Raw genomic sequence first — 55,623 nt, 5'->3', positions numbered from 1 at the left:
CCGACGACGGCTTCACCCTCGAGCGCTCCGACGAGCACGACGCGCTCGTCGCGGCCGCCGTGGCCGACGTCGTCGTGCGGCAGCGCGACGCCGGCATCCGCATCGTGAACGACGGCGAGTACGGCAAGGCCATGTCGACGGCCGTCGACTACGGCGCGTGGTGGTCGTACGCGTTCCAGCGCGTCGCCGGCCTCTCGCTCACCGACGACGACGTGTACCGCTCCGGCCACACGCCGTCGGCGCCGGGCGACGTGCGCCTGACGTCGTTCCCCCACCGCCGCGACCGCGTGCTGTTCCCCGGCGCGTACGCCGACCCCGACGGCGTGCTCGCCGGCCGCCGCGCCGTGCAGTTCCCCGCGACGACCGGGCCGCTGTCGTACGTCGGGCAGCACGCGGTCGCCTCGGATGCGCGCGCGCTGAAGACGGCGATCGACGCTGCAGGCATCGAGGAGGGCTTCCTCACCGCGCTCTCCCCGGGGTCGGGCGCGCGCGTCGCGAACGCGCACTACGGCTCCGACGAGGAGCACGTGTGGGCGTGGGCGGACGTGCTGCGCGAGGAGTACCTCGCGATCGTCGACGCGGGCCTCACGGTGCAGGTCGACGACCCGTCGCTCGCCGAGAGCTGGGATCAGATCTCGCCGGAGCCGACGGTCGCCGACTACCGAGCGTGGCTGCAGGTGCGCGTGGATGCGCTGCGGCACGCGCTGCGCGGCATCCCACCCGAGCGCGTGCGGCTGCACGTGTGCTGGGGCTCGTGGCACGGTCCGCACGTCACCGACCTCGGGCTCGAGCACATCGTCGACCAGGTGCTCGAGATCGGCGCGGGTGCGATCTCGTTCGAGGCCGCAAACGTGCGGCACGAGCACGAGTGGCGCGTGTGGGAGCGCATCGCGCTGCCCGAGCACGTGCGGCTGCTGCCCGGCGTCGTGAGCCATGCCACGAACGTGGTCGAGCATCCGCGGCTCGTGGCCGACCGCATCGAGCGGCTCGCGAGCATCGTCGGCGCCGACCGCGTCGTCGCGTCGACCGACTGCGGCCTCGGCGGCCGCGTGCATCCCGAGATCGCGTGGGCGAAGCTCGCGGCGATCGGCGAGGGTGCGGCGCTCGCGCGCCCCTGACCCCGCCGACCCGACTCCACATCTGAGGTTCTCGGCCGCTTCTCACCTCACAAGCGGCCGAAAACCTGCATTCTTCTGCTGGGTGGGGCGGCCTGTCGGATGCCGCGGCGTGCGAGCGTGGAGGTGGACAGGGAGGTCGCCATGGTCACGTCCATCGCCATCACGGGAGCAGCAGGCAGCATCGGCTACGCGCTCGCGTTCCGCATCGCGAGCGGAGCGCTGCTGGGTCCCGACGAGCCCGTGCGGCTGCGGCTGCTCGAGCTGCCGCAGGCCATGACCGCCCTCGAGGGCGTCGTCATGGAGCTCGAGGACTGCGCGTTCGGCACCCTCGCGGGCGTCGACGTCGCCGACGATCCCCGCGTCGCGTTCGACGGCGTCTCGCACGCGCTGCTCGTCGGCGCCAGGCCCCGCGGGCCCGGCATGGAGCGCGGCGACCTGCTCGCCGCGAACGGCGCGATCTTCCGCGAGCAGGGCGCAGCACTCGAGGCCGTCGCCGCCGACGACGTGCGCGTGACCGTCACCGGCAACCCGGCGAACACGAACGCGCTCGTCGCCGCCCACCACGCGCCGTCGATCCCCGCGACCCGCTTCAGCGCGCTCACGCGGCTCGACCACAACCGCGCCGTCGCTCGGCTCGCAGCCCACGTCGGCGTCGGCCCGGCGTCCGTGCGCCGCATGACGATCTGGGGCAACCACTCCGCGACGCAGGTGCCCGACCTCTCCGGCGCGCTCGTCGACGGACGCCCGGCGCCCGAGCTCGTCGAGGCCGCGTGGGTGACCGACGACTTCATCCCCACCGTGGCGCAGCGCGGCGCCGCCATCATCGCCGCGCGCGGCGCGTCGTCGGCGGCGAGCGCCGCATCGGCCACCATCGACCACGCCAGGACGTGGACGACGGGCACGGCCGATGGCGACTGGACGTCGATGGCCGTCGTCTCCGACGGCTCCTACGGCGTGCCCGCCGGTCTCGTGTCGTCGTTCCCCGTGACCGTCGCAGACGGCGAGTGGACGATCGTCGACGAGCTGTCGATCCCCGACGACGTGCGCGCACGCATCGACGCCTCGATCGCCGAGCTCGCCGACGAGCGCGAGCAGGTGCGCGCGCTCGGCCTGCTCTGACCCCGCCGAGCGCGCGTCAGCGGAGGATGTCGCCGAGCCAGCTGCGTCGGCCCTGCTGCTGGCCGTTGCCCTGCTGGTATCCCTGCTGGCCGTAGCCCTGCTGCTGGCCGCCCGAGCGCTTCTGCACCTGCTTGAGCACCTGGTCGGCGATCTTGCCGACCGTCGCGGCCGTGCCGCTCTGGCCGCCCCGGCCCTGCTGACCGTGGCCCTGCTGGCCGTAGCCGTGCTGGCCCTGCCCCTGCTGGCCCTGCGCATCCCACTGCTGCTGCCCCTGGCGCTGCTGCCACGACTCGGCCGACGCCTGCGGCATGGGCTCGCCGTACGACCGCTCGACGAGCTTGTCGAGCTCGCCACGGTCGAGCCAGATGCCCCGGCAGTCGGGGCAGTAGTCGATCTCGATGCCGCTGCGCTCGCTCATCACGAGCGTGGCTCCGTCGGTGGGGCACTGCATGAGGGTCTCCTCTCGAGGGCCCGCGCGGGCCATCGGCCATCGTGACGCGGCTTCCTCTGCTCCTGCTATGCCCGTCGGGGCACGTGCAGCGAGCGGGAACGACGAAGGCCCGGGCGTGGAAGCCCGGGCCTTCGTGGTGTTGGTGACCCCAGCGGGATTCGAACCCGCGTTACCGCCGTGAGAGGGCAGCGTACTAGGCCGCTATACGATGGGGCCGTCTGCGACTGGACAAGGATGCCACACGCGGGGGCCTCGATGCAAAACGAGGCATGCTCGCCGCATCCGGCGGCGTGTCGAGGCCGCGACTCGCTCGTCAGCGAGGGGTGCCGTAGACGCGCAGCGCCCCCACCGCGACGCTGCACTCGATGGGCAGCCTGCCGACGATCTCGCCATCGGCGCACGCGAGCACCGTCGCGTCGTCGCACGCGATCGTGACGGTGCCGATGTCCTCGACGTGCACGCGAGGATCCTCCAGATGCCTGCCCCGCAGCGCCTTCGCGAGCAGCCCGAGGAACTGCGGCCGCGACAGCTCGTCGGCGAGGATGCCCATGAGCCTGCCGTCGGTCGTCGACGCCGTCGGAGCGATGGGGATGCCGCCGCCGAACACGCGATGGTTCGCGATCGCCGCGATCACCGTGCGCCACGAGCGCTCCTCGCCGCCGTCGATGCGGATGCGGAACGTACGGTGCCTCAGGCGCGCGAGCGTCGCGACGATCGCCGCCTGGTACCGCAGCCGCGCCGGCACCCGCGTCATGCGGAACGAGCGCACGTTGACGTCGGCGTCGAACCCGACCGACACGATCCCGGCCGCGAACGTCTCGCCATCCGGATGCCGGATGCGGATGAGGTCGCAGCGGGCGGGCTCGGTCTCGAGCAGCGCAGGCAGGCCCTCGATGGCCTCCTCGACGCCCGGCATGCCGATCTCGGTCGCGAAGTCGTTGCCGCTGCCCGCAGGCACGATCGCGAGCGGCGTCGACGAGCCGCCGACGACGTTCACGCCCAGGTGCACCATGCCGTCGCCGCCGACGACGACGAGCGCATCCGCCCTCGCTGCCGACGCTCGAGCGGCGCGCTGCAGGGCGTCGAAGTCCGGCGCGGTGCGGTGCACGACCTCGTGGCCCGCGTCGCGCAGCACCTGCACGACGCGCGCGCCGACCGGTCCGGATCTGCCGAACCTCGCCTGCGGGTTCGATGCGACGACGACGAGCACGGGGCGAGCCTATGCGCGCGAGCGAGTCGCGCGGCTCATGCGCGGAACCACAGCACGTGACGGCACGCGGTGCACGAGGCCATGTCGAGCTCGAGCGTCTCCGAGAAGACGCCCCAGAACGTGCTCGAGACGCCATCGCGGAACGGGGTGATGCGCTCCCACTGGAAGTGGGGGCTGCCGCACAGCGGGCATCGCAGCTGCTCGCGGTCGAACGCGGGCACGTCGTCGGGCCGGGAGGCGTCGGTCATGTCGTCAGCATCGCGGCATCGCCTGGACGCGGACCCGACGTCGCTCGCACGCAGGGCGCGCCACCCCTGGCCGCGCGCGCCGTGCGGGCGTAGCGTCGTCCGGCATGGAGATCACGAAGCACGTGCACGCATGCCTCACGATCCGCAAGGGCGACGAGACGCTCGTGATCGATCCCGGGTCGCTGACGCCGCCGTTCGACGCGCCTGGGCTCGTCGGCATCGTGCTGACGCACGAGCACGCCGACCATTGGACGCCAGAGCACCTGCGGCGGCTGCAGGGCGCGTCGGGCGGCGTGCCGATCGTGGCGCCCGCCGGCGTCGCCGCCGCTGCGGCGGACTTCGACGTCGACGTCGTGGCCGCGGGCGACTCGCGCGCGCTCGGATCGTTCGCGCTGCGCTTCTTCGGCGGCACCCATGCCGAGATCCACCGATCGATCCCGCTCGTCGACAACGTCGGCGTCATGGTCGACGACGCCTTCTACTACCCGGGCGACTCGTACGCCGTGCCGGATCGGCCGGTCGAGCTGCTCGCGACGCCGTGCGGTGCGCCGTGGCTGAAGATCGGCGAGGCGATGGACTTCGTGCTCGAGGTGGCGCCCAGGCGCACGTTCGCGACGCACGAGCAGCCCATCTCGTCGTTCGGGCTGCAGATGGCGAACGGCCGCATCCGCTGGGCGGTCGAGCAGGGCGGCGGCATCCACCACGAGGTGGAGGCGGGCTCGCGCCTCACGATCTGACCTCCGCGAGTGGTCGCCGGATGCGGTGATTCCCGCTCGCTGACCGCATCGAGTGACCACTCGCCGACGGGGCTGGCGGCTCCGGGTTCGGTCAGCGCCGACGCTCGAGCTCGAGGATCGTCACACCAGACGCGAAGGGCCGCACGGCCACGCGCTCGAACGTCCGCGGCGCAGACGCCGCGTCGCCGAAGAGCCGAATGCCCGAGCCGAGCACGATCGGATTCACCTTGAGCACGATGCGGTCGATCTCGTCGACGAGCGACGCGGCGAGCTCGCCGCCGCCCGCGAGGTAGATGCCGCTCCCCCGCTCCCGCTTGAGGGCGCGCACCGTCGCGACGGGATCGCTCGTGAGCTCGATCGCATCGTCGACGTCGCGCACGCCGCGAGTCGCGACGATCTGCCGCAGATGCGCGTAGGGGCTCGCGATGCCCTCGTCGAGCGCCGGCAAGTACGTGCGCCACCCCATGACGACCGTGTCGAAGCGCGAGCGGTCGGCGGCGACGCCCACGGCGTGCTGCACGTGCGTGGGGATCGCGTCGGTGAACTCGTGCAGGAGCACGTGCATGTGGTCGCCGTCGAGCGGGAACGCGTCGGCGCTGCCGTCGGGCGCGGCGATGCAGCCGTCGAGGCTCGTGGCGACGTAGTAGGTGAGCTCTCGCATGCGCGTCCTGTTCACTACGGATGTCGTGGTCAAGCACGAGACTACGACAGATGTCGTGGATGCGCTAGCCTCGCCGGATGGCACGCAACCACGAGCGACGCCGGGCGCTGGGCGATGCCGGACTCGCGATCCTCGCGCGCGAGGGCGCCCGCGGCCTCACGCATCGCGCCGTCGACGTCGAGGCAGGGGTGCCGGCGGGCACCACGTCGAACTACTGCCGCTCGCGCGCCGACCTCTTCGCGCTGCTCGTGCAGCGCATCGGCGAACGCCTCGCGCCCGACGCCGACGTGCAGGCCGAGCTCGCAGCTCGCACGCCCGACCGCGCGCGCTTCGCCGCCCACATCCGTGAGATCGCGAACCGGCTCACGGCATCCCGCGACATCACACTCGCGCTCCTGGAGCTGCGGCTCGAGGCGGCCCGTCGCCCCGAGGTCGCCGAGACGCTCGGCGCATGGATGCGCGAGGGGTTCGCGGGCGACGTGGCCTTCAATCAGGCGGCCGGCCTCCCCGGCGGCGCCTTCGAGATCGCGTTGCTGCACTACGCGATCGACGGCCTCATGCTCGATCGACTCACGACGTCGATCGACCCGGGCATCCCCCTCGACGATGCGATCGACGCGCTCGTCGAGCGGCTGCTGCCGGCGGGATGACGCCGAGTGGGCATCGGATGCGGCGACCCGGCCCGCATCACCGCATCGAATGACCACTCGCGCACGTTCGGTATGTGAACGGGATGACCTATGCTTGCGTCGATCGACGAGCACCACGGAGACGACCCCATGCCCCAGCAGCCAGCAGCAGGCCAGCTCGCCGGCGCGCAGACGCTCTCGCGCGGCATCCGGGCGCTCGAGCTGCTCGCCGAGCACAGCCCGCTCAGCATCCAGGAGCTCGCCGACCACCTCGGCGTGCACCGATCCATCGCGTACCGCATCGTGCGCACCCTCGAGGCGCACCGGCTCGTCGTGCGCGACGCGGGCGGACGGCTCGAGCTCGGCGCGCAGCTCGCGGTGCTCGCGCAGGCGGTCGACCGCGACCTGCGCGGCGCGGCCCTCCCCCACCTCACGGCGCTCGCGCAGGCGACGGGATGCACGGCGTTCGTCGCGGTGCAGGACGGCGACGACGTCGTGACGCTCGTGAGCGTCGAGTCGCGCAGCGCCCGCGCGTCGGTCGCGCAGCGGCCTGGCAGCAGGCACCCGCTCGCGCTCGGCGCACCCGGCATCGCCATCCAGACGCTGCTCACCGCCCGCGAGTGGGCGGCGCTCGGTCACGACGACGCCATGCGTGCCGAGGTCGCCCTCGCCGCACGGCGCGGCTACGCGACGAGCTCCGACGAGGTCGTGCCCGGCCTGTCGGGCGTCGCCGCGCCCATCCGCCACCCGCTGCCGCCGCGCGCAGCCGTCGGCGTCGTCACGGTCGGCGCCGCCGACCTCGATGCGCTCGGGGTCGCCTCCATCGAGGCCGCCGTCGCCATCGCGGCCGACCTCGTCTGACCGGCGGGCACCATGGACCTCGCCTTCCTCGTCGCCCTCGTCGCGCTCGGCGTCGGCGCGCTCGCGCAGCGCACGGTCGGCATGGGCTTCGGCCTCGTCGTGACGCCCACGATGGTGCTCGCCGTCGGCCCCGTCGAGGCGGTGCTCGTCGTCAACGCGTTCGGCATCGTCGCGTGCGCGATGATCATCGGCCGCGTGTGGCGGGACATCGACTGGCGGGGGCTCGCATGGCTCGTGGTGCCTGCGATCGCGCTCACGGTGCCTGGCATCCTGCTCGCGCAGGCGGCCGACGCCGACGTGCTGAAGATCGCGGTCGGCGTGCTCGCGCTCGTCGGCGTGACGGTGTCGGTGGGGTTCACGCGGTCCCAGCGCTCGTTCGACGGTCCCTGGCTGCGGCTGCCTGCCGGTGCGCTCGTGGGGTTGCTGAACTCGAGCGTCGGGCTCGGCGCACCCGTCGTCGGCATGTTCTCGATCCTGTCGAGGTGGGAGCACCGCGTGTTCGCCGCCACCATGCAGCCGTTCTGGATCCTGCTGAGCGCCTCGACCGTCATCGCCAGGCAGACGGTCGCCCCGGGTGGCGCTCCCCCATGGGAGTGGTGGATGTGGCTCGTCGCCGTCGCTCCCGTGCTCGTCGGCGTGCTCGCCGGCGAGCGGGTCGCGGCGCGCATCGACCAGGTCGTCGCCCGCCGCGCCGTCGTCGTGTTCTCGCTGCTGTCCGGCATCGCCGTGCTCGTGACGGGCATCGTGGGCGTCGTCGCCTGACGCCGCGCCCCGCCGGTGCGGCCCGTCGACGCCCAGCCCGTGTGGGGCGAGGCGCTGCTACCGTCGGCGCCGTGGGCGTGAACCTGGCGGTGCTGGTCGTGCGATCGGCGCGCGTCGCCGACCTCGCACCCCTCGGCTACCGTCCGACGGGCGCGCCGATCACGGGCGACGTCGCGGCGTCGTCGCGCGCCGAGCTGTCTGCGCTGCAGCACGGCAGCGACGTCGTGCTGCTCGACGCGGGCTACGCATGGATCGACCTCGGTGAGCGCGTCGTGCGCGGCCTCGCCCGCCCCGTCGCGACGGCGCTGTACGGCAGCGTCAGCGACACGTGGCTGTTCCAGCTCGACGTGCCCGGCAGGGAGACGCGACGCATCGCGTGGAGCCACGGCTCGCTGGCCGACGACACGGGCGCCCGGCTGCCGGAGGAGCAGCCCGGCCCGCTCGACGAGGAGCGCCTCGGCAGGCTGCTCGCACGCGTCACGGGCTTCCCCGGCGACCTCGACTGGCTGACCGCATCGTGGCAGCCGCTCACCTTCCCCGACCCGGCGTGACGGGCGGACCCGACCTGCCGCTCGCCGTGGGCCGAGCCGACGGCCACGACGCCGCGCTCGCCGACACGGACGTGCACTGGCTGTCCGCCTCGACGGCGACGACGGATGCGCTGCAGGCGCTGGGCGCGCATGCGGCTGGCCACGTGTGCCCGCGCTGCGGCAGCGGCGACCACGGCATGCCGTGGGCGCGCGCAGGCGCCGCGCGGCTCGCGGTCTCGGCGTCGCGCAGCGGAGAGCACCTCGTGGTCGTGACCCGGCCCGCATCGCTGGGCACGATCGGCGTCGACGTGGAGGCGCTCCACGTGCGCGTCGACGCCGACGTCGTGCTGCATCCCGACGAGCGGGACGCGTGGGTGGCCGACACGGCCGTCGAGCGCGGTGCCACCGAAGCCTTCCCGGTGCGCATGTGGGTCGCGAAGGAGGCGATCGTCAAGCACCTCGGCACGGGCCTGCGCACCGACCCCGCGACGATCCGCGTCGCCGACTTCGCGGTGCACCCCATCCCCGCGCCGCCGGGGTTCGTGGCGGCCGTCTGCACGGGTCGCGCCGACGGAGCCCTCTGCTCCGGCACGTGATTCGCGTTTCGCAGGCGATCACGGGGGTCCGAGGGAAGATACCCCTCGAGCACCCCGGATCGCCTGCGAAACGCAACCCGTGGGTCAGGCCGGCGGCAGCGGTGGGAGCGGCGCCTCGTCGAGCCAGGATGCGAGGAGCACGGAGACGTCGCGGCCCGCGACGCGGCTCGCGAGCGCGACGAGATCGGCCGTCTCGACGACGCCGCCCGCATGCTCGGCGACCCACGCGTGCAGCAGCGTGCGCATGGCCTCCGCCCCGATGGTGCGGCGCAGCGCGACGAGCGCGAGCGCGCCGCGCTTGTAGACGCGGTCGTCGAACATGTCGTCGGCGCCGGGATCGGTGAGCACGAGATCCTGCGGCAAGGCCGCGAGGCGCGCGTGATGCTCGTCGGCCTGCTCGTCGACGGAGGGCCCTCCGCCCGCCTGCGACCACACCCATTCGCTGTAGCACGCGAAGCCCTCGTGCAGCCAGATGTCGCGCCACGTGCGGGCCGTGACGGCATTGCCGAACCACTGGTGCGACAGCTCGTGCGCGATGAGGCGCACGGCATCCCACTCGGGGCGGCAGTGGTTGCGCCCGAACGTCGACAGGCTCTGCGACTCGAGCGGGATCTCGAGCTCGTCGTCGGTGACGACCGTCGTGTAGTCGTCGAACGGGTACGGGCCGAACTCGGCCTCGAAGCATGCGAGCATCTGCGGCTGCAGGCCGAAGGAGCCCTCGAACGCCGCACCGCGCATGCCCGCGGGGCGCAGCACCCGCATGGGCACGGCAGCCTGCTGCCGCACCTCCTGGTAGCGGCCGATCTGCACGGTCGCGAGGTACGGCGCCATGGGCGCGCGCTGCACGAAGCGCCAGGTGCGCGTCGCGCCGCGACGCTCCACCCCCGTCTGCTCGCCGCTGCACGCGACGACGTACTCGCTGGGCACGCGCACGCTGAGGTCGTACGTCGACTTCGACGATGCGCGGTCGTTGCACGGCATCCACGTGGGCGCGCCGTGCGGCTGCGCGGCGACGATGACGCCGTCGGCCAGCTCCTCCCAGCCCGCCTCGCCGAACGCCCGCATGCGTAGCGGCTTGGGGTTGCCGCGGTAGTCGACCTGCACGAGCAGACGCGTGCCGACGGGCGCGTCGCCGCCGAGGTCGACGGTGAGGCGCGTGCCGCGATGCGCGTGGCGTGCGCGGATGCCGTCGACGAGCACGCGGCTCACCCGCAGGTGCGCGAGGTCGAAGCGCAGCCTGCGCACCGGCTCGGCGGTGACGACCGTCAGCGTCGCCGTGGCCTCGAGGAGGTTCGACGACGGGCGGTAGTCGAGGTCGACGGCGACGTGCTCGACGTCGTACGCCAGATCGCCGTGGCTCGGCATGTAGGGGTCGGGGTGCTCCTGCAGCATCGGTCCCAGTCTCCCCTGTCGCGGCGCCCTCGTGCGCGCGTCAGTCGTCCCAGGGGCCGATGGGGTTGCCGAGCCACCGGGTGCGGCTGGGCACGAGCTCGCCGCGCATGACGAGCGAGGCGGGGCCGACGGTCGCGTGGCGGCCGAGGGTCGCGGCGGGCAGGATGACCGAGTTGGGGCCGAGCGTCGCGCCCGCCTCGAGCGTGACGGTGCCGAGCGACAGCACGCGGTCGTGGAAGAGGTGGGTCTGCACGACGCAGCCCGCGTTGACGGTCGCGCCGTCGCCGAGCACGACGAGGTCGGCCTCCGGCAGCCAGTACGTGTCGCACCACACGCCGCGGCCCACGCGCACGCCCAGCATGCGCAGCCACACGACCATCGCGACCGTGCCGGATGCGGCGCTCGCGAACCAGCGGGCGGCGAGCAGCTCGAGGTACGCGTCTGCGAGCTCGTTGCGCCACACGAACCCGCTCCACAGCGGATGCTCGCCTGCGCGGATGCGGCCCACGAGGATCCACTTCGCGGCGACCGCGACGAGCGCGGCGACGATGCCGACGGCGATGAGCACGAGCGGCGACACGAGCACCGTCGCGACGAAGGCACGCCACGACCACGAGTCGCCGAGCACGGCGACGAGGGCGACGACGCCGGCGAACGGCAGCACGACCGCCAGCAGCATCGGCACGACGCGGCCCGTCTCGACGAGGCCGCGCAGCACCGTGAGCCGCATCGGGGGCGCGTAGGTGCGGCTCGCATCCACCTGATCGGCCGTGCGACGCAGCTGCGTGGGCGGGCTGCCGATCCACGACGATCCGGCCTTGGCCGTGCCTCGCTGCGGCGCGGCGGAGAGCACCGCGACGAGCGACGCCTTGGGGATGCGGCGGCCCGGCGCCGCCATGCCGGAGTTGCCGAGGAACGCGCGCTTGCCGACCTTGACGCGCTCGGCGCGCAGCCAGCCGCCCGTGAGCTCGTAGCCGCCCACGAGCGTGTCGTCGGCGAGGAAGACCTCGTCGCCGATCTCGGTGAGCGACGGGATCATGACGACGGTCGACGCCTCGACGCCGCGCCCGACCTTCGCGCCGAGCGCGCGCAGCCACAGCGGCGTGAGCGCGCCGGCGTACAGCGGGTAGAGCCAGGCGCGAGCGTCGTCGAGCACACGGACGGTGAGCCAGGCGGCGAGGCCTGCGCCGGAGCGCACGGGCACGGGGCCCGTGCGGATGCCGAGCGCGGCGACGCGGACGAGCGCGAGCACGAGCACCATGAGCGCTGCGTACCCGACGAGCGCGGCGACGGGCAGCCACGGCAGTGCCGCCAGCACCGCGTCGCCGAGCGTGCTCGCCTCGAGCAGGGCGGGCACGGCGACGAGCCCGCCGATCGTGCCCGCGATCCACGGCAGGCCTGCGACGAGCACGCCTCCGAGCGCGTAGATGCCCGCCCAGCGACGCCTGCCTGGCGCGTGCCGACCCTCCCACGCGCCGCGCGCATCGCCCACGCGCTGCGCAGGCGATCCCGACACGAACGCGCCGGGCTTCACGCGACCGCCCACGAACGAGCCGGGTGCGACCTCGGCGCCCGCGGCGACGCGCGCACCGGGGCCGAGCGTCGAACGGGCGCCGATGCGAGCGTCGCGGCCGATGCGCACGGCACCGACGTGCACGACGTCGCCGTCGACCCACGTGCCCGACAGGTCGACCTCCGACTCCACCGACGCTCCGCGCGCGAGGCGCAGGAAGCCCGTGACGGGCGGCAGGGCGTGCAGCTGCACGTCGCGGCCGACGCTCGCGCCCAGCAGACGCGCGTACCAGGGCACGAACGCGGCCCCGGCGAGCGACGTCGCGGCGAGGTGCTGCTGCACCTGCTCGGCAAGCCAGATGCGCAGGTGCACCCGGCCGCCACGAGGGTAGGCGCCTGGCCGCACGCCGCGCAGCGTGATCCGGATGAGCGAGGCCGCCAGCAGCATGCGTCCAGGCGGCAGGAGGAAGACGGCGGTCGTCGCCGCGACGAGCGGCCACGGCGGCGCGGGCAGCCATGCGGCGAGCGGATGCAGCAGCGCGGAGACGAGCAGCAGCCACGACACCCATCTGGCGCCCGCCAGCAGGTGCAGCGGGTAGGCGGCGAGCGCCTGCGCCACCTGCGTGCGGCGTCGGATGGGCTCCGCGACGTCGTTCGATCGGGCGACGGAGGCGCCGAGCGCGTCGAGGTGGCCGGCGAGCGCCCCCACCGAGGAGTGCTGGTACAGGTCGGCGACGACGACCTCCGGGTGGCGCTCGCGGATCCTGCCCACGGCCTGCGCCGCCGTGAGCGAGCCGCCGCCGAGGTCGAAGAAGTCGCTCGCGAGCGTCTCGGGGTCGGCGGCGAGCACGTCGCGCCAGATGGCGGCAAGCCACGTCTGCGTCTCGCTCCACCCGTCGTGCGCCGTCGCCGCGGTCGGCAGCGGCCACGGCAGCGCGTCGCGGTCGACCTTGCCGGAGGTGCGGGTGGGGAGGTCGTCGACGATCGCGAGGCGTGGCACGAGCGCGGCAGGCATGCGCTCGCGCAGCAGCGTCATGGCGACGGCGCCGTCGTACGTGTCGTCGACGGTGAGGTAGCCGACGAGCACCTGGCTGCCTGCGGCGGTGCCGCGCACGGCGGCGGCTGCGCCGACGACGCCGGGCACGCGCAGCAGCTGCCCGTCGATCTCGCCGAGCTCGATGCGACGCCCGCCGAGCTTGATCTGGTCGTCGGCGCGGCCGGCGAAGACGAGCCCCGCCGGGTCGTTGCGCACGACGTCGCCCGATCGGTACGCGCGCTGCCAGCCGAGGGCGGGCATGGGCGCGTAGGCCGCCGCGTCCTTGGCGGGGTCGAGGTAGCGGGCGAGGCCGACGCCGCCGATGACGAGCTCGCCCGTCTCCCCCGACTCGACCGGGTGTCCGTCGGCGTCGACGACGGCGAGGTCCCAGCCGTCGAGCGGCAGGCCGATGCGCACGGGGTCGGAGCCGTCGAGCAGCGCCGCGCACGCGACGACCGTCGCCTCCGTGGGGCCGTACGTGTTCCACACCTCGCGGCCCGCGCGCTGCAGCCGCACGCCGAGCTCGGGCGGCACGGCCTCGCCGCCGAGGATCACCATGCGCACGGCGTCGAGGCTCTGGATGGGCCACAGCGACACGAGCGTCGGCACCGTCGAGACGATCGTGATGCCGTTCGCGACGAGCCACGGGGCGACGTCGACGCCGGAGCGCACGAGCGAGCGCGGCGCGGGCACGAGGCAGGCGCCGTGCGCCCACGCGAGCCACATCTCCTCGCACGACGCGTCGAACGCGACCGACAGGCCAGCCATGACGCGGTCGGTGGGGCCGATGGGCTCGTGCTGCAGGAACAGGCGCGACTCGGCGTCGACGAACGCGGCCGCAGAGCGGTGGGTGACGGCGACGCCCTTCGGGGTGCCGGTGGAGCCGGAGGTGAAGATGATCCACGCGTCGTCGTCGGGCGCCGGCGGTGCGACGTCGCGCTGCGCGCGCCCGTGCCCGTGCGCGGTGAGGGCGACCTCGAGCCCCGTGCCCGCGACTGCCTGCACGGCCGCCTCGCCGAAGACGGTCGCGGCGCGCTCGTCGGGGTCGTCGGCGTCGACGGGCACGTACGCGGCGCCGCCGAGCAGCGTGCCGAGGATCGCGACGTACAGGTCGGTCGTGCCCGAGGAGATGCGGATGCCGACGCGGTCGCCGCGGCCGACGCCGAGGTCGGCGAGGCGATCGGCGAACGCCTGCGCGGCATCGACGAGCTCACGGTAGGTGAGCTGCTCGGAGCCGTTGTCGAGCGCGAGGGCGTCGGGGTGTGCCGTCGCGGTCTCGGCGACGACGTCGGCGAGCGTGCGCTCGGGCGCCGCCCGGTGCGATGCCAGGAACGCGTCGGGGATGCTCGGGCTCGTCACGCCCCCATCCTTCCCCACCCATGGACCGAGAACCGCCCGGTCACCGGCCGGTCATCTGCCGTCCACCTTCGACGGCCCCGCCGAACCTGCACGTGAGCGCGGCCTCGCGTGCCCATGGCATCCGAGCGCTCGCTCCCGTGCGGGTTCGGCGCCGCGGACGGCGCGACGCCCGTAGGCTCGGTGACCATGGCGACTGCCTCCCCCGACGGCGCCGACGCCATGACCCGTCGGCACGCGAGCACGCTCGTGCTCGACGTCGCGCTCACGATCGTCGGCGCGCTCGTGCTGCTCACCGCCTGGCATGCCGTGGTGCTCGACGACCGGCTCGCGGGGCTCGTGGAGGGCGCAAGGATCCTCTTCCTCTTCATGGACGTCGGCCTCGGCGTCTGGGCGCTCGCGCTCGTCGCCCTCGGGCTGCGGGCGCGGCGCGGCGGGCGCGCGCCCGGCGCGCGCGCCGTGCTCGTCGCCGCGGCGGCCGGCGTCGTCGTCAACGCGCTCGCCGTGCTCCTCATCGGGCTCGCGCAAGGCGTCGTCCACCTCGATCACGCGGTGCTGGCGGGAGCGGCGACGCTCGTCGCCGCGATCGCGGTCGTCCCGGCCCTCCACCGCGCCCGCGGCGCGCGGTCACGCGCCGCAGGCGAGAGCGCCGCCTCCTCGTAGACTCGGGCACCATGGCGCTGCTCCCCGTGGTCACTGGCAAGCTCGCCCTCGGCGCCCTGCGGCTCATGGGTCGCAGCGGCAACGCGCTGCCCGGCCTCGTCGTCGAGCGCCTGTTCCCGCAGTACCTCGCGAAGGCCCTCGCGGCGCTGCCGCACGGCGTCGTCGTCGTGTCGGGCACGAACGGCAAGACGACGACGACGAAGATGGTCGCCGCGATCCTCTCGCAGCGCTTCCGCGTGCTCACGAACGACACGGGCTCGAACTTCGTGCGCGGCACGATCGGCGCCGCGGTGTCGTCGTCGTCGTGGACGGGACGGCTCGACGCCGACGTCGCCGTCTTCGAGCTCGACGAGGCCCACGCGGTGCGCTTCGTCGAGCGCTACCGGCCCGAGCGGGTGCTGCTGCTCAACGTCATGCGCGACCAGCTCGACCGCTTCGGCGAGATCGACCACACCGCACGGCTGCTGCGCACGGTCGCGCAGGCCGCGACGGTCGCCGTCGGCCTCAACCGCGACGACGCCCGCATCGCCGCGATCGCCGGCGCCATCGACGCCGAGCCCGTCTGGTACCAGGTCGCCGACGACCTGCGGCACCTCTTCCCCACCGACGAGGAGCTCTACGGCGGCGCGTCCCGCGCAGCCCGCGACGTCGACGGCGCCGCCGCCGAGCTCGTCGCCTGGGGCGCAGACGGCACCACCATCCGCGTCGGCGACGCCGAGCAGACCTTCCCGCTGCGCGCCTCCGGCGCCCACAACGCGCAGAACGCGACCGCCGCCGCCGCGATCGCGTCGACGTTCGACCTCGACCCCGACGACATCTTCGCCGGACTGCGCGCCGTCGAGCCCGCATTCGGTCGAGGACAGTCGTTCGTGATCGACGGCCGTGACGTGTCGCTGCACCTCGTGAAGAACCCGGCTGGCTTCCGGCAGTCGCTCGCCGCTGCGCGCGTCGAGGAGCCCTCCCGCATCTGCATCGCCATCAACGACGACGACGCCGACGGCCGCGACGTGTCGTGGCTGTGGGACGTCGACTTCACGGGCCTCGCGGACGGCGTGCCGGTCTCGACCGCCGGCGTGCGCGCGGCCGACATGGCCGTGCGACTGCGCTACGACGGCGTCGAGGCTGCGGCGGTGGATGCGGCGCTCGCGCCGGCCATCGACCGGGCGCTCGCCGCGACCGCGCCAGGCGAACGCCTCCTGATCTTCTCGACCTACACGGCGATGTGGGGCCTCCACCGCCACCTCGTCGCCCGCGCGAAGGAGGTGCGCGCGTGACCCCGCTGCGCATCGTGCACCTGTACCCGCACGAGATGAACATCTACGGCGACACCGGCAACGTCGTCGTGCTGCGCAAGCGCCTCGAGTGGCGCGACCTGCCCGTCGAGATCGTGCCCGTCGGCGTCGGCGACGACCTGCCGAGCGACGTCGACCTCATCCTCGGCGGCGGCGGCCAGGATGCGGCGCAGGGCGAGATCGGCGAGGACTTCCAGCGCCGCGGGCCCGAGCTGCGCGCCGCGGCCTCGGATGGCGTCGTGATCCTCGCGATCTGCGGCGCGTACCAGCTGCTCGGCCACGAGTTCAACACGTCGGCCGGCGCGCGCATCGCGGGCGTCGGCGTGCTCGACGTCGTCACGAACGGCTCCGACACTCGGCTCATCGGCAACCACGCCGTCGACTCCGACTGGGGCCGTCTCGTGGGCTACGAGAACCACTCGGGGCTCACGACCCTCGGCGCCGGGGCGACCCCCCTCGCCCGCACGGTGCCCGGCCGCGGCAACGACGGCAAGGACGCCACGGAGGGATGCGTGCAGGGCAACGTCTTCGGCACCTACCTGCACGGCCCCGTGCTCGCGAAGTCCCCGCGCTTCGCCGACGAGCTGCTGCGCCGCGCGCTCGAGCGCCGCGGCGACTCGGGCGAGCTCGCGCCGCTCGACGACGCGCTCGCGCTGCAGGCCGCGGAGGTCGCGGCGCGCCGGCCCCGCTGAGGCGGGGCCGGCGCGCGATCGCTCTCAGCGCTCGACGACCGCGAAGTCGAGCACGATCGCGCCGCCCGTCGCGTAGCGCGGCACGTCGGCGGCCACCGCCTGACCCTCCGGCGAGGCCATCGCCGCCTGCATCGCCGCGGCATCCGCGAAGTCCGCCTCGAAGATCGCGAAGTATCCCCCCACCTCGTCGTGCACGTCGAGCGAGTACCGGGAGGCGAGCATCCCGGGCAGCCGGTCGGCGAGCGGCAGGTGGTTCGCCACGTAGTGCTCGCGGAACGCGGCGGGATCGACGGGCTTCGGGTACAGCACGAGGAGCCGGTGCATCATGCCCCCGCCCGGGTCGTCCGATGCATGGTCACGATCGTCATGTCGTCCCTCTCGTCGAGCGTCCTCCCGCAGCGGGAGCGCCGGCGGCCGCCGACGAGCAGCATCATGCCGGACCCCCGGTGCGCGCGGCCAGGCACGCGCCGCGGTCTGCGCGGTCGGTCACGTTGCCTGCGCTGCCGACCGCGCGGACTTGTCGCTCTGCGCTGCCGTCTTGACCGCGCGCGCCGGGCTCCCCTCGGCCCATGACGCACGAGGGGTGCGGGCGACTAGGTTGCCGAGCGAGGGCGCCAGAGGGCGCCGCACCCGTTCGATGGAGAGGTGGGCGCGATGACCATGGAGACGACCGCGAGGGATGCGTCGCTCGAGACCTACGAGGGGCTGCTCGCGGCGGTCTCGTCGCCCGAGGGCACGCCCGTGCTCGACCCGGCGACCGGCGAGGTGCTCGCGCACGCGCCCATCTCGACCCCCGCCGACCTCGACGCGGCCGTCGAGGCCGCGCGCGCAGCGCAGCCCGCCTGGGAGGCGCTCGGCCACGAGCGTCGCAGCGCGATCCTCGTCGAGGCGGCGGATGCGGTCGACCGCTCGGCGGCCGCGCTCGCCGAGCTCATCTCCCGCGAGCAGGGGAAGCCGCTCAACGGACCCGGCTCGCGCTTCGAGGCGGGCGGCGTCTCGGCATGGCTGCGCACGGCCGCCGCGACCGAGCTGCCGGACGAGACCCTGCTCGAGGAGCCCCGCGCGACCATCGCGTACCGGGCCGTCGGCCTCGTCGGCGCGATCGGACCGTGGAACTGGCCGGCCCTCATCGCCTCCTGGCAGCTCGCCCCTGCGCTGCGCATGGGCAACGCCGTCGTCATGAAGCCCAGCGAGCACACGCCGCTGTCGGTGCTCGCGCTCGGCGCGATCCTCCAGCAGGTGCTGCCGAAGGGCGTGCTCACGGTGCTCGCGGGCGACCGAGACCTCGGCTCGGCCCTCACGACGCACCCGGCGTTCGGCAAGATCATGTTCACGGGCTCGACGGCGACCGGCAAGGCCATCGTCGCCGCGAGCGCCGACAACCTGCCGCGCCTCACGCTCGAGCTCGGCGGCAACGATCCGGGGATCGTGCTGCCCGACGTCGATCCGGCCGCCATCGCGCAGGACCTGTTCTGGGGTGCGTTCATCAACACGGGCCAGACCTGCGCGGCGCTCAAGCGCCTCTACGTGCACGAGGACGTCTACGACGGCGTCGTCGAGGCTCTGCACGACGTCGCGTCCCAGGTGCCGATGGGCCCAGGGGTCGAGGAGTCGAGCGCCCTCGGCCCCCTCACGACCGAGGACCAGTTCGGGATCGTCGACCGTCTCGTCGAGGACGCGCGCGCCACGGGCGGCCGCATCGTGCTCGGCGGGGACCCCGACCGCGACGCACCGGGCAACTTCTACCCTGCGACCCTCGTGGCCGACATCGACGCCCACGCCGCGCTGGTCGTCGAGGAGCAGTTCGGCCCCGCCCTGCCGATCGTCCGCTACCGCGACCTCGACGAGGCCATCGCGCTCGCCAACGGCCTCGACGTGGGCCTGGGCGCCTCGGTCTGGTCGGCCGATGCCGATGCCGCGCGTGCGGTGGCCTCGCGCGTGCAGGCGGGCACCGTGTGGATCAACTCGCACGGCGGCGTGCACCCCATGATCCCGTTCGGAGGCATCAAGGGCTCCGGGTACGGGCTCGAGTTCGGCGTCGAGGGTCTCAAGGCGGTGGCGGTGCCGCATGTCATCAACGGCTAGATGACGACGCTCGACCTCCTCGCCGCGGCGGGGCGACGCTCGTATGATCGGCACCACAGCATGCCGCAGCCGACGACGTCGCCTCGCCGCGACCACGTGGACATCGCAGAGTGGCGCAGACTCGTGCGACGCTCCTTCGTGCCGCTCGAGATCGAGCCGCTGCACGTCGAGTTCTGCGGCGCGATCTCCTCGCGCGTCGTCGACGAGGTCGCGGTGTTCGACATCGCGGCGACGCCGCACGTCGTGCGCCGCACGCCGGCGCTCATCGCCGCGGGAGACGAGCCCTACTTCAAGCTGAGCCTGCAGCTCGAGGGGCAGGCGCGGTTGCATCAGGACGGCCGCACCGCCGACATCCGCCCTGGCGACCTCGCGATCTACGACACGACCAGGCCGTACGAGCTCGCGTTCGAGAGCGACAACCGAGCCCTCGTCATCATGTTCCCGCAGCACGTCGTCGACCTCCCCGCCGCCTCGATCGCGGAGATCACCGCCGTGGTCTTCAGCCGCGAGTCGGCGCTCGGCCGCGTCATCATCCCCTTCCTCACCGAGCTCGGCACGAGCATCGAGCGGCTGCAGGGTCCCGACGGCATCCGTCTGGTGCACAGCGCCCTCGAGCTGCTGGTCACGCTCCTGTCGAGCAGGCTGCAGGTCGAGACCGACCCGCGTCGCCGGCTGACGCACGACATCCGCGCCTACGTCGATGCCCGCCTCGGCGACCCCAGCCTCACCCCGGCGTCGATCGCGCAGGCGCACTTCATCTCCGTGCGCCACCTGCACGCGACGTTCTCCGCAGATGGCGTGACCCTCGCCGCGTGGATCCGCGAGCGACGCCTGGAGCGCATCCGACGCGACCTCGCCGACCCGGCTCACGCGAGCGAGCCGCTGCAGCGCATCGCTGCACGGTGGGGCCTCGCCGACGCAGCGCACTTCTCGCGGCTCTTCCGCAGCCGCTACGGCGAGAGTCCGCGCGACCATCGGCGTCGCGCACTCTCGGACAAGCAGTCCGCGCCCGCGTCCTAGCCCAGCCACGCGCCCCCTTCCTAGCGTTGCGGCAACGCGACGAAGGGATCGGGCGTCATGCACACCCACGGCAGCCGAGTCAGCAGGCTCACCGACCTGCAGCACCCGCTCGACCCCCTCACCCCCGTCGAGATCGCGGCCGTCCGCGACGCGCTCCTGCGCGGCGGACGCCTCGGACGCACCGTGCGCGTCGCCGGCCAGCTGCTCGTCGAGCCGACGAAGTCGGACCTCGCAGCGTGGAGCGAGGGCGACGCGATCCCGCGACGCGTGCACTCCACGCTCGTCGACGTCGCAGACGGCTCGTCGAGGGACGTCGTCGTGCTGCTGCCCGAGGGGGCGATCGAGCACGACGCCCCGATCGCGAGCGCGACGCCGCCGTACGGGCAGCCGCAGTACCTGTTCGAGGAGTACGAGGTCGTCGACGGCATCGTGAAGGCCGACGAGCGCTGGCGCGCGGCGATGGTGGCGCGCGGCATCGAGCCCGCGCACGTCGAGTCCGCCTTCTGCGCGCCGCTCGCGCCCGGGGCGTTCGACGTGCCAGAGGAGGTGGGGCGTCGAGTCATCCGCTCGCTGACGTTCCTGCAGCCCACGCCGCAGGACTCGCCGTGGGCCCACCCCGTGGAGGGGCTCGTCGTCACGATCGACCTCGGCGATCGCTCCGTCATCTCCGTCGTCGACGAGCGCCAGGTGCCGGTGCCGACCGAGCACGGCCGCTACGACGTCGAGGCGATCGGTCCCGCGCGCACGACGCTGCGCCCCATCGAGATCACGCAGCCCGAGGGCCCGAGCTTCACGGTCGACGGTGCCCGGGTGCGCTGGCAGCAGTGGTCGTTCCGCGTCGGCTTCTCGATGCGCGAGGGCCTGGTGCTGCACGACCTCCGCTGGCACGACGGCGACGAGGAGCGCCGCGTGCTGCACCGCGCGAGCGTGCCGGAGATGGTGGTGCCGTACGGCGACCAGAGCGCGACGCGATCGTGGATCTCGTACTTCGACGCCGGCGAGTACCACCTCGGGAAGAACGCCAACCCGCTCGAGCTCGGCTGCGACTGCCTCGGCGTCATCCACTACTTCGACGCGCACGTCGCGGCCGACTCCGGCGACCCCGTCACGATCCCCCAGGCCATCTGCATGCACGAGGAGGACGACGGGATCCTGTGGAAGCACACGGAGCCCGGCGGCGCACCCGACTCGCGCCGTGGACGACGCCTCGTCATCTCGTCGACGTCGACGATCGGCAACTACGACTACGGCTTCTTCTGGTACCTGCACCTCGACGGCACGATCCAGCTCGAGGCCAAGGCGACCGGCATCGTCTTCTGCGGCGCCGACGAGCCCGGGGCCGTGCACCCCCACATGACCGAGCTCGCCCCAGGGCTCTTCGCACCCGTGCATCAGCACCTCTTCTGCGCCCGCCTCGACGTCGCGATCGACGGCGACGACAACGCCGTCGACGAGGTCGACCTCGTGCGCATCCCGATGGGCGAGGCCAACCCGCGCGGCAACGCGTTCACGTGGCGTTCCACGAGGATCACCGAGGCCGGCGGCCGAGACGCCGACCCTGCCGTCGGACGCACGTGGCACATCGGCTCCGCGTCGCGCAGGAACCGCCTGGGCCATCCCACCCAGTTCCAGCTCATCCCGCAGGGCGGTGCCACGCTGCTCGCCGACGCCGACTCGTCGGTCGCGGCCCGCGCCGCCTTCGCCACGCGGAGCCTCTGGGTGACGGCGGCCGGCAGCGGCGACGACGTCTTCCCCAGCGGCATGTACCCGAACCAGCACGCGGGCGGCGCGGGCATCCCCGCGTCCGTCGCCCGCGGCGGCGACGTCGACGGCGGCGACATCGTCGTGTGGCACACCTTCGGCCCCACCCACATCCCCAGGCCCGAGGACTGGCCGGTCATGCCCGTCGACCGCTCGGGATTCCTGCTCAAGCCGTACGGCTTCCTCGACCGCAACCCCGCGCTCGACCTGCCGAAGGGCTCCACCGGTGGCTCGTGCGGCTGCGGCGACGACTGCCGTTGCGGACACGGCCACGACCACGCCTCAGGAGGCCACGCATGACCAGCTCGTTCATCCCCGTCGGTGCGCTCGGCGACGGGTTCGCGCATGCGTCCCGCAGCCTCGACCCCATCGGCGCGCTCTCCGGGCGCACCTTCGACACCGACCTCGAGGGCATCGGCACGCTCGCCATCGGCGACGGCACCGCCAGCTGGGGCGACCTCGTCGACGTCCCGGTGCGCATCACCTCCATCCGACCGGGCATCGCGCTCGTCGGCGGCATCGCCGCAGCCGTCTCGACGACCTTCGTCATCGACCTCGACGCGGGGCTCCTGACCGTCGTCGAGGGCACCCTGCCCGACGAGGCGACGCGCGCCGAGTCGGCCTTCACGCGCGTGCAGCGCGGCGACGAGGCGACCGGCGTCGCCGCCGCCATCCGGCACGGACGCATCGGCGACTCCTCGGCGTCGCTCCACGGCCCGACGGACGAGCTCGTCGGGCTGCGCAACCGGTACGACTACTCGCCCACCGAGGTCTACGAGCACATCTACCTCACGCCGACGCTCTACGCCTGGCACTGCATCGAGGGCGTCGAGCGAGGGCTCGCCGACGTCGATGCCTGCCACCACGTGCGCATCCGCGACGGCCTGACGCTCTTCGTCTGGCGGGAGAAGATCGTGCCGACGCTCGGCCTCGTCCTCATCGACCTCCACGCGAAGCGCACCGACGGCTCGATCTTCGGCAACGCCGACTTCGACGCCTCGACGCTCGTCACCTTCCCCGTCGGCGCCACCGCCGAGATCCTCAACGTCACCGCGCTCGCGGACTGACGCCGCCCCATCCGCGCAGCACGCGAAGAGAGCCGACCTCGATGTCCTCCACCACCCAGCACACGCAGCTCCAGGGACGCCTCGGCGTGCCCGGGATCGTCTTCCTCGTCCTCGCCGCCGTCGCCCCGCTCACGGGCATCATCGTCGTCGCCGGCATCGGCATCGCCGTCGGCACCGGCGGCGGCACGCCCGTCATGTTCCTGCTCGCGACGATCGTCCTGCTGCTGTTCGCGGTCGGCTACGCGCAGATGGCACGGGAGCTCACGAACGCTGGCGGCTTCTACGCCTTCGTCGTGCGCGGGCTCGGCCGCACGGCAGGGCTGGTCGCCGCGCTCATCGCCGTCGTCGGCTACAACTGCTTCGTCGCGGGCGCCGTGGGCACGAGCGGATTCTTCACCGCCATCGTCCTCGAGGGCGTGCTCGGCATCGCCACGCCGTGGTGGGCGTGGAGCCTCGTGTCGGTCGTACTCGTCTGGGTGCTCACGCGCAGCGGCATCGACCTGTCTGCGAAGATCCTCGGCGTCGCCCTCGTGCTCGAGGTCGCGATCCTCGTCGTGCTCGACGTCGCCATCCTCGTGCGCACGGGCTACTCGTTCGAGGCGTTCCTGCCGGAGGTGTTCCTCACGGGATCGGTGGGCCTCGGACTGCTGTTCGCCGCGAACGCGTTCGTCGGCTTCGAGGCCACTGGCCTGTTCGGCGAGGAGGCTCGCGACCCCAAGCGCACCATCCCCCGCGCGACCTACATCGCCATCGCCTTCATCGGCGTCTTCGCCGCCGTCACCACCTGGGCGATCGTCTCGGCGCTCGGCGTGCGCCAGGCAGGCGAGGAGGGGCTCGCGCATCTCGCGGCGGGCGACCTCATCTTCTCGGTGTCGGAGGAGTACCTCGGCAGCACGCTCACGACCGTGATGCAGCTGCTGCTGATCGTGAGCCTCTTCGCAGCCCTCCTCGCACTGCACAACTCGGCGACCCGGTACCTGTACGCGCTCGGCAGGGTCGGGGTGCTGCCGCGTGCCATGGCTCGCACGCGGGCCAACGGCGCTCCCGTCGTGGCCTCGTCGGTGCAGCTGGTCTTCGCGACGGCGGTCGCGATGGCGTTCGCGATCGCCGGCGCCGACCCGATCACTGCGCTCGTCGCCTCGTTCACCGGCATCGGCACGCTCGGCATCATCCTGCTCCAGGCCATCGCGGCGACGGCGATCGTCGTGCACTTCCGTCGCGTGCGCGATCCGCGCCGACTCAGCACCCTCGTGCTGCCCGGTCTCGGCGGCCTCGGGCTCTGGACCATCACGGCGCTCGCGTTCGCGAACTTCCCCGCGCTCGCCGGCAGCGACAGCCCGGTGGTCGCGCTGCTGCCGTGGCTGCTGCCCGCCGCAGCCGTCGTCGCGTTGATCGTCGCGCAGCGGCTGCGCGCGACCCGCCCGGCGGTGTGGGACGGGCTCGCTCGCGACCTCGACCGCGTCGACCCGCTGCGCCCCACCGACGCGGTGCCGGTCGTGGACGGTCGCGGCGCGTGAGCGTGCACCTCGTCACCGGCGGCGGCACCGGCATCGGGGCCGCCATCGCGACGCGCCTCGCGGGCGACGGCCACGACGTCGTCGTCGCGGGGCGACGCGCGGAGCCGCTCGAGGCCGTGGCGGCGACGTCGTCGCGCATCGCCGCGATGGTCGCCGACGTCTCCGATGGAGCGTCGATGCGTGCGCTCGTCGGTCGGATCGGCGAGCGCCACGGTCGCCTCGACGGCGTCGTGGCGAACGCGGGAGGACACGGGTACGACGCCGTCGGCGACACGAGCGACGAGGCGTGGCGCGCGAGCCTCGATGCGAACCTGACGACGGCGTTCGTCACGGCTCGCGAGACGTTGCCGATGCTCGAGGCCGGCGGCGGCGGCAGCCTCGTCGTGGTGTCGTCGCTCGCAGGCATCCGCGCCGCGCCCGACACCGCCGGCTACACGGTCGGCAAGCACGCCCTCCTCGGCCTCATGCGCTCGATCGCTCGCGACTACGGCGGTCGCGGCGTGCGCGCGAACGCGATCTGCCCCGGCTGGGTGCGCACGCCGATGGCCGACGAGGAGATGCGGGTGCTCGTCGCCGACGGCGGCGCGACCGACGTCGAGGGCGGCTACGCGCGCGTGACGCGCGACGTGCCGCTGCGTCGCGCCGCGGACCCTGCGGAGATCGCGAGCGTCGTCGCGTTCCTGCTGGGTGCGGACGCCTCGTACGTGCACGGTGCGACGCTCGTCGTCGACGGCGGCGCGCACGTCGTCGACGTGCCGACGCTGGCGTTCGGATGACGGCGCCCAGCCTGGGGCTCGAGGGCGCGGTCGTGCTCGTGACCGGTGCCGCGAGCGGCATCGGCGCAGCGGTCGCGGAGGCCGTCGTCGAGCATGGCGCGACGCCCGTGCTCGTCGATCGCGCACGCGAGCAGGTCGAGGCCACGGCCGCGCGCCTCGGTGGTGGCGGCACGGCGATCGCAGCGGACGTGACCGACGAGGCGTCCGTCGCCTCCGCCATGCGCACCGCGGCCGATGCACACGGCGGCATCGACGTGCTCGTCGCATGCGCCGGCATCTCCGGACCGTTCGGCACGCCGCTCGAGCGGACGACGCTCGACGACTGGCGCCGCGTGCTCGACGTCAACGTCACGGGTGCGTTCCTGGCGCTCAAGCACGCGCTGCCGCTGCTGCGTGCATCGTCTCGTGGCGCGGCCGTGCTGCTCGCGAGCGACTCCGCGCACGTCGCAGCGCCCGGGATGGTGCCCTACGGCGTCTCGAAGGCCGCGGTCGTGCAGCTCGCGCGTGCGACGTCGGTCGAGACCGCCGGCGCCGTGCGCGTCACGGCGCTGTGCCCGTCGATCGTCGACACCCCGATGAGCCGCGGCGACCTCGGCCGCGACGGCTTCGAGGGCGCCGGGTTCCCCGTGCATCGAGCCGCCGACGTCGCCTGGCACGTGCTGCTCCTCGCGAGCCCGCGCGCGGTCGGCATCCACGGCACCACCCTCATCGCCGACTTCGGCTTCGGCGCCCGTTCGAGCCTGCCCGCCTGAGGGCGGCCGGGGGAACACGGCGGGCGCGCGTCCTCGAGCCGCCTCAGGCCGCGCGCCGCCACGGCCGGATCGCGACGATCGCGAGCGATCCGACCGCGACGCCCAGCGCCGTCTCGACGAGGCGCGACAGCAGCAGGGCGTCGACCGGCACGGGCGCTGCGAGGTGCACGAGCAGCATCGCGAGCGGGGTGATGGCCACGAGGCCGACGGCGTAGTTCCAGCCGATCACGAGCTCGATGACGAACTGCAGCACGACGACGACCGCGATCGTCGCGATCGGCGGCAGCCCCGCCGACAGCAGCATCCACGCGACGCCGAGGCCCACGACCGTGCCCACGACCCGCTGGAGGCCGCGGGCGAGCTGCCCGTGCACGTGCGGCACCGCGAAGGCGACGGCAGCCGACAGCATCGCCCAGTACGGGTGGTCGCCGCCGGGCAGCCAGCCCGAGAGGGCGGTCGCGAGCGCACCGGCGGTCGCGACGGCCACGACGGCGCGCACGACCTGCCAGCGGATCGCGGGATCGCGCGGCGGATGCGGCGGGGCCGGCTTCCGGGTCGGCAGCAGCACCTGCTCGAGCGCGCCGAGCGCGACGGCGAGCGCCGCGGTCGCCGCCGCGATCAGCGGCACGAGCGGCACGTCGGACGCCGCGAACGGCACCGACGCGCACGCGCCCGCTGCGAAGACGAGGAAGAACGGCCCGGGCGGGCGCCATCCCTGCCGATCCGACGCCCACGTCGCGACGCCAGCGACGACGGCGACGAGCGGGATCGCGAGCCACGCGCGCCACGGCGTCATGCCGACGAGCGCGCCCGTCGCCGCCGTCGCCGTGAGCAGCGCGCCCATCCACGCCTGCGTGCGCCACCGCAGCGCCGTGGGTCGGCGACCGCCGTAGATCGAAGCGAACGCGCCGAACGCCGCCGCGATGCCGAGGTCGAGCCGATCGACGGCCAACAGCGTGCCGAGCGCGACCGCGAGCACGATGGCCCCGCGGATGGCGACGCGATGCGCGCCGGGTGCGGGACCCACGCGCACGCTCTCGCCCAGCACCCCGCGCACGTGGTGCAGCGGCCGCCCGGGCACGCTCACTCCCCTGCGATCGCGATGTGCACGAGCGCGTCGCCCGCGTGCACGATGGGCGCACGCGTGAGCCCGATGACGATGCCGCTGCGATCGGCGCGCACGATGCGGCCGTTGTCGCCGAACGCGTCGGCGATGCGGCCGAGCCGCTGGCCGTCCTCGACCTGCGCGCCGAGGTCGACCTCGAGGTGCAGGATGCCCGAGCCGCGCGCCCGCACCCAGCCGCTCGCGAACGCCGCGACCGGCACGTCGTCGTCGGCCGTCTCGGCGTCGATCATGTCGAGCGCCGCGAGCACGCGCAGCACGCCGGCGACGCCGACGGCGATCGGCTCCTCCTCGAAGCGCATCGCCTCGCCCGCCTCGTACAGCAGCACCGTGCCGCCCGCCTCGCGCGCCGCCTGCCGCAGCGAGCCGTCGCGCAGGCGCGCGTGCAGCATGACCGGCGCACCGAAGGCCTCGGCGAGCCTGCGCGTCTCGGGATCCTCGAGGTCGGCGCGGATCTGCGGCAGGTTGCTGCGCCTGGCGGCGGCGGTGTGCAGGTCGATGCCGACGTCGCACTTGCTGACGACCTCGGTCATGAGCAGGTGCGCGATGCGGCTCGCGAGCGACCCTCGTGCCGAGCCGGGGAACGAGCGGTTGAGGTCGCGGCCGTCCGGCAGGTACCGGTCGCCCGTCATGAAGCCCAGCACGTTCACGACCGGCACGGCCAGCAGCGTGCCGCGCAGCGTGCGCGGCGAGACCGCGGCGAGCACCTGGCGGATGATCTCGACGCCCAGCACCTCGTCGCCATGGATCGCGGCGTCGACCCACACGGTCGGTCCGGCCTCGCGGCCGTGCACGACGCGCACGGGCAGCGTCGCGTCGCCGCCGGTCACGAGCCGCGTGATCGGCAGCTCGACGTCCTGCTGCTGACCGGCTCGCACGCGCACGCTGCCGATCGCGAACGACTCACGCATCGTCGCGCCCCCTGTTGCGCGAGCGCACCTCGCGCGGGGGCCTGCCGCCGAGGTACGAGCGCGCCGAGTCGACGAGGAAGCCCTGCCGCAGCGCCTCCCTGCCCACGAGCATGCGGAAGCCCATCTCGTCACGGCGCGTGAGCGTCATCTCCGTCTCGACCACGCGGCCCAGCAGCGCGACGCCCGCGAGGATCACGATGCGCTCCTGCTCGGTGCCGTTCGACGAGCGGATGATCCTGCGATCGTGCACCGGCACGTCGACGACGACGGCGTCGGCCGTCGAACGCTGCCACGGGTGGATCGCGAAGCGCACGCGCTCGACGCCGTCGACGGAGCGCTCCTCCACGTCGAACGCGTGCAGCGCGCTCGTGCGCGCACCCGTGTCGAGCTTCGCCTTCACGTGCTCGACGCCGAACGTCGGCAGCGCCACCCATTCGCGCCAGCCCGCGACCGCGGGGCTGGCAGGATGGGGCGCGCTCATCCCCCCATCCAACCAGGGAAGCCAGGTGCTCATCCGATGAGGCTCGCGATCCTCTCCCGCGCTCCGCGCTCGTACTCGACGAGGCGGCTGCGGGCAGCCGCCGTCGACCGCGGGCACGACGTGAAGGTGCTGAATACGCTGCGATTCTCGATCGACCTCTCGGGCGACGCACCCGATCTGCAGTTCCGCGGGCGGCAGCTGCGCGACTACGACGCGATCCTGCCGCGCATCGGCAACTCGATCACGTACTTCGGCACCGCGGTCGTGCGGCAGTTCGAGCAGATGGACGTCTACACGCCCAACACGGCGAACGGCATCGCGAACTCGCGCGACAAGCTGCGGGCGACGCAGATCCTCGCCCGGCACGACATCGGCATGCCCGCGACGACGTTCGTGCGCGACCGCAAGGACGTCATCCCCGCGATCGAGCGCGTCGGCGGCGCCCCCGTCGTGCTGAAGCTGCTCGAGGGCACGCAGGGCATCGGCGTCATCCTGGCGCCGACGATCAAGGTCGCCGAGGCGATCATCGAGACGCTGCAGTCGACGCGGCAGCAGGTGCTCATCCAGCGCTTCGTGTCGGAGTCGCGCGGTCGCGACATCCGCGCGCTCGTCGTGGGCGACCGGGTGGTCGCTGCGATGCGGCGCGTCGCGCTGGGCGACGAGTTCCGCTCGAACGTGCACCGCGGCGGCAGCGTCGAGGCGGTGTCGCTCGACCCCGAGTACGAGCGCGTCGCCGTGCGCGCCGCACAGATCATGGGCCTCAAGGTCGCGGGCGTCGACATGCTCGAGGGCGACGACGGCCCGCTCGTGATGGAGGTGAACTCCTCCCCCGGGCTCGAGGGCATCGAGACCGCCACGAACCTCGACGTCGCGGGCGCGATCGTCGACTACATCGGCGACCAGGTCGCGTTCCCGCAGATCGACGTGCGAGAGCGGCTGTCGATCTCGACCGGCTACGGCGTCGCCGAGCTCGTCGTGCACGGCGACGCCGAGCTCGTCGGCACGACGCTCAAGGAGTCGGGCCTGTGGGAGCGCGACATCACGGTGCTCACGGTGCACCGCGGCACGACGGTCATCCCGAACCCGAAGGGCCGCGAGGTGCTCGAGGCGGAGGATCGGCTGCTGTGCTTCGGCAGGCTCGAGGAGATGCGCTCGATGATCCCCGCGCGCCCGAAGCGCCGCAAGCGCGTGAAGGCGCTGCCGAAGGACGCGAACCAGGGCGACTGAGCGGCGCGGGCCGCCGAATCGACACGTGCGCAGACCCTCGTGTGCTCTGTGCACCCGAGGCCACGCTGACGTGCAGGTTCGGCGGCGGTCCGCGACGCTCCACGCATGACGGAGCCCCGCCGACCGACGGTCGACGGGGCTCCGGCTCGTGCGACTACCGCTGCGCGGCGGCGGCTGCCGCTGCGATGGCCTCGCGGTCGACGTCCGACAGCACGGCCTCGTCGACGGCGTCGCCGCGCTTCCAGTCGGCCCAGCGACCCGACCGCTCGAACTCGACCGACAGCGGGATGCCCGTGCGGTCCTTCGTGAGCAGGGTGCCGATGACCGAGACGACGACGGTCACGAGCAGGTAGGCCACGATCGCCCACGTCGTGCCGGTCGACTGCAGCAGCGCCTGCGCGATCGTCGGTGCGAACGCGCCGCCGATGATGGCGCCGATCGCGTAGGCGATCGAGACGCCCGAGAACCGCACCGATGCCGGGAACGACTCGGCGTACCATGCCGCCTGCGCACCGTACGTGAGGCCGAGGCCCACGCCGAGCAGCACCGTCGCGATCGCGACGCCCGCGACACCCGTGTAGACGAGCTGGAACAGCGGGAGGATGCCGAGCGCGAGCACGACCCAGCCGATGAGGTAGACGCGCTTGCGGCCGATCCTGTCGGAGAGGTAGCCGGCGAGGAACGTGAAGATGAGCCACGTGAACGAGCCTGCGAAGGCCGCGAGCTGCACCCCGACGGGGTCGAAGCCGAGCCCGGGAGGCGTGCCGTCGACGGGCCGGGACGCGAGGCCCTGCACGTAGCCGCCGGTCGTCATGTAGCCGGCCGCGTTGTTGGCGCAGAAGATCATCGCAGCGGTGAGCACGACGAGGCCGTACTTCTTGAAGACCTGCACGATCGGCGCCGACTGCTCCTGCGCCGTCTCCTTGATCTCCGCGAAGACCGGGGACTCGTCGACCGATCGGCGCACGATGAAGCCGACGATCACGAGCAGGATCGACACGAAGAACGGGATGCGCCAGCCGACCTCGAGGAACGCGTCGCCGGGGAACAGCGCGCGGACCGCGGCGAGGACGCCCGTCGCGAGCATGAGGCCCAGCGGCACGCCGGCCTGCACGAACGAGCCGTAGACGCCGCGGCGGTTCGCCGGCGCGTGCTCGATCGCCATGAGCACGGCGCCGCCCCACTCGCCACCTGCCGACAGGCCCTGCAGGATGCGCAGCAGCATGAGGAGGACCGGGGCGAGGACGCCCGCCTGCTCGAACGTCGGCAGCGCACCCACGAGCGTCGTGGCGGCGCCCATGAGCAGCAGCGTGATGACGAGCATGGGTCGGCGGCCGATGCGGTCGCCGAAGTGCCCGGCCAGGAACGCGCCGAGGGGGCGGAAGAGGAACGAGATGCCGATCGTGACGAGCGAGAGGATCGGCGCGAGGCTCGGTCCCGCCGGCTCGAAGAACAGCTGCGCGAACACGAGGTTCGCCATGAACGCGTAGATGAAGAAGTCGTACCACTCGATGGTGGTGCCGACCACGACTGCGCCGAGGACCTTGTTGCGCTCACGCGCTGAGGTGCGCGCGTGGGGTGTGCTGGACACGTGGACTCCTTCGTCCGTGAGGGATCTTCATCGACCGTTCGGGAGCATAGCGTGATTCCCGAACGATCGGTCAGGAATTGCTGACTCCGCGTGGCGCAAGTGGCGCTGCCCGACGTTGGGCGAGCATATACGATCCCATGCACGATGCGTCAAGGCCCGGAGGCCGACCGACCCGGTCGTCGTGCCCCGAACGCACGGACGCGGCCGCCCCGACCTCCGGGGCAGCCGCGTCGCGCGTGCACGTGGATGCGATCACCGATCGGCGAACGACTCCACGCATGCCAGCGTCGCGTCGACGTACTCGAGGTCGTCGTGCTCCTCGAGCGAGGCCTCGTACGCGTCGAGCATCGCGCCCGGATCGTCGACGCCGAAGTCGCTCGCGACGCCCGTCCACGTCTCCCGAGCGTCGTCGCCCACCTGCTCGACCCACTCGTCGGTCGCCGACTCGTCGAACGCCGTGAAGGACTCGACCGTCGTGGATGCGAGCATCTCGTCGCACTGCGAGACGGCCTGCTCGTTGAACGCCTCCACGGCCGCACCCTGGTTGAACTCCAGCTCCACGGCTGCGATGGCCTCCTGCTGCCCAGCCGACAGGCCCTCCCACGCGGAGGCCGAGAACCACATGCCGAACGTGGAGTACTGGCCCAGGCCCGGATCGGTCCAGTGCGGCAGCAGCTCCATGATGCGGTAGTTGACCGCGAAGTCGATCGCACCGCCCACGGCGTCGATCACGCCGCGCTCCACGGCCTCGTACGACTCGCTCGCGGTGACCGCGGTGATGCTCATGCCCGCATCGGCCAGCACCTGCTGCACGACCGGCCCCGAGGCTCGCGCCGAGAGCCCGGCGAGGTCGTCGACCGACTCCACCGGCTGGTCGGTGCCCAGCAGCAGACGGCCGACGGGCCAGGCGCTCACGTAGTGCAGCCCGTTCTGCTCCATGATCGCCATCGCCTGCTCGTCCTCGGTGTGCAGGTCGTACAGGCTCGCGGTGATCGCGGCGGAGTTCTGGTTGACGAACGGGATGCCCACCATGCTCACGGTCGGGAAGTACTGGGGCGTGTAGTCGGGGATCGTGACGCCGACGTCGGCGCGGCCGTCGCGCAGGCACTCGACGATCTCGGCCGCGGCGCAGATCGACTCGGGCGCCGTGCGATCGAAGGTCACCGAGCCGTCGGTCGCCTCCTCGACCGCGTCGAGGAACCAGTCCTGCGCTGCGGCGTTCGGGGTGTCGGCAAGCGCCGAGGTGGCGAGCGTGAGCTCGACCGCATCGGCGCCGGCGTCGCCGGCGTCGCCGCCGCCTCCGCCGCTGGAGCACGCGCCGAGCGCGAGCGCGGCGACGAGGGAGGCGGCGAGGATCATGCCGCGTCTGGGGGTGGGGAACGTCATCGTTCGTCCTCTCGGTGGATGGTGCGGTGGGTGCTGCGGGGGTCGTGCGCGGGGCGCGCCTCGCCGGGTGGCGGGTGCGGGGTCGACGTGGTCATCGTTGGACCAGGGATGGCAGCCAGAGCGTGATGGCCGGCAGCAGGAAGAGCACGGTCGTCACCAGCAGGTCCACGGCGAACAGCGGCGCGACGCCGCGGAAGACCACCTCTGGCCGCACGCCGGTCGTGCCTGCCACCACGAAGCAGTTGATGCCCACTGGCGGCGTGACCATGCCGATCTCGATGAGCTTCACGATCATGATCCCGAGCCAGATCGCGTCGAAGCCGAACGCCTCGGCGATCGGCAGCAGGATCGGCACGGTGATGACGAGGATCGACAGCGACTCGAGCACCATGCCGAGCGGGATGAGGCACGCGAGCAGCAGCGCCATCGTCACCATCGGCGGCAGCGCGAGGCCCGTCACGGCGTCGGTGATGGCATCGGGCACGCGAGCGACGATGAAGAACGCCGAGAGCACCCCGGAGCCCACGATGATGAAGAACACCATGCCGGTGGTGGAGGCCGCCTCCGTGAGCGCGGTGCGGATGCCCTCCAGCACGCCCCCCGCGCCCTCGCGGCGGCGCTCGAGCACGAGCATCGCGAGCGCCGCCACAGCGCCGATCGCGGCCGACTCGGTCGACGTGAAGATGCCCGAGTACATGCCGCCGATGACGATCGCGAACAGCAGCGCGATGCGCACGAGGCCGCGCCACGGCACGCGCACCGGCTCGCCGGCCGCCTCGGCGACGGCGTCGTCGAGCGTCGCGGGCGTGCGCACCTGCCTGGAGCCGACGAGCATGATGTAGGCGATGTACGCGGTCGCCGAGAGCAGGCCCGGCACGATGCCGGCGGCGAGCATCTGCGCCACCGACTGGCTGGTGAGGATGGCGTAGAGCACCAGGAAGGTGCTCGGCGGGATCATGACGCCCAGGGTGCCCGCCACCGCGACGAGGGCGGTCGCGAGCGATGCCGGATAGCCGGCCTTGCGCATCTCGCCCACCGACAGCTTCGCCATGGTGGCTGCCGTTCCGATGCTCGAGCCGGACACGGCCGAGAAGCCGGCGCATGCCATGACCGTCGCGACGCCCAGCCCGCCAGGCAGCCTGCGGACGTAGCGATCGGCGATCGCGAAGACGTGCTCGGCGATGCGCGCGCGCACGGCGAACATGCCCATGAGGATGAACATCGGCACGATCGTGAGGCTGAAGCTCGCGGTCGTCGCGAACGGCACCGAGCCGAGCACGCTCGTCGCGTAGTCGGCGTCCTGCAGCAGCACGAGGCCGAGCAGTCCGGATCCGCCGAGCGCGAGCGCCACGGGCACCCGGATGGCGAGGGCGCCGATGAGCACGACGAGCACGACCGCGGTCGCGACGCCAGCCTCAGGCGTCACGGTCGCCCCGCTCCTGGGGCAGTCGGCCGCGGATCGCACCCACGAGCTGCAGCACGGCCACCACGAGGGTGGCGGCGAGCCCGACGACGATGGCCCAGCGCAGCGGCCACACGGGGAAGCGCACGATGCCGAAGCGCTCCTCCCCCGCTGCGGTGGCGTCGATCGCGCGCTCGCCCGTCGCGAGCACGGCCCACGCCAGCACGACGACGACGATCGCGCCGGCGACGATCGCGAGCACGCGACGGGCTCGCAGCCCGAGCCGGTCGGTGAGCAGCGTCACGGCCACGTGCTCGCCGCGCACGAGCCCCCACGCGAGCGAGAGGTACACCGCGAGCACGAGGCTCGACTCCGCGACCTCGACCATGCCGGGCAGGCTCGCCCCGCTGATGGTGCGCACGAGCACGTCGGCGCAGATCGCGAGCATGAGCACGACGATCGCGAGCGCCGCGAGCACGGCGAGCGTGCGGACCACGGCGTGCACGGCACGGTCGGTCGGCGAGTCGTGCGCCGGCGCAGGCGCCGCGCTCGCGCCGGGCACGACGGCGTCGGTCATCGTCGTTCCCAGTGCTCGTAGGCACGGGTGTGGTCGACGGATCCGAGCGCGTCGAGCGCGCTGCCGAGCGCCTCGACGACGGCGTCGCAGACCGGTGCGTCGTGGTCGACGGCGCGCTGCACCTGCTGCGCGATCCGCACGTCCTTCGTCATGAGCGGCAGCGCGAAGCCCGAGGCGTAGGCGCCGTCGAGGATGTGCGGTCCGGTGACGTTGGTCGTCACCCAGCTCATGCCGGTGGAGAGGTTGAGGATGTCGAGCATCACCCGTCGGTCGAGGCCGAAGCGGGCGCCTGCGATGAGCGCCTCCGAGCTCGCGGCGAACGCGGCGGCGGCAACGAAGTTGTTGAGCGCCTTCATGGCGTGCCCCGTGCCGAGGCCTCCGGTGCGGGTGATCGTCGAGCTCATCGCCTCGATCACCGGCACGGCTGCCGCGATGGCGTCCTCGTCGTCGCCACCGAGCATGATCGCGAGGGAGCCGGCCACGGCACGCTCTCTGGCACCCGAGACCGGCGCGTCGACCATGGCGACGCCGGCCTCGCGCAGCAGGCGGCCGGTCTCGACGGTCTCGCTCGGGTCCGACGAGCTCATGTCGACCACGACGGCGCCAGCTCGCAGCGGCACGCGCAACGCGCCGTCGTCGTCCACGAGCACCGCCCGCACGATGCCGCTCGTCGGCAGCATGCACACCACGACGTCGCATGCGGCCAACCCCGCGCCGTCGACGGCGGTCGCGTGCAGCCGCTCGGCGATCTCGGTCGCGCGAGCGGGATCGGCGTCGTGCAGCAGCAGGTCGAAGCCTCCTGCCGCGACGTTGGCGGCCATCGGCTCGCCCATGACCCCGAGCCCGACGAAGCCCACGACCGGCGCGCGGCCGCTCATGCGCTGCGCTCCGCACGTGCCGTCGCGGCGAGGCCGCCCTCGACGTCGAGGTCGATGTCGTGGTCGCCGAGCACCTCCTTGAGCGCCCGCATGCCCTCGACCGCCGAGGGGATGCCTGCGTAGAGGAAGGCGTGGAGCACGATCTCGCGCAGCTCGACGGGCGAGACGCCGTTGGCGAGCGCCCCGCGCAGGTGCACGCGGATCTCGTGGGCTCGACCGAGCGCGACGAGCATGGCGACGGTGATCTTCGAGCGGTCGACGATCGCGAGACCATCCCGCTGCCAGATGTCGCCGAAGCACACCCGCGTCACGATCTCCTGCAGCTTGTCGTCGAGGTCGGTGGTCGCCTCGGTCTGCCCCTCTGCACCCTCGGGGCCGAACATGCGGCGACGCTGCGCGATGCCGACGTCGTACAGGTCGTCGTTGAGCACGGTTCCTCCTCTGCGACGGCACCACGGCGGGCCGTCTCCCCCATCCTCGCCACGAGCATCGCTCACGTCTTGACCGTCGGCGCAGGCGAGCACCCCATCCGCGCAGGGCGCGACGGGCGCCGTCCGGCGTGAGGAGGCGCGCTGCTACGCTCGCGGCACCGCGCAGGTCGACGACGACCGCCGGCACCGACAGGAGGTCGACCGTGGCATCGCCGACGACCACGCACCGCGAGCCCTCCGGCCCCGGCACGCTCGAGCTCGGCGAGGCGCGCACGTTCGAGCAGTGGCGGCAGCTGGTGAGCAATCGGTTCGTGCCGCTCGACATCTCGTCGCCGGCAGGCGCGTTCCACGGCTCGCTGCGCGCGCTCCACGTCGGCGACTCGTGCGTGACCGAGATCATCGCCGACCCGCATCGCGTGGAGCGCGAGGCGACTCGCATCAGCCCCGACGACCCGCATCACCTGAAGCTCACGCTGCAGCTCGAGGGCACGGGCATCGTGGCGCAGGATGGCAGGCAGGCGGTGCTGCAGCCGGGCGACGTCGCGATCTACGACACGTCGCGGCCGTACACGCTCGAGTTCGTCGATGGCACGCGGTCGCTCGTCATGATGTTCCCCCATCGCATGCTCGGGCTGTCGGCGCAGCACATCCACAGGATGACGGCGGTCCGCCTGCCTGGCGACGAGGGCATCGGCACGGTCATCTGCCCGTTCATGCGGCACATGGCGGCGAACCTCGACGAGCTGCGCGGCGCCTCGGGGGTGCGGATCCTCCGCAGCGCCCTCGATCTCGTGACGGCGCTGATCAGCGCGGAGCTCGACCGGCAGGTCGCGGGCACGCGTCGCGACTTCGAGCGGTGCGTCGCGTTCATGGAGGAGCATCTCGGCGACCCCGGCCTCAACACCGCGCAGGTGGCGAGCGCGTGCTTCCTCTCGCCGAGGACGGTGCAGTACCTCTTCAGCGAGGAGGGCACGACCGTGACGTCGTGGGTGCGGGAGCGTCGGCTCGAGCGGTGCCGCACCGACCTGCAGGATGCCGCGCAGCAGGCGACGTCGGTGCTCGAGATCGCCCACAGGTGGGGCTTCACGGATGCCGCGCACTTCAGTCGCGTGTGTCGCGCAGCCTTCGGTGCGTCGCCGCGCGAGCTCCGGCGTCTCGCCGGCTGACGCTCCCTGCGCATCTCGGGCTTGCACGTGGCGGCCGATCGTATACGATGACGAACATGAACGACTCGATGACGAGCCTGGCTGCTGCCCGCGCCGCATGGGACCTGCTGGGCGGGCGACCGGGCAAGGTCGTGGCGATGCACATCGGCTACGCCGCGCGCGCAGCGCAGAAGGGCCGCACCCCCGAGGCTCCCGGATACTTCCTGAAGCCCGCGACCTCGCTCTCGATCGGCGGCGACGTCGAGCTGCCCGCCGGCTGCGAGATCCTCGGCTTCGAGGGCGAGATCGCCCTCGTCATCGGCCGCGAGACGCGACGCGTCTCCCCCGACGACGCATGGGATGCCGTCGCGTTCGTCACGGCATCGAACGACCTCGGCGTCTTCGACCTGCGCTGGGCCGACAAGGGCGCCAACGTGCGCTCGAAGGGCGGCGACGGCTTCACCCCCATCGGCCCCGCGCTGCTGCCCGCAGCCGACCTCGACCCGCACGCGATCGAGATCCGCGTGTGGCGCGACGGCGAGCTCGTGCAGGCCGACGACTCCTCGACGCTGCTGTTCTCGCTGCCGCAGATCGTCTCCGACCTGTCGCAGCTCATGACCCTCGAGCCCGGCGACGTCATCCTCACCGGCACCCCGGCGGGCGCCTCCACGTTCGCACCCGGCCAGACGATCGAGGTCGAGGTGGCGAGCGCCGGCCGCTCGACCGGACGCCTCGTCACGGGCGCCGTGCAGGGCACCGACGCGCTTCCCGCCTTCAGCGCGCAGCCGAAGCCGACGCCCGAGCAGTGGGCCGACGCCTCCGGCCGCCCCGTCGCCGACTTCCAGCCCGCGACGGCGCCCGTGCTCGACGACGCGCTCGTCGCCCGCATCGAGCGCGTCGCGACCGCGACGCTCTCGTCGCTGCTGCGGAAGCGCGGCATCGTCAACGCCACGATCGACGGACTGCGCCCCTCACAGCCGGGCACGCGCATGACCGGCGTCGCCCGCACGCTGCGCTACGTGCCGAACCGCGAGGACCTCTTCCGCACCCACGGCGGCGGCTACAACGCGCAGAAGCGCGCCGTCGACTCGCTGCGGGCAGGCGAGGTGCTCGTCATGGACGCCCGTGGCGAGACCCGCTCTGGCACGCTCGGCGACATCATCGCGCTGCGCGCCCGCACGCTCGGCGCCGCGGGCATCGTCACCGACGGCGGCGTGCGCGACCTCGCAGCCGTCACCGACATCGGCATCCCCACGTACCACTCCGGCGCGCACCCGAGCGTCCTCGGCCGCTGGCACGTGCCGTGGGGCGTCGACGAGACCATCGCGTGCGGCGGCACGACCGTGCAGCCCGGCGACGTCATCGTCGCCGACGACGACGGCATCGTCGTCATCCCGCCCGCGATCGTGCGCGACCTCGTCGACGAGGCCGAGGCGCAGGAGGCCGAGGAGACGTTCATCGCCCGCATGGTCGAGGACGGGCACCCCGTCGACGGCCTCTTCCCCATGGATGCCACGTGGCGTGCCCGCTTCGAGGCAGAGCGCGCATCGGACGAGGCGGCCCCCGCACCGGGAGCGCAGGCGTGACCGCGACGACGAGCAAGTCGCAGCGCGCGTACGAGCATCTGCACGAGCGCATCGAGCGGGGCGTCTACGGGCCCGGCTACCGGCTCGTGCTCGACGCGATCGCGCGCGAGCTCGACATGAGCGTCGTGCCCGTGCGCGAGGCGCTGCGCAGGCTCGAGGCCGAGGGCGTCGTGACGTTCGAGCGCAACGTCGGCGCGCGCGTCACCGAGATCGACCCCGCCGACCTGCACGACACGACCGAGACGCTCGCGATGGTCGAGGGCGCCGCGATCGGCCTCGCCGTGCCGTCGCTGTCGCCTGCCGACGTCGCCGAGGCGCGCAGCCTCAACGACCAGATGCGCGACAGCCTCGACCAGTTCGATCCCGTGCGACTCACGCGCCTCAACGAGGCGTTCCACCGCACCCTCACCGACCCGTGCCCCAACGAGCAGCTGAAGAGCCTCGTCGACGACGGCTGGCGACGGCTGGCGAGGCTGCGGCAGTCGACGTTCGGCTTCGTGCCTGGCCGCGCCCGCGAGTCGGTCGGCGAGCACGAGCGCATCCTGCACCTGCTCGAGACGGGCGCTCCCGCGCACGACGTCGAGCTCGCCGTCCGCGAGCACCGGCTCGCGAGCCTCCACGCCTACCTCGACCGCGCGGGCGACGACGCCCACGCGGACGAGTCCCACTGACCCACGCACCGAAGGGGAACCCGTGACGAACCGTCCTGCGAACCTGCCCACCCATCTGCAGCACCACATCGGAGGCCGCCCGGTCGACTCCGTCGGCGGCGAGACGTTCGAGGTCATCGACCCCGTGACGAACGAGGTCTACGCGACCGCTGCCGCCGGCCAGCAGGCCGACGTCGACGCCGCCGTCGCCGCCGCGACCCTCGCCTTCGAGGAGGGGCCGTGGCCGCGCATGAAGGCGCGCGAGCGTGCCCGCATCCTCATGCGCATCGCCGACGTCGTCGCATCGCGCGACGACGAGCTCAGCCAGTACGAGTCGTTCGACTCCGGCCTGCCCATCACCCAGGCGAAGGGGCAGGCGCAGCGCGCGGCCGAGAACTTCCGCTTCTTCGCCGACCTGATCGTCGCGCAGCGCGACGACGCCTACAAGGTGCCCGGCACGCAGATCAACTACGTCAACCGCACGCCGAAGGGCGTCGCAGGCCTCATCACGCCCTGGAACACGCCGTTCATGCTCGAGTCGTGGAAGCTGGCGCCCGCGCTGGCCTCCGGCTGCACCGTCGTGCTGAAGCCCGCCGAGTTCACGCCGCTGTCGGCCTCGCTGTGGGCGGGCATCTTCGCCGAGGCCGGCCTGCCCGACGGCGTCTTCAACCTCGTCAACGGCATCGGCGAGGAGGCGGGCGACGCGCTGGTCAAGCATCCCGACGTGCCGCTCATCTCGTTCACGGGCGAGTCGTCGACGGGCAAGCTCATCTTCCGCAACTGCGCCGAGCACCTCAAGGCGATGTCGATGGAGCTCGGCGGCAAGTCCCCCGCGGTCGTCTTCGCCGACGCCGACCTCGACGCCGCGATCGACTCGACGCTCTTCGGCGTCTTCTCGCTGAACGGCGAGCGCTGCACCGCCGGCAGCCGCATCCTCGTCGAGCGGTCGATCTACGACGCGTTCGTCGAGCGCTACGCGGCGCGTGCGAGCCGCATCGTCGTGGGCGACCCCTCCGACCCGGCGACCGAGGTGGGCGCGCTCGTGCACCCCGAGCACTACGACAAGGTCATGTCGTACGTCGAGATCGGCAAGACGGAGGGGCGCCTCGTCGCAGGCGGCGGCCGGCCCGAGGGTCTCGACACGGGCAACTACGTCGCCCCGACCGTGTTCGCGGACGTGCCGCCGACGGCGCGCATCTTCCAGGAGGAGATCTTCGGACCCGTCGTCGCGATCACGCCGTTCGACTCCGACGAGGAGGCGCTCGCGCTCGCGAACGACACCCGCTACGGCCTCGCCGCCTACGTGTGGACGAACGACCTCACGCGTGCCCACACGTTCGCGCAGTCGATCCAGGCGGGCATGGTGTGGCTCAACAGCCACAACGTGCGCGACCTGCGCAGCCCCTTCGGCGGCGTGAAGGCCTCGGGCCTCGGCCACGAGGGCGGCTACCGCAGCCTCGACTTCTACTCCGACCAGCAGGCCGTGCACATCACGCTCGGCGACGTGCACACCGCGCGCTTCGGCGCCCACTGACCACCACCGACCCGCTCGACGAGGAGCTCATCGTGACCGACATCCGCACCACCACCCCCATCCCGAAGCCGTCCGTGCCCGCGCCCGACATCGTGCGCTGCGCCTACCTCGAGCTCGTCGTCACCGACCTCGCCGCCTCGCGCGCGTTCTACGTCGACCTGCTGGGACTGCACGTGACGAAGGAGGACGACGAGGCCATCTACCTGCGGTCGTTCGAGGAGTTCATCCACCACAACCTCGTGCTGCGGAAGGGCCCCGTCGCCGCGGCGGCCGCGTTCGCCTACCGCGTGCGCACCCCCGAGGACGTCGACCGTGCCGAGGCCTGGTACCGCGAGCTCGGCTGCCGCGTCGAGCGCCGCGCAGACGGCTTCGTCGACGGCATCGGCGATGCCGTGCGCGTCGAGGACCCGCTGGGGTTCCCGTACGAGTTCTTCTACGAGGTCGAGCACGTCGAGCGCCTCACGCAGCGCTACGACCTGTACTCGGCTGGCGAGCTCGTGCGCCTCGACCACTTCAACCAGGTCACGCCCCACGTGCCCCGCGGCCGCACGTACCTCGAGCACCTCGGCTTCCGCGTCTCGGAGGACATCCAGGACTCCGACGGCGTCACCTACGCGGCGTGGATGCATCGCAAGCAGACCGTGCACGACACGGCGCTCACCGGCGGCGACGGCCCGCGCCTGCACCACATCGCGTTCTCGACGCACGAGAAGCACAACATCATCCAGATCTGCGACAAGATGGGCGCCCTGCGCATCTCGGACCGCATCGAGCGCGGCCCCGGCCGCCACGGCGTCTCGAATGCGTTCTACCTCTACATCCTCGACCCCGACGGGCACCGGGTGGAGATCTACACGCAGGACTACTACACGGGCGACCCCGACAACCCGACCGTCACGTGGGACGTGCACGACAACCAGCGCCGCGACTGGTGGGGCAACCCCGTCGTGCCCTCCTGGTACACGGAGGCGAGCCTCGTGCTCGACCTGGACGGCGAGCCCCAGCCCGTCGTGGAGCGCACCGACTCGAGCGAGATGGCCGTGACGGTCGGCGCAGACGGCTTCTCGTACACGAGGGCCGCCGGCGGCGCCGTCGCGTCGGAGCCCGGCGAGGAGATCGGCTTCAAGCTGGGCAGCCAGCTCTGATGGCCGCCGTCTCGGCATCCAGTGGTCGCGGCCTCGACGACGCGACGGTCGCGGCCCTCGCGGACGAGCTCGCCGAGGCGACGCGCACGCGCGGCACCGTCGAGCGTCTCAGCGCCCGGCACCCTGCGATGACGGTCGACGACTCGTACGCGGTGCAGCGCATCTGGCGCGCGCGGCGCGAGGCCGACGGCCGCCGCGTCGTCGGTCGCAAGATCGGCCTCACGAGCAAGGTCATGCAGGTCGCGACCGGCATCACCGAGCCCGACTACGGCGTCATCCTCGACGACCAGGTGTTCGCATCCGGCTCGGCGCTGGAGTTCGACCGGTACGCGAACGTGCGCATCGAGGTCGAGCTGGCGTTCGTGCTGGGCGCACCGCTGGGCGCAGGCGCGACGGAGCACGACGTGCTCGCCGCCACCGAGTGGGTCGTGCCCGCGCTCGAGGTGCTCGACTCGCACATCCAGCTCGAGGGCCGCACGATCGTCGACACCATCAGCGACAACGCCGCGCTCGGCGCGATGGTCGTCGGCGACACGCGCGTGCGACCCGCCGACGTCGACCTGCGCTGGGTCGCCGCGATGCTGTCGAGGAACGGCGAGATCGAGGACTCGGGCGTCTCGGGTGCCGTGCTGGGGCATCCGGCGCGCGGCGTCGCATGGCTCGCCGGCAAGCTGGGCGCGCACGGCGACCGGCTCGAGGCGGGCGAGATCGTGCTGGCAGGATCGTTCACGAAGCCCATGTGGGTCGAGCGCGGCGACGAGATCGCGTGCGACTACCGGGAGCTGGGAGTGGTGACGTGCCGATTCGACTGAAGCCGACGTTCGCAGATCGCCTCGCGGGCGCCGACCGGCCGCTCGTGGGGCTGTGGACGGCGTCGGGCAGCGGCGTCGCCGCAGAGATCGTCGCGGGCTCCGGCACCGACCTCGTGCTCGTCGACGGCGAGCACGGACCGGTCGGCATCGACGGCCTCCTGCCGCTGCTGCAGGCGATCGAGGCCTCCGACGCGACGGCGCTCGTGCGCGTGCCGTGGAACGACGCGGTCGCGATCAAGCAGACGCTCGACACGGGCGCGCAGAACCTCATCGTGCCGATGGTGTCGACGGAGCACGAGGCGATCGCGGCCGTGCAGGCCATGCGGTACCCGCCGCGCGGCATCCGCGGCATCGGCTCGGCGCTCGCGCGCGCGTCGCGGTGGACGGGCGTCGACGACTACGTCGCGACGGCGCACGAGCTCGTCTCCCTCACGGTGCAGATCGAGACCGCCGAGGGCGTCGAGCACGCGGCGGCCATCGCGGCCGTCGAGGGCGTCGACGCGATCTTCGTCGGCCCCGCCGACCTCGCAGGATCGCTCGGATTCCCCGCTGCCGACGCCGTGCGCGCCGCGGTCGTGACGGTGATCGACGCGGGCCTCGCGTCGGGCACGCCCGTCGGCGTGAACGCGTTCGCGCCCGCCGACGCCGACCACTACCTCGCAGCGGGTGCCGCGTTCGTCGTCGTCGGCGCCGACGTCACGCTGCTGGCGACGAGCGCTCGCTCGGCGGTCGGGCGGCTGCGGCCGACCGACGAGGCATCCGGCACGTACTGACGTGCCCGTGACCGTTCGAGCTCGGCGACGCCAGGGCACCGTGTGGCGCGTCGCCGCCGCCGGCTCGGCCGTCGTCGCGTTCGGCGTGCTCTACGCCGTCGCGGTGCAGACGGCCGACGGACGCGTGGTCGAGGATGCGGTGCTGGGCGCGGCCGGCTACGCGCTCGACTCGGCGGTGCTGGGCGTCGTGAGCGTCGCCTCGCTCGCCCTCGCGTGCGCCGCGATCGTCGTGGCGGGGCTCGTGCGACGTCGCGGCGACCTCGCCGTCGCGGCCGTGGCGATCGTCGTCGCCTGCTGCGGGCTGGGTCAGCTGCTCAAGCACGTCGTGCTCGACCGGCCGTCTGGGCCCGCCGACGTCGTCGCGACCGCGTCGAACTCGTTCCCCAGCGGCCACATGATCGCGTTCGCCGCGGTCGCAGCCGCCGCGATCCTCGTGGCACCCGCGACGGCGAGGCTCGCGCTCGCGCCCGCTGCCGCCGTGCTGCTGTCGGTCGTCGCGGCACGGCTCGTGCACGACGGCTGGCATCGTCCGAGCGACGTCGTGGGAGCACTGCTGCTCGTGCTGGCCGCGACGGCCGCCGCGACGACGTGGCGAGCGGCGCCGCCGCCAGCGAACCCCAGGTGGCACCGGCTCCTCGAGACCGCGTTCGTGCTCGTCGGCGTCGTCGCCGGCATCGTGGCGGCGATCGTCGCCGTCGTCGCGGTGGCGCAGGCGTCGTCGGGGCCCGGGCTGCTCGCCGCGGGCACGTTCGCGCTCGTCGCCGCCGTGCAGGGATTCCTCGCCGCCGTGCTGCGGCTCGTGCGTCGCGAACGCCCCGCGCGCGCCGGCTGACCCGAGCGGGGGCGCGCGTCGCTCAGCGCTCGACGCGGTTGCGCACGGGCTCGCCCGCGTCGATCGCGGCGAGGTTCTCGCGCACGAGCACGCCTGCGCCGCGCGGGCGGCCGCCGGCGACGTGCGGCGTGATGATCAGGTGCGGGGCATGCCACAGCGGGTCGCCCTCCGGCAGCGGCTCCACACGGGTCACGTCGATCGCGGCGGCGCGCAGCGTGCGCCGCTCGAGCGCGTCGCGCAGGGCATCCTCGTCGACGACGGTGCCGCGGCCGACGTTCACGAGCAGCGCGTGCTCGGGCAGGGCCGCGAGCACGCCCGCGTCGATCACGCCGTCGGTCGCGTCGGTCGCTGGCAGGATCGACACGAGCACGTCGACGCGCGGCAGCAGCTCGGGCAGCAGGTCGGCGGCCACGACGGGGTAGCCGTGCCGCTCCCCCGACGAGCGGGCGATGCCCGTCACCCGTGCGCCGAGCGACTCGAGCATGGGCGCGAGGCGCTGCGCGATCGAGCCGAATCCCCACACGGCGACGTGCGCGCCCTCGAGCGTGAACCAGCCGCCGACGTCGTCGCTCGCCTGCTCCCTGCGGAAGTCGTCGTCCCATCGACCCTCCGCCTGCGCCGCGGCCATGCGCGGCAGGTCGCGCACGAGCGCGAGCACCAGGGCGAGCGCGTGCTCGGCGACCGTCGCGTCATGCAGCGACCGGCCGGAGGCGAGCGCGACGCCAGGGCCGAACCCCGCGGCCACGATGGCGTCTGGCCCCGCCGACAGCGTCTGCACGAGACGCAGCGCCGGCAGGTCGCGCGCCGCGTCGGCGAGGCGATCGGCGGGGACGACCCACTCGACGAGCGCCTCCGCATCCCGATGCTCCTCGGGGATGCGCTCGGCGGGATCGAACGCGACCACGTCGTGGCCGGGCAGGTCGAGACGGACGGACGACGGCACCAGCACCTTCATGCCTCGATCCTCGCAGGTCGGCGCGCGGTGCTGGTGCCGTGTCGCGATGGAGGCGCTCGTCAGCGCTGCATGAGCACGTCGACGGCGACGGCGAGCGATGCGCCCACGCGCCAGTCGAGGCGTGCGCCGTTCGACGCAGCGGGGAGGTTCACGTCGTAGTGGTCGCGCACGGCCCACGCGCGCTCGACGGACAGGATGGGCGTGCCGTCCTTCGCCGTGAAGTCGAAGTGGATGGGCCAGCCGATGTCGAACAGGCGACGCAGCACCGCGAGCACCTGGTTGCGCTCGTGGCCGGAGCCCTCGAGACCCTGCGAGGGCACGCCGACGTTGAACGTGGAGCGCAGGAGGCTCTTGCCGAAGTCCTTCTGGAACCAGCCGATCTGCTGCCCCTGCGCGTCGAGGATGTCGTACGTGGCGCCCAGGTCGATCGCCTGGCGCGCCTTGAACGAGAACACGGGCTGCGTGCGCCCCTCGTCGGCGAAGAACGTCACCTGCTCCTTGAGGGCGAGGCGCTTCTGCTGCGCGATGCCGAGGATGGGGCCGTCCTTGCCACCGCCGCGGATCTCGAAGCGGTTCACCGTGAGGCTCAGCTTCTGGCGGACGGTGATGCGGTCGTACTGCTGGGAGTCGGTCACGGAGGCGAGCGTATGCCTCCTGCGGCATCCGATGCTGTGCGTTCGCTGTCAGGCTTCCCCGGCGCCGCTGAGCCCTGGGCGACCGACCTAGCAGGCGTCGAGCGCGGCGTCGACGTCGCCGAGGGTGCGCAGCAGCGGCTGCACGTACGGGCGGTACTCGTCGACCGCCTCGACGGGTGCGTCGGCCGTCAGCCGCCACCATGCCTCCCACCGCTGCACGCCCGACAGCGCGATCGCGGCGTCGGCGGCGCGCTCGAGGGCCACGCGATCGGCGTGCGCTGCCCACCCGTCGAGGAACGCCGCGCGGATGCGGGCGACCTCCTCTCGTGCGACGCCCTCGGCGAGCGCGCTGCCCATCAGCACGCGCAGCGTGCCGAGCGGATGCGCGACGACGGCGTCGCCGAGATCGCCGATGCGCAGCGCACCGTCGACCTCGAACGCGTTGCCGAGGTGCAGGTCGTCGTGCTCGAGCGAGGCAGGCAGCCCCGCATCCTCGAGCACGCGCAGCAGATCGCCGATGCGCGCCTCGCCGGCGGCGATCGTCGCGCGTGCGTCGGCATCGAGATGCAGCGGATGCGCAGGCGGCAGCGCCGCGGCCTGCGCGAGGCGCTCGCGCAGGTGCTCGACGAGTCGGTGCGGGCGGATGTCGGGGACGCCGGCTGCGACGAGCTCGTCGGCGTGGGGAACGAGCGCCACCTGCAGCGCCGCCATGGTCTCGGCGAGCGCGACCCTCGTCGACAGCGGCGCGTGCCCCTGATCGTGCAGCACCACGGCGTCGGCGGTGAGCAGGCGCGCTCGCTCGACGTCGACCGCGAGCGGTGCCAGCACGAGCGTCGGCGCGACGCGCGCAGCGATCGCGGTCGCCGCCATCTCGCTCGCCGACCCTGGGTGGTTCTCCTTCGCCCACCGCACGCCCGCATCCGTCTCGATGCGCAGCACCGCCGACCAGATGCGCACGCGATGCTCGGCGATCGCCGTCACGCGCTCGCCGCGGGCTGCGAGCGCGTCACCGATCCACGCGTGCATGTCGGCGCGCCACGGCGCGCTCGTCCAGCGCGCACGGTGGTCGACCGTCACGGCACGCCCTCGGCTCAGCGGCTGCGCGAGCCGCGCGTCGACCACAGCGCCCACGCGACGAGCACGGGCTGGAAGAAGAGGCGCCCGAGGCGCTTGGCGTCGGTGTCGAGGCCGAAGCCGTCGCGCGCGTCGGCGAACTGCTCGACGTTGCCGGGGAAGATCGCCGTGAAGAACGCGGCCGCGACCGTGCCGACGGCGCGCTCCGCACGCCGCGGCGCGAGCACGAGCGCGCTGCCGAGCGCGATCTCGGCGACGCCCGAGAGCACGACGACGCGGTCGGGATCGAGCGGGATCGCCGCGGGCACCTGCGCCTGGAACTCCCGCCGTGCCACCGTGAGGTGGCTGACGCCCGCTCCGACGAGGGCGAGACCGAGCAGGACCTTCGCGGCACGACGCATGAGGGCAACGCTAGCCGCGGTGCACGGCGACGTCGAGCAGATCGCCGCTGCGGGCGAGGGAGCGGTCAGCCGGCCGCCGTCGCGATCGCGAGCGCGACGAGCCCGAGCACGGGGAACGTGCCCTGCACGGCCGCGGCACGCGCCTTCGACCGGTCGGTCACGATGAGGTAGGCGGCGGCGATCGCCATCGAGCCGAGGCCGGCGACGAGCAGCGCGTCGCCTGCGGCGCGCTCCCCCGACGTCGGATCGGCCACGAGCACGAGCACGGCGCCGACGGCCGCGACGATCGCGAGCAGCAGGTTGTAGACGCCCTGGTTCGCCGCGAGCCCCTTCGTGATCGCTGCGGTCTCGGCAGTCGTGCCGAAGATGCGGCGCGTGGGCGGCGCCTCCCACCGCAGCGTCTCGAGCACGAAGATGTACACGTGCACGAGCGCGGCGAGCACCGCGAGCACTGCTGCGACGACGATCATGGGGCTTCCCGTCCTGGCCCGACCCTCGGTCCGGAACCGACCCTATTCCCGCGCAGCCCGGTACTGCTGGACACTGCTTCGAACGTCGACGCGCACGTAGCGTCGATCGCATGACATCCATCCAGCTCTCGAACGGGGTCGCACTCCCCACCATCGGCTTCGGCGTCTTCCAGTCGAGCCCCGAGGAGACGGCGCAGGCCGTGGAGACCGCGCTCGCGGTCGGCTACCGCCACATCGACACCGCCGCCGCGTACGGCAACGAGCGCGAGGTCGGCGAGGGCCTGCGCGCCTCCGGCGTCGCTCGCGACGAGGTCGTCGTCGAGACGAAGGTGTGGGCGAGCGACTACGGCTACGACGAGACGATGCACGCGTTCGACAAGGGAGCCGCGAAGCTCGGCCTCGAGCAGCTCGACGTGCTGATCCTGCACCAGGTCGCCGCGAACCTCTTCGAGAGCACCATCGCCTCCTACCGCGCCCTCGAGCGGCTGCTCGCCGACGGTCGCGTGCGCGCGATCGGCGTCAGCAACTTCCCCATCGCGCGGCTCGAGCAGCTCATCGACGCGACGAGCGTCGTGCCGCACCTCAACCAGGTCGAGCTGCACCCGTACCACTCGCAGCCGGCGCTGCAGGCCTTCCACCGCGAGCACGGCATCCTCACGCAGGCGTGGTCGCCCATCGGCGGCATCACGTTCTATCCCGGGCCGTGGGGCGATGAGCGCCGCAGCGTCATGGACGACGAGACGCTCGCCGAGATCGCGGCCGCGCACGGCGCCTCCCCCGCGCAGGTGATGCTGCGCTGGCACGTGCAGCAGGGCCGCCAGGCGATCCCGAAGTCGACGAACCCGGATCGCATCCGCCAGAACCTCGACGTCGAGGGCTTCACGCTCTCGGCCGACGAGCTCGCACGCATCGACGCGCTCGACACCGGCGCGGGCAGCGGCCCCGACCCCGAGCGGCACTTCACGCAGGAGATGCTGCGCCCCATCCCGGAGGCCTGAGACCGGGCAGGCCTGATCCTCGGTCGGTTCGGGACCAGGCGACGACGCCGATCGCACCCGTCATGCAGCGTCACGGGTGCGATCGGCGTCGTCGCGGTCGCCTAGGCTGGGGTAGAACCTCAGCTTGGAGCCCCCATAACGATGCCTTCTCACGACGTGCTCGGCGACCTGCTCGCCGCGAGCCCCTCCGTCGCCGCCGCCAGAGCCGCACGCTCCGTGGTCGTCGAGCAGACCCAGGCCGCGTACGACGCGCTCTACGCGCAGCCGCAGGCGCTGCCCGCCTCGACCCTCCACGCGTTCGCAGCGATCGTCGCCCGCTGGAGCGGCAGCGGCCCGCTCGCCGACTGGCACGTCGCGCAGGGCGCCGACCCGGCGCTGCTCGGCGACGACCTGCCGACGGACTCGCGCCTGCGGCTGCTCGTCGAGCACCTCGACATCGTCACCGTCGCGCCCGCCCTCGGCTCGCACGAGGACCAGCACGTGCTCGCCATCGGCGGCATCACGCCAGACGAGATCGTGCTCGTCAGCCAGCTCGTCGCCGCCACGAGCCACGCCATCCGCGTGCTCGCCGGCTTCGCCGCCATCGACGGCCGCACGCTGCCGCAGGCCACGGCGCCGCAGCGCACCCCAGGCACCCGCGGCCGGTCGAAGGACCTCGGCGGTCGCACGATCGGCGGCGAGGCGAAGCCCACCGCCTACACGCAGGAGCAGCTGCGGTGGATCCCGTGGGTCGCTGCGCCCGCCGAGGCCGACCTGACGCCCGTGCAGATCGAGTCGTTCGCGGCGAAGGCGACGACGAACAGCGTCTACTTCCGCCTCCTGTCGCGCGTGCCCGCCGTGCTTCAGGCCCGCAGCGCGATCGACAACGCCGTCTTCCTCGGCGGAGGCGGCCTGCCGCGCGCCGAGCGCGAGCTCGCCGCCGCCGTCGCCAGCAAGGTCAACGACTGCATCTACTGCGCATCCGTGCACGCCCGCAAGGCGACGTTCCAGTCGAAGCGCGCGAGCGACGTCGACCTGCTGCTCGCCGCCGACCTCGACCGCGACGCCGACTGGCAGCCGATCGACGTCGCACCCCTCTCCGCCGGTCAGGACGAGCGGTGGGCGGCGATCGTCGACGCCGCAGCGCACCTGTCGACGCTGCGGCCCACGCTCGCGCCGCAGCATCTCGAGCGGCTGCGCACCCTCGGCCTCGACGACGAGGCGCTCGCCGACCTCGTCGACGCCACCGCGTTCTTCGCATGGGCGAACCGCCTCATGCTCACCCTCGGCGAGCCGGCCTGGCCCAGCCAGCCCTGACGCCCCTCCCTCCCCGCACCGAACCCTCCACCCAGGAGCACAGCCATGCACGCATCCCTGCGCACCACCGCGCTCGCAGCCGTCGCCGCCGCCGCCCTCGTCGTCACCGGCTGCGGCCAGGTGACGGTCGACGACGGCGAGGCCGACGCCTCCGGCGCCTTCACCGTCATCGACGACCAGGGCCGCGAGGTCGAGATCGACGGCCCCGTCGAGACCGCCGTCGTGCTCAACAGCTACGCGAACGAGTTCGTGCGTGCCATCGGCGCAGGCGACGCCGTCGTCGGCGTCGACCGCACGTCGCTCACCCGCCTGCCGTACCTGCCCGTCGACGACGCAGCCGTCATCGCCGAGGGCCTCGACCAGCTGAACTACGAGGCGATCGCCGAGCTCGACCCCGACGTCGTCGTGCTGCCGCGCAACGCCGTCTGGCAGGAGGCCGCGCAGCAGCTCGAGGGCTTCGGCATCCCCGTCGTCGTCGCCACCGCATGGGACTACTCGGCCTTCGACGACACCGTGACGCTGCTCGGCGAGGTCTTCGGCGAGCAGCAGGGCGCGCAGGACCTGCTCGACTTCCGCGCCGAGATCGACGACCTGCTCGTCGAGCGCACCGAGGGCCTCGAGCCCGTCTCCGTCTACCTCGAGACGGTCGACCCGTACCTCTCGGTGCTGCCGGGCTCCGGCTTCCACGCGCTCATCGAGGCGGCAGGCGGCGTCAACGTGTTCGCGGATGCCGCAGGCGGCGACGCGCAGGAGGAGATCACCGTCGACCCCAGCGAGGTCGTGCAGCGGAACCCCGCCGTCATCGTGCACGAGTTCGAGCCGAGCGCGACGCCCGTCGACCGCTTCGGGCAGCTCGCCGACGAGATCGCCGCAAGGCCGGGCTGGTCTGGCGTGCAGGCCGTGCAGGACGGCGAGATCTACGTCGCGAACGGCTGGGCGACGAGCGCGCTCGCGAAGTCGATCGGCGCGCTCTACCTCGCGACGTGGCTGCACCCGGAGGCGTTCGCCGACGTCGACGCCGACGCGTACCTCGAGCGGTGGGTGACCGAGTTCCAGGACACCGAGCTCTCGGCGGCGTCCGACTACGTGCAGGGACCGTCCGCCCCGTGACGTCGACCGCATCCACCACCACCCGCGCCCACGACGCCGGCGACGGCGGCATCGTCGCAGGCGCCCGCCGCCGCGGCCGCCTCACGACCCTCCTGCTGCTCGGCGGCCTCGCCGTGAGCCTCGTCGCGCTCGGCCTCGCCGTCATCATCGGCACGTCGGGTGCGACGCTCGTGCACGTCGTGCAGTCCATCTGGATCAGCATCGTCGGCGGCACCCTCACCGGCGACCTCGTCACCTACTACCCGATCATCCAGGAGCTGCGCCTGCCGCGCGTGCTGCTCGCGTTCCTCGCAGGCGCGGGCCTGTCGGTGTCCGGCGTCATCATGCAGGGTCTGCTGCGCAACCCGCTCGTGAGCCCCTTCACCCTCGGCGTCTCCCCCGCCGCCGCCTTCGGCGCCGCGCTGGCGATCACGATCGCGGGCACGACGTCGCTGCCGCCGATCGCGACGATCGCGAGCGCGCTCGCCGTCTCGCTCGCGGTGTCGGCGATCGTGCTGACCGTCGCGACCGTGAAGCGCATGGCCGTGGCGACGCTGCTGCTGCTCGGCATCGCGGTGACGCAGCTGTTCGAGGCGATGACTGCGGGCCTGCAGTTCCTCGCGAGCGAGAACACGCTGCAGGCCATCGTGCGATGGACGTTCGGATCGGTGAACGACGCGAGCTGGGACGACGTGCGCGTCGTCGGCGTCATCGTCCTGCTCGCCGTGCCGATCACCCTGTGGTGCTCGAAGGACCTCAACGCCATCGCGTTCGCGGGCGACGACGCTGCCCGCTCGCTGGGCGTCAAGGTGACGCAGCTGCGCGTGGGGCTCATCGTCGTCGCCGTCGTCCTCGCCGCCGTCATCGTGTCGTTCTGCGGCGTCATCGGCTTCGTCGGCCTCGTCGGTCCGCACATCGCACGACTCGTCATCGGCGCCGACCACCGCTTCCTCGTGCCGTTCTCCGTGCTCACCGGCGGGCTGCTGCTGCTCGTCGCCGACACCGTGGGCCGCACCGTGCTCGCCCCCGCGGTCGTGCCCGTCGGGATCGTCGTGGCGTTCATCGGCGCGCCGATCTTCATCAACCTCATCCTCACGAGGAAGACGTCGCTGCGATGACCCTCACGATCTCCGACGTCCGCTTCGCGTACGGCAGGCGGGAGGTGCTCGGCGGCGTCTCGTTCGAGGTCGCCTCCGGCTCGTTCTGCGCGCTGCTGGGCCCGAACGGCAGCGGCAAGTCGACGCTCGTGAAGGTGCTCGCGCAGGTGCATCGCGCCTCAGGCGGGTCGATCGCGTTCGACGGCGTCGACGCTGCGAGCCTCGACCGGCGCAGCCACGCGCGCACCGTCGCGTACGTGCCGCAGAGCGGCGAGGCGCCCTTCGACCTCACGGTGCGCGAGACGGTGCTGCTGGGGCGCACGCCGCACTTCGGCATCGCGCCGCGTGCCGTCGACTGGCGTCGCGTCGACGAGGCGATCGCGCTGCTCGACCTGGGCGACCTCGTCGATCGCAGCGTCAGCGAGCTCTCGGGCGGGCAGGCGCAGCGAGCGCTCATCGCGCGCGCCGTCGCGCAGGACACGCCCGTGCTCGTGCTCGACGAGCCCACGAGCGCCCTCGACCTGCGCTACCAGATCGAGACGCTGCGGCTCGTGCGACGGCTGACGCGCGAGCAGGGCATCACGGCCCTCATCGCCATCCACGACCTCAACCACGCCGCGCGCTACTGCGACCAGGTCGTGCTGCTGCACGATGGCCGCATCGTCGGCGACGGCACACCGCAGGAGGCGCTCGCGGCGGATGCGCTGACGGACGTGTACGGGTTGCCGATCGCCGTCGAGCAGCGGAACGGCTACGTCGAGGTGCGGCCCGCAGCCGACGACGCGCTCGAGTACCGCATCTGATGTCCGTGTCGCCGGGGAGCGCTGCCGCGTTCGACGTCGTCATCGTGGGCGGCGGGCCGCGAGGCGTCGCGACGGTGCTGCGGCTCGCGTCGCGCGTCGGCGACGACGCGCCGCCCGTGCGCGTCGCGATCGTCGACGCCGTCGAGGTCGGCGCGGGTGCGACGTGGCGCACCGACCAGCCCGCGGCCTACCTGAACAACACGACGGCGGCGGCGACGACGATCCATCCGGATGCGTCGACGCCGATGACGGGGCCGCCTGCCCCCGGGCCGGACCTCGTGGCGTGGGCGACGTCGATCGTGGCGGCGGGCGGGCATCCGCACGCCGACTGGGTGCTCGAGGAGGCGGAGGCGCTGCACGGCGACGACTTCCCCACCCGCAGGCTGCAGGGCGTGTACTTCCGCGATCAGCTCGACGCGGCCATCGCATCCGGTCGCGTCGTCGTGGAGGAGACGATCGGCGTCGCGGTCGACGTGCGCTCGCGCGACGGGGGTGCGACGGTCGTGCTCGAGGATGGCCGCGAGCTCGCCGCTGGCACCGTCGTGCTCGCGCAGGGCATGGTGCAGGCGGTGCCGACGACGGAGGTGGCGGCGCTCACGGCCTTCGCGTCGCAGCACGGGCTCGCGTACGTGCCGCCTGGCATGCCGCACGAGCAGGACTGGTCGGTCGTGCCCTCCGCCGTGCCCGGCCGTCCGCGCCCGACCGTGCTCGTGCGCGGGCTCGGCGCGACGTTCTTCGACGTGGTCGGCGACCTGACGACGCGGTGGGGCGGCACGTTCGTGCCCGTCGCCGGCGACCCGCACGGGCGGCTGCGGTACGTGACGTCCGGCCGCGAGCCGGTGCTCGTCGCAGGCTCGGGCCGTGGCGTGCCGTACCGGGCGAAGCCCGACTCGGGCCGGGTCGCGCCCGGTGAGCCCCGCTACGCGACGCCGGCGCGCTTCGCGCGGTGGGCGTCGGCACGCGGCCTCGACCTGCTGCGCGACGTGTGGCCCGTCGTCGCCCGCGACCTGGCGTTCGCGCATCTGGACGCGGTCGCGCGATCGCGCCCCGAGGCGATCGCGGCCGGCTGGCTCGACGCGCTCGACGCCGCGACCGACCTCCCCGCCGTCGAGCGCGTGCTGGCGGAGTGGGTGATCGACGAGCGGTGGCGCTGGCAGGTGGATGCGCTGCGCCGCCCGACGCTCGGCCGCGTCGTCGATGCGGATGGGTGGGCGCAGGTCGTGCAGCGCCACGTCGACGACGAGCTCGCGTCGATGGCCGCATCGGCGACGAGTCCGCGTGCGGCGGTGAACCGCATGATGCAGGCGCTGCGAGGCCGCGTGACGGCGCTCGCCCTCGCAGGTGCGCTCACGGGCGACTCGGCGGTGCGCGGCGTGTTCGGCTGGTTCGACGGCGACGGCCTCTTCCTCGCCTCGGGTCCGCCGGCCGCGCGCACGCGCGAGGTGCTCGCGCTCATCGAGGCGGGCGTGGTCGACCTGCTCGGCCCCGAGCTGCGCATCGAGCGCGACGAGGAGGCGGGCGCGTTCGTGGCCGTCTCCCCGATCACGGGGCGTCGCGTCGCAGCCTCGGTGCTCGTGGAGACGCGCATGTCGAAGGGCCGCGTGGGCGCGACCTCCGACCCTGTGCTGCGGGCGCTGCTCGCCCGCGGTGACGCCCGATTGCACGCGTTCTCTCGCGTGGAGGGCGACGGGCTCGAGACGTCGCCGGCTGCGATCGACGAGGCGTCGCCATCTGGCCACAACCTCGTCGCGGCCGACGGCACCATCGATCCGGCGATCGTCGTGCTCGGCATCCCCGCGTCGACGACGCAGCCGGGCTCGGCGATCGGGGCCACTCCCGGCAAGCCGTCAGCGCTGCTCGCAGGCGCCGACGTCGCGGCGAAGCAGGTGCTGCGGCGGCGCTCGGGCTGACCGGACGCGGGAGCGGGCTCCGACGATGGGCACCGGAAGACGAGAGAAGCGCCACCCGAACGGGTGACGCTTCGCTTGCTGGGGTACCTGGACTCGAACCAAGAACAACGGAACCAGAAACCGCCGTGTTGCCAATTACACCATACCCCAATGGCCCTCGGGCCAAGCATCGAGCATAGCCGACGCACGGGGCTCGCGCGAATCGGTGGGGCGGTCGGCGCGTTGGTCGCCCCGGCACTCGACTGGTCACCGTTGCACCCGGACTGGTCACGATTGCACCTCGTCGGGTCCCTGTCAGGTGCAACCGCGACCACCGTGTGTGCAACGGCGACCAGTCCGGGTGCAACGGCGACCAGTCGGCGTGTGGATCGGCGACGTGCGCCGACGCGACGCGCACCGTTCACCCGCACGATGCCTGGGCTCGGTACGGTTCGCGTGCCCACCACCGGGCGAGCGCACCATGGCACCGCCGCAGCCGAGCATCCGCATCCGTCGCGCCGACGTCGAAGGCCTCCGCGCCGTCGCGTCGCTGCTCGTCGCGATCTACCACGTGTGGCCCGGGCGGGTC

The 55,623-nt window shown here is 73.0% G+C and carries 54 protein-coding genes and 2 tRNA genes (1 of these 56 only partly in view); 33 read left to right on the top strand and 23 right to left on the bottom strand.

Annotated elements, in window-relative coordinates; all coding sequences use genetic code 11:
* Together ACZ6H8_RS00280 and ACZ6H8_RS00275 are read left to right on the top strand one after the other, a co-directional pair.
* A protein-coding gene (locus tag ACZ6H8_RS00280; protein ID WP_464143312.1) for a cobalamin-independent methionine synthase II family protein crosses the window boundary here: on the top strand, positions 1 to 1,118 show its 3' portion. The gene continues 82 nt to the left of window position 1, outside the view; 1,118 of the gene's 1,200 nt are visible here — the last part of the coding sequence; the start codon falls outside the window, past its left edge; it ends in the stop codon at positions 1,116 to 1,118.
* Between the two features lie 141 nt (positions 1,119 to 1,259).
* Entirely contained in the window at positions 1,260 to 2,237 is a 978-nt protein-coding gene (locus ACZ6H8_RS00275) for a malate dehydrogenase (protein ID WP_464143311.1), read from the top strand.
* 16 nt (positions 2,238 to 2,253) lie between these two features.
* Here ACZ6H8_RS00275 and ACZ6H8_RS00270 read toward each other — a convergent pair whose 3' ends face one another.
* From ACZ6H8_RS00270 to ACZ6H8_RS00255, 4 genes are all read right to left on the bottom strand, one after another.
* On the bottom strand, positions 2,254 to 2,688 hold the full coding sequence (locus ACZ6H8_RS00270) for a TFIIB-type zinc ribbon-containing protein (protein WP_464143310.1): 435 nt from the start codon (positions 2,686 to 2,688) through the stop codon (positions 2,254 to 2,256).
* A gap of 140 nt (positions 2,689 to 2,828) precedes the next feature.
* Positions 2,829 to 2,904: transfer RNA gene (locus ACZ6H8_RS00265), tRNA-Glu, on the bottom strand.
* Positions 2,905 to 3,001: 97 nt separating this feature from the next.
* The gene (locus ACZ6H8_RS00260) at positions 3,002 to 3,898 is read right to left on the bottom strand and encodes a diacylglycerol/lipid kinase family protein (RefSeq protein WP_464143308.1); all 897 of its coding nucleotides are present in this window, start codon (positions 3,896 to 3,898) and stop codon (positions 3,002 to 3,004) included.
* Between the two features lie 35 nt (positions 3,899 to 3,933).
* Positions 3,934 to 4,146: a hypothetical protein gene (locus ACZ6H8_RS00255; RefSeq protein WP_464143306.1), complete on the bottom strand. Its 213-nt coding sequence runs from the start codon at positions 4,144 to 4,146 to the stop codon at positions 3,934 to 3,936.
* Positions 4,147 to 4,250: 104 nt separating this feature from the next.
* Here ACZ6H8_RS00255 and ACZ6H8_RS00250 point away from each other — a divergent pair, with 104 nt between their 5' ends.
* Positions 4,251 to 4,883, top strand: coding sequence for an MBL fold metallo-hydrolase (locus tag ACZ6H8_RS00250; protein WP_464143305.1), 633 nt, complete (start codon positions 4,251 to 4,253; stop codon positions 4,881 to 4,883).
* A 91-nt stretch (positions 4,884 to 4,974) separates the two neighbouring features.
* Here the strand turns inward: ACZ6H8_RS00250 and ACZ6H8_RS00245 are convergent, their stop codons facing one another.
* Complete coding sequence (locus ACZ6H8_RS00245) at positions 4,975 to 5,544, bottom strand: dihydrofolate reductase family protein (protein ID WP_464143303.1); 570 nt, start codon at positions 5,542 to 5,544, stop codon at positions 4,975 to 4,977.
* Between the two features lie 77 nt (positions 5,545 to 5,621).
* Here ACZ6H8_RS00245 and ACZ6H8_RS00240 point away from each other — a divergent pair, with 77 nt between their 5' ends.
* The 5 genes from ACZ6H8_RS00240 to ACZ6H8_RS00220 all read left to right on the top strand — a co-directional run bounded on the left by ACZ6H8_RS00240 (position 5,622) and on the right by ACZ6H8_RS00220 (position 8,922).
* Positions 5,622 to 6,194 (top strand): TetR/AcrR family transcriptional regulator, encoded by a 573-nt coding sequence (locus ACZ6H8_RS00240; RefSeq protein ID WP_464143301.1) that lies wholly within the window; start codon positions 5,622 to 5,624, stop codon positions 6,192 to 6,194.
* 129 nt (positions 6,195 to 6,323) lie between these two features.
* On the top strand, positions 6,324 to 7,034 hold the full coding sequence (locus ACZ6H8_RS00235; protein WP_464143299.1) for an IclR family transcriptional regulator: 711 nt from the start codon (positions 6,324 to 6,326) through the stop codon (positions 7,032 to 7,034).
* A gap of 12 nt (positions 7,035 to 7,046) precedes the next feature.
* The gene (locus ACZ6H8_RS00230) at positions 7,047 to 7,796 is read left to right on the top strand and encodes a TSUP family transporter (protein ID WP_464143298.1); all 750 of its coding nucleotides are present in this window, start codon (positions 7,047 to 7,049) and stop codon (positions 7,794 to 7,796) included.
* A gap of 71 nt (positions 7,797 to 7,867) precedes the next feature.
* A complete protein-coding gene (locus ACZ6H8_RS00225) occupies positions 7,868 to 8,347 on the top strand; it encodes a hypothetical protein (protein ID WP_464143297.1) in 480 nt (159 codons plus the stop codon).
* Positions 8,344 to 8,922: a 4'-phosphopantetheinyl transferase family protein gene (locus ACZ6H8_RS00220; RefSeq protein ID WP_464143295.1), complete on the top strand. Its 579-nt coding sequence runs from the start codon at positions 8,344 to 8,346 to the stop codon at positions 8,920 to 8,922. Before ACZ6H8_RS00225 ends, ACZ6H8_RS00220 begins: the two co-directional genes overlap by 4 nt.
* An 84-nt stretch (positions 8,923 to 9,006) precedes the next feature.
* Here ACZ6H8_RS00220 and ACZ6H8_RS00215 read toward each other — a convergent pair whose 3' ends face one another.
* Complete coding sequence (locus ACZ6H8_RS00215) at positions 9,007 to 10,314, bottom strand: M1 family metallopeptidase (protein WP_464143293.1); 1,308 nt, start codon at positions 10,312 to 10,314, stop codon at positions 9,007 to 9,009.
* Between the two features lie 40 nt (positions 10,315 to 10,354).
* A complete protein-coding gene (locus tag ACZ6H8_RS00210; protein WP_464143292.1) occupies positions 10,355 to 14,221 on the bottom strand; it encodes a Pls/PosA family non-ribosomal peptide synthetase in 3,867 nt (1,288 codons plus the stop codon).
* 186 nt (positions 14,222 to 14,407) lie between these two features.
* On the opposite strand from ACZ6H8_RS00210, the gene ACZ6H8_RS00205 reads away from it, so the two are divergent.
* Genes ACZ6H8_RS00205 through ACZ6H8_RS00195 form a run of 3 tightly spaced genes read left to right on the top strand, consistent with a single transcriptional unit; the run spans position 14,408 to position 16,865 of the window.
* The gene (locus ACZ6H8_RS00205; protein WP_464143291.1) at positions 14,408 to 14,881 is read left to right on the top strand and encodes a hypothetical protein; all 474 of its coding nucleotides are present in this window, start codon (positions 14,408 to 14,410) and stop codon (positions 14,879 to 14,881) included.
* 11 nt (positions 14,882 to 14,892) lie between these two features.
* Positions 14,893 to 16,155, top strand: coding sequence for a DUF1727 domain-containing protein (locus tag ACZ6H8_RS00200; RefSeq protein WP_464143289.1), 1,263 nt, complete (start codon positions 14,893 to 14,895; stop codon positions 16,153 to 16,155).
* Entirely contained in the window at positions 16,152 to 16,865 is a 714-nt protein-coding gene (locus ACZ6H8_RS00195) for a type 1 glutamine amidotransferase (RefSeq protein ID WP_464143288.1), read from the top strand. The genes ACZ6H8_RS00200 and ACZ6H8_RS00195 overlap by 4 nt, the downstream gene beginning before the upstream one ends.
* Positions 16,866 to 16,889: 24 nt before the next feature.
* Here ACZ6H8_RS00195 and ACZ6H8_RS00190 read toward each other — a convergent pair whose 3' ends face one another.
* Complete coding sequence (locus tag ACZ6H8_RS00190) at positions 16,890 to 17,192, bottom strand: EthD family reductase (protein WP_464143287.1); 303 nt, start codon at positions 17,190 to 17,192, stop codon at positions 16,890 to 16,892.
* A 327-nt stretch (positions 17,193 to 17,519) separates the two neighbouring features.
* On the opposite strand from ACZ6H8_RS00190, the gene ACZ6H8_RS00185 reads away from it, so the two are divergent.
* From ACZ6H8_RS00185 to ACZ6H8_RS00155, 7 genes are all read left to right on the top strand, one after another.
* Positions 17,520 to 18,950 (top strand): aldehyde dehydrogenase family protein, encoded by a 1,431-nt coding sequence (locus ACZ6H8_RS00185; protein ID WP_464143286.1) that lies wholly within the window; start codon positions 17,520 to 17,522, stop codon positions 18,948 to 18,950.
* Between the two features lie 123 nt (positions 18,951 to 19,073).
* Entirely contained in the window at positions 19,074 to 19,970 is an 897-nt protein-coding gene (locus ACZ6H8_RS00180) for an AraC-like ligand-binding domain-containing protein (RefSeq protein ID WP_464143285.1), read from the top strand.
* A gap of 57 nt (positions 19,971 to 20,027) precedes the next feature.
* Positions 20,028 to 22,031 carry a primary-amine oxidase gene (locus ACZ6H8_RS00175; RefSeq protein ID WP_464143283.1) on the top strand — a complete coding sequence of 668 codons (2,004 nt, stop codon included), beginning with the start codon at positions 20,028 to 20,030 and terminating at the stop codon, positions 22,029 to 22,031.
* Positions 22,028 to 22,798 (top strand): MoaF C-terminal domain-containing protein, encoded by a 771-nt coding sequence (locus ACZ6H8_RS00170; RefSeq protein WP_464143282.1) that lies wholly within the window; start codon positions 22,028 to 22,030, stop codon positions 22,796 to 22,798. Before ACZ6H8_RS00175 ends, ACZ6H8_RS00170 begins: the two co-directional genes overlap by 4 nt.
* Positions 22,799 to 22,839: 41 nt before the next feature.
* Complete coding sequence (locus ACZ6H8_RS00165; RefSeq protein ID WP_464143281.1) at positions 22,840 to 24,315, top strand: APC family permease; 1,476 nt, start codon at positions 22,840 to 22,842, stop codon at positions 24,313 to 24,315.
* Positions 24,312 to 25,091, top strand: a complete 780-nt coding sequence (locus ACZ6H8_RS00160) for an SDR family NAD(P)-dependent oxidoreductase (protein WP_464143279.1) — start codon at positions 24,312 to 24,314, stop codon at positions 25,089 to 25,091. The genes ACZ6H8_RS00165 and ACZ6H8_RS00160 overlap by 4 nt, the downstream gene beginning before the upstream one ends.
* The gene (locus ACZ6H8_RS00155; RefSeq protein ID WP_464143278.1) at positions 25,088 to 25,843 is read left to right on the top strand and encodes an SDR family NAD(P)-dependent oxidoreductase; all 756 of its coding nucleotides are present in this window, start codon (positions 25,088 to 25,090) and stop codon (positions 25,841 to 25,843) included. The genes ACZ6H8_RS00160 and ACZ6H8_RS00155 overlap by 4 nt, the downstream gene beginning before the upstream one ends.
* Positions 25,844 to 25,886: 43 nt before the next feature.
* Here ACZ6H8_RS00155 and ACZ6H8_RS00150 read toward each other — a convergent pair whose 3' ends face one another.
* From ACZ6H8_RS00150 to ACZ6H8_RS00140, 3 genes are read right to left on the bottom strand one after another with little or no spacing between them, the layout of a single operon-like run.
* Positions 25,887 to 26,924 carry an FUSC family protein gene (locus ACZ6H8_RS00150; RefSeq protein ID WP_464143276.1) on the bottom strand — a complete coding sequence of 346 codons (1,038 nt, stop codon included), beginning with the start codon at positions 26,922 to 26,924 and terminating at the stop codon, positions 25,887 to 25,889.
* A gap of 2 nt (positions 26,925 to 26,926) precedes the next feature.
* On the bottom strand, positions 26,927 to 27,877 hold the full coding sequence (locus ACZ6H8_RS00145) for a succinylglutamate desuccinylase/aspartoacylase family protein (RefSeq protein WP_464143274.1): 951 nt from the start codon (positions 27,875 to 27,877) through the stop codon (positions 26,927 to 26,929).
* Positions 27,870 to 28,358, bottom strand: coding sequence for an ATP-dependent zinc protease family protein (locus ACZ6H8_RS00140; RefSeq protein WP_464143273.1), 489 nt, complete (start codon positions 28,356 to 28,358; stop codon positions 27,870 to 27,872). The genes ACZ6H8_RS00145 and ACZ6H8_RS00140 overlap by 8 nt, the downstream gene beginning before the upstream one ends.
* A gap of 36 nt (positions 28,359 to 28,394) precedes the next feature.
* Here ACZ6H8_RS00140 and ACZ6H8_RS00135 point away from each other — a divergent pair, with 36 nt between their 5' ends.
* Positions 28,395 to 29,585 (top strand): RimK family alpha-L-glutamate ligase, encoded by a 1,191-nt coding sequence (locus tag ACZ6H8_RS00135; protein ID WP_464143272.1) that lies wholly within the window; start codon positions 28,395 to 28,397, stop codon positions 29,583 to 29,585.
* A gap of 154 nt (positions 29,586 to 29,739) precedes the next feature.
* Here ACZ6H8_RS00135 and ACZ6H8_RS00130 read toward each other — a convergent pair whose 3' ends face one another.
* From ACZ6H8_RS00130 to ACZ6H8_RS00105, 6 genes are all read right to left on the bottom strand, one after another.
* Positions 29,740 to 31,176 (bottom strand): MFS transporter, encoded by a 1,437-nt coding sequence (locus ACZ6H8_RS00130; RefSeq protein ID WP_464143270.1) that lies wholly within the window; start codon positions 31,174 to 31,176, stop codon positions 29,740 to 29,742.
* Between the two features lie 252 nt (positions 31,177 to 31,428).
* Positions 31,429 to 32,562, bottom strand: coding sequence for a TRAP transporter substrate-binding protein (locus tag ACZ6H8_RS00125; protein WP_464143269.1), 1,134 nt, complete (start codon positions 32,560 to 32,562; stop codon positions 31,429 to 31,431).
* Positions 32,563 to 32,653: 91 nt separating this feature from the next.
* On the bottom strand, positions 32,654 to 33,988 hold the full coding sequence (locus ACZ6H8_RS00120) for a TRAP transporter large permease (RefSeq protein WP_464143268.1): 1,335 nt from the start codon (positions 33,986 to 33,988) through the stop codon (positions 32,654 to 32,656).
* Positions 33,978 to 34,541: a TRAP transporter small permease gene (locus ACZ6H8_RS00115; protein WP_464143267.1), complete on the bottom strand. Its 564-nt coding sequence runs from the start codon at positions 34,539 to 34,541 to the stop codon at positions 33,978 to 33,980. Before ACZ6H8_RS00115 ends, ACZ6H8_RS00120 begins: the two co-directional genes overlap by 11 nt.
* On the bottom strand, positions 34,538 to 35,419 hold the full coding sequence (locus tag ACZ6H8_RS00110; protein ID WP_464143266.1) for an NAD(P)-dependent oxidoreductase: 882 nt from the start codon (positions 35,417 to 35,419) through the stop codon (positions 34,538 to 34,540). The genes ACZ6H8_RS00115 and ACZ6H8_RS00110 overlap by 4 nt, the downstream gene beginning before the upstream one ends.
* On the bottom strand, positions 35,416 to 35,850 hold the full coding sequence (locus ACZ6H8_RS00105; protein WP_464143265.1) for a carboxymuconolactone decarboxylase family protein: 435 nt from the start codon (positions 35,848 to 35,850) through the stop codon (positions 35,416 to 35,418). Before ACZ6H8_RS00105 ends, ACZ6H8_RS00110 begins: the two co-directional genes overlap by 4 nt.
* A 203-nt stretch (positions 35,851 to 36,053) precedes the next feature.
* Between ACZ6H8_RS00105 and ACZ6H8_RS00100 the strand changes: the two genes are divergently transcribed.
* The 8 genes from ACZ6H8_RS00100 to ACZ6H8_RS00065 are packed head-to-tail and all read left to right on the top strand — an operon-like array spanning position 36,054 to position 44,327.
* On the top strand, positions 36,054 to 37,016 hold the full coding sequence (locus ACZ6H8_RS00100) for an AraC-like ligand-binding domain-containing protein (RefSeq protein WP_464143263.1): 963 nt from the start codon (positions 36,054 to 36,056) through the stop codon (positions 37,014 to 37,016).
* 56 nt (positions 37,017 to 37,072) lie between these two features.
* Positions 37,073 to 38,581, top strand: a complete 1,509-nt coding sequence (locus tag ACZ6H8_RS00095) for a fumarylacetoacetate hydrolase family protein (protein ID WP_464143262.1) — start codon at positions 37,073 to 37,075, stop codon at positions 38,579 to 38,581.
* Positions 38,578 to 39,252, top strand: coding sequence for a GntR family transcriptional regulator (locus ACZ6H8_RS00090; protein ID WP_464143261.1), 675 nt, complete (start codon positions 38,578 to 38,580; stop codon positions 39,250 to 39,252). Before ACZ6H8_RS00095 ends, ACZ6H8_RS00090 begins: the two co-directional genes overlap by 4 nt.
* Before the next feature lie 22 nt (positions 39,253 to 39,274).
* The gene (gene hpaE, locus ACZ6H8_RS00085; protein WP_464143260.1) at positions 39,275 to 40,765 is read left to right on the top strand and encodes a 5-carboxymethyl-2-hydroxymuconate semialdehyde dehydrogenase; all 1,491 of its coding nucleotides are present in this window, start codon (positions 39,275 to 39,277) and stop codon (positions 40,763 to 40,765) included.
* 32 nt (positions 40,766 to 40,797) lie between these two features.
* On the top strand, positions 40,798 to 41,910 hold the full coding sequence (hpaD, locus tag ACZ6H8_RS00080; protein WP_464143259.1) for a 3,4-dihydroxyphenylacetate 2,3-dioxygenase: 1,113 nt from the start codon (positions 40,798 to 40,800) through the stop codon (positions 41,908 to 41,910).
* A complete protein-coding gene (locus ACZ6H8_RS00075) occupies positions 41,910 to 42,722 on the top strand; it encodes a fumarylacetoacetate hydrolase family protein (protein ID WP_464143257.1) in 813 nt (270 codons plus the stop codon). The genes hpaD and ACZ6H8_RS00075 overlap by 1 nt, the downstream gene beginning before the upstream one ends.
* Positions 42,707 to 43,495, top strand: coding sequence for an HpcH/HpaI aldolase family protein (locus ACZ6H8_RS00070; RefSeq protein ID WP_464143256.1), 789 nt, complete (start codon positions 42,707 to 42,709; stop codon positions 43,493 to 43,495). The genes ACZ6H8_RS00075 and ACZ6H8_RS00070 overlap by 16 nt, the downstream gene beginning before the upstream one ends.
* 7 nt (positions 43,496 to 43,502) lie before the next feature.
* Positions 43,503 to 44,327, top strand: coding sequence for a phosphatase PAP2 family protein (locus tag ACZ6H8_RS00065; RefSeq protein WP_464143255.1), 825 nt, complete (start codon positions 43,503 to 43,505; stop codon positions 44,325 to 44,327).
* 22 nt (positions 44,328 to 44,349) lie between these two features.
* On the opposite strand, the gene ACZ6H8_RS00060 is transcribed toward ACZ6H8_RS00065, so the two are convergent.
* From ACZ6H8_RS00060 to ACZ6H8_RS00040, 5 genes are all read right to left on the bottom strand, one after another.
* Positions 44,350 to 45,282, bottom strand: coding sequence for an NAD(P)-dependent oxidoreductase (locus ACZ6H8_RS00060; RefSeq protein WP_464143254.1), 933 nt, complete (start codon positions 45,280 to 45,282; stop codon positions 44,350 to 44,352).
* Positions 45,283 to 45,341: 59 nt separating this feature from the next.
* Positions 45,342 to 45,917, bottom strand: coding sequence for an LURP-one-related family protein (locus ACZ6H8_RS00055; protein ID WP_464143253.1), 576 nt, complete (start codon positions 45,915 to 45,917; stop codon positions 45,342 to 45,344).
* 87 nt (positions 45,918 to 46,004) lie between these two features.
* Positions 46,005 to 46,994 carry a hypothetical protein gene (locus tag ACZ6H8_RS00050; protein ID WP_464143251.1) on the bottom strand — a complete coding sequence of 330 codons (990 nt, stop codon included), beginning with the start codon at positions 46,992 to 46,994 and terminating at the stop codon, positions 46,005 to 46,007.
* 14 nt (positions 46,995 to 47,008) lie between these two features.
* Positions 47,009 to 47,392 (bottom strand): DoxX family protein, encoded by a 384-nt coding sequence (locus ACZ6H8_RS00045; RefSeq protein ID WP_464143250.1) that lies wholly within the window; start codon positions 47,390 to 47,392, stop codon positions 47,009 to 47,011.
* 65 nt (positions 47,393 to 47,457) lie between these two features.
* Positions 47,458 to 47,862, bottom strand: coding sequence for a DUF1304 domain-containing protein (locus tag ACZ6H8_RS00040; protein ID WP_464143248.1), 405 nt, complete (start codon positions 47,860 to 47,862; stop codon positions 47,458 to 47,460).
* A gap of 110 nt (positions 47,863 to 47,972) precedes the next feature.
* Here ACZ6H8_RS00040 and ACZ6H8_RS00035 point away from each other — a divergent pair, with 110 nt between their 5' ends.
* From ACZ6H8_RS00035 to ACZ6H8_RS00010, 6 genes are all read left to right on the top strand, one after another.
* Positions 47,973 to 48,860, top strand: coding sequence for an aldo/keto reductase (locus ACZ6H8_RS00035; RefSeq protein ID WP_464143246.1), 888 nt, complete (start codon positions 47,973 to 47,975; stop codon positions 48,858 to 48,860).
* A gap of 141 nt (positions 48,861 to 49,001) precedes the next feature.
* Positions 49,002 to 50,156, top strand: coding sequence for a peroxidase-related enzyme (locus tag ACZ6H8_RS00030; RefSeq protein ID WP_464143245.1), 1,155 nt, complete (start codon positions 49,002 to 49,004; stop codon positions 50,154 to 50,156).
* 45 nt (positions 50,157 to 50,201) lie between these two features.
* The gene (locus ACZ6H8_RS00025; RefSeq protein WP_464143243.1) at positions 50,202 to 51,266 is read left to right on the top strand and encodes an ABC transporter substrate-binding protein; all 1,065 of its coding nucleotides are present in this window, start codon (positions 50,202 to 50,204) and stop codon (positions 51,264 to 51,266) included.
* A complete protein-coding gene (locus tag ACZ6H8_RS00020; protein WP_464143241.1) occupies positions 51,263 to 52,363 on the top strand; it encodes a FecCD family ABC transporter permease in 1,101 nt (366 codons plus the stop codon). The genes ACZ6H8_RS00025 and ACZ6H8_RS00020 overlap by 4 nt, the downstream gene beginning before the upstream one ends.
* On the top strand, positions 52,360 to 53,145 hold the full coding sequence (locus ACZ6H8_RS00015; RefSeq protein ID WP_464143239.1) for an ABC transporter ATP-binding protein: 786 nt from the start codon (positions 52,360 to 52,362) through the stop codon (positions 53,143 to 53,145). The genes ACZ6H8_RS00020 and ACZ6H8_RS00015 overlap by 4 nt, the downstream gene beginning before the upstream one ends.
* Entirely contained in the window at positions 53,145 to 55,055 is a 1,911-nt protein-coding gene (locus tag ACZ6H8_RS00010; RefSeq protein ID WP_464143237.1) for an FAD/NAD(P)-binding protein, read from the top strand. The genes ACZ6H8_RS00015 and ACZ6H8_RS00010 overlap by 1 nt, the downstream gene beginning before the upstream one ends.
* A 78-nt stretch (positions 55,056 to 55,133) precedes the next feature.
* On the opposite strand, the gene ACZ6H8_RS00005 is transcribed toward ACZ6H8_RS00010, so the two are convergent.
* A tRNA-Gln gene (locus tag ACZ6H8_RS00005) sits at positions 55,134 to 55,205 on the bottom strand.
* Positions 55,206 to 55,623 lie beyond the last annotated feature (418 nt).

The sequence above is a fragment of the Agrococcus sp. AC640b genome, from assembly GCF_979255995.1.
The sequence above is the reverse complement of the archived record's forward strand: the minus strand, read 5'-3'. Positions and strand labels throughout refer to the sequence as shown.

What these genes read in the sequence shown, in the direction of transcription:
- ACZ6H8_RS00045 (WP_464143250.1), bottom strand. Translation starts at nt 47,392, where the DNA reads ATGCGTCGTGCCGCGAAGGTCCTGCTCGGTCTCGCCCTCGTCGGAGCG.
- ACZ6H8_RS00240 (WP_464143301.1), top strand. Translation starts at nt 5,622, where the DNA reads ATGGCACGCAACCACGAGCGACGCCGGGCGCTGGGCGATGCCGGACTC.
- ACZ6H8_RS00230 (WP_464143298.1), top strand. Translation starts at nt 7,047, where the DNA reads ATGGACCTCGCCTTCCTCGTCGCCCTCGTCGCGCTCGGCGTCGGCGCG.
- ACZ6H8_RS00175 (WP_464143283.1), top strand. Translation starts at nt 20,028, where the DNA reads ATGCACACCCACGGCAGCCGAGTCAGCAGGCTCACCGACCTGCAGCAC.
- ACZ6H8_RS00135 (WP_464143272.1), top strand. Translation starts at nt 28,395, where the DNA reads ATGAGGCTCGCGATCCTCTCCCGCGCTCCGCGCTCGTACTCGACGAGG.
- ACZ6H8_RS00155 (WP_464143278.1), top strand. Translation starts at nt 25,088, where the DNA reads ATGACGGCGCCCAGCCTGGGGCTCGAGGGCGCGGTCGTGCTCGTGACC.
- ACZ6H8_RS00235 (WP_464143299.1), top strand. Translation starts at nt 6,324, where the DNA reads ATGCCCCAGCAGCCAGCAGCAGGCCAGCTCGCCGGCGCGCAGACGCTC.
- ACZ6H8_RS00275 (WP_464143311.1), top strand. Translation starts at nt 1,260, where the DNA reads ATGGTCACGTCCATCGCCATCACGGGAGCAGCAGGCAGCATCGGCTAC.
- ACZ6H8_RS00165 (WP_464143281.1), top strand. Translation starts at nt 22,840, where the DNA reads ATGTCCTCCACCACCCAGCACACGCAGCTCCAGGGACGCCTCGGCGTG.
- ACZ6H8_RS00075 (WP_464143257.1), top strand. Translation starts at nt 41,910, where the DNA reads ATGGCCGCCGTCTCGGCATCCAGTGGTCGCGGCCTCGACGACGCGACG.
- ACZ6H8_RS00035 (WP_464143246.1), top strand. Translation starts at nt 47,973, where the DNA reads ATGACATCCATCCAGCTCTCGAACGGGGTCGCACTCCCCACCATCGGC.
- ACZ6H8_RS00255 (WP_464143306.1), bottom strand. Translation starts at nt 4,146, where the DNA reads ATGACCGACGCCTCCCGGCCCGACGACGTGCCCGCGTTCGACCGCGAG.
- ACZ6H8_RS00010 (WP_464143237.1), top strand. Translation starts at nt 53,145, where the DNA reads ATGTCCGTGTCGCCGGGGAGCGCTGCCGCGTTCGACGTCGTCATCGTG.
- ACZ6H8_RS00040 (WP_464143248.1), bottom strand. Translation starts at nt 47,862, where the DNA reads ATGATCGTCGTCGCAGCAGTGCTCGCGGTGCTCGCCGCGCTCGTGCAC.
- ACZ6H8_RS00125 (WP_464143269.1), bottom strand. Translation starts at nt 32,562, where the DNA reads ATGACGTTCCCCACCCCCAGACGCGGCATGATCCTCGCCGCCTCCCTC.
- ACZ6H8_RS00015 (WP_464143239.1), top strand. Translation starts at nt 52,360, where the DNA reads ATGACCCTCACGATCTCCGACGTCCGCTTCGCGTACGGCAGGCGGGAG.
- ACZ6H8_RS00115 (WP_464143267.1), bottom strand. Translation starts at nt 34,541, where the DNA reads ATGACCGACGCCGTCGTGCCCGGCGCGAGCGCGGCGCCTGCGCCGGCG.
- ACZ6H8_RS00200 (WP_464143289.1), top strand. Translation starts at nt 14,893, where the DNA reads ATGGCGCTGCTCCCCGTGGTCACTGGCAAGCTCGCCCTCGGCGCCCTG.
- ACZ6H8_RS00205 (WP_464143291.1), top strand. Translation starts at nt 14,408, where the DNA reads ATGGCGACTGCCTCCCCCGACGGCGCCGACGCCATGACCCGTCGGCAC.
- ACZ6H8_RS00250 (WP_464143305.1), top strand. Translation starts at nt 4,251, where the DNA reads ATGGAGATCACGAAGCACGTGCACGCATGCCTCACGATCCGCAAGGGC.
- ACZ6H8_RS00270 (WP_464143310.1), bottom strand. Translation starts at nt 2,688, where the DNA reads ATGCAGTGCCCCACCGACGGAGCCACGCTCGTGATGAGCGAGCGCAGC.
- ACZ6H8_RS00185 (WP_464143286.1), top strand. Translation starts at nt 17,520, where the DNA reads ATGACCATGGAGACGACCGCGAGGGATGCGTCGCTCGAGACCTACGAG.
- ACZ6H8_RS00140 (WP_464143273.1), bottom strand. Translation starts at nt 28,358, where the DNA reads ATGAGCGCGCCCCATCCTGCCAGCCCCGCGGTCGCGGGCTGGCGCGAA.
- ACZ6H8_RS00030 (WP_464143245.1), top strand. Translation starts at nt 49,002, where the DNA reads ATGCCTTCTCACGACGTGCTCGGCGACCTGCTCGCCGCGAGCCCCTCC.
- ACZ6H8_RS00245 (WP_464143303.1), bottom strand. Translation starts at nt 5,544, where the DNA reads ATGCGAGAGCTCACCTACTACGTCGCCACGAGCCTCGACGGCTGCATC.
- ACZ6H8_RS00025 (WP_464143243.1), top strand. Translation starts at nt 50,202, where the DNA reads ATGCACGCATCCCTGCGCACCACCGCGCTCGCAGCCGTCGCCGCCGCC.
- ACZ6H8_RS00060 (WP_464143254.1), bottom strand. Translation starts at nt 45,282, where the DNA reads ATGAAGGTGCTGGTGCCGTCGTCCGTCCGTCTCGACCTGCCCGGCCAC.
- ACZ6H8_RS00095 (WP_464143262.1), top strand. Translation starts at nt 37,073, where the DNA reads ATGAACGACTCGATGACGAGCCTGGCTGCTGCCCGCGCCGCATGGGAC.
- ACZ6H8_RS00190 (WP_464143287.1), bottom strand. Translation starts at nt 17,192, where the DNA reads ATGATGCACCGGCTCCTCGTGCTGTACCCGAAGCCCGTCGATCCCGCC.
- ACZ6H8_RS00110 (WP_464143266.1), bottom strand. Translation starts at nt 35,419, where the DNA reads ATGAGCGGCCGCGCGCCGGTCGTGGGCTTCGTCGGGCTCGGGGTCATG.
- ACZ6H8_RS00145 (WP_464143274.1), bottom strand. Translation starts at nt 27,877, where the DNA reads ATGCGTGAGTCGTTCGCGATCGGCAGCGTGCGCGTGCGAGCCGGTCAG.
- ACZ6H8_RS00215 (WP_464143293.1), bottom strand. Translation starts at nt 10,314, where the DNA reads ATGCTGCAGGAGCACCCCGACCCCTACATGCCGAGCCACGGCGATCTG.
- ACZ6H8_RS00170 (WP_464143282.1), top strand. Translation starts at nt 22,028, where the DNA reads ATGACCAGCTCGTTCATCCCCGTCGGTGCGCTCGGCGACGGGTTCGCG.